A 50051-nucleotide genomic window follows, 5' to 3' on the forward strand; every position below is an offset into this window, starting at 1 on the left:
TATTGTCCAAGGTAGCCCCAGGATGATGGCCAGCATCGAGATGACGGCCGCGGCCATACTGGACAGGTTGTCATGGGTGAGAGCATGGCTGCGTTTCAGTGCAGCCGGGGCACTGAGTTTTTCCAGAATCAGACAGGGAAGGGCCAGCCACCAGTGCAACAGCTGACGGCCGGCCAGTGCTGCCCATGTGCCGATGATCGGCAGGCAGGAGGCGATGAAGACCCAGAATTCCATGGGCCTGACTCGACGCACATAGTAGGCGTCCAGATGGCCGAGCATGCCCTGATACAGCCAGTCCAGGCAGAGCAGGACAACGACGATCATGGCCAGATGACACGCCACCTGGATCATGGCAAGCGAAAGCAAGGCAGGCAGGCGATGCAATGTCTGCCGGAAGGCAACCATCGCCTGATGCGCATGAGAGCCTCGGCGGTCGAAGGCCATGAGCATCATCCCTGCCTGTTGCAGGTACAGTAACGTCAGTACTGCGATCACGCTGGCATAGATCCAGGCCAATCCTGCTGGGGTGAGCAGCAGGTTTAAGGCGTCCACGGTGGTCACCAGAGGACGTCCCACGTTACGTAGCCAGGATGACAGTGCCCAGCCCATGGCAGGAAGCAGCAGGGCAGAGGCCAGCACAGTGAACAGCAGGTGATAGGCCAGCAGTGGCCTGAGATGATCACGTAGGCTGATGAATACAGCCTTGGCCAGGGAAGTCATGGCAGCATGCCGATGAATCGAACCGAAGGCACCACAAGTCCTGTTGTGGTGCCTGGAGGTCGGTCAGGCGAGGCTGAGGCGTTCTTGGGCGACCAGAATGCCGTTGTTATCGGCGTACACCCACTGGCCTGGCGAGATGGTGACGCCGGCAAAGGTCACCGGGATGTCGCGGGTGCCTTCGCCGCGTTTCTCGCTCCTGCGCGGATGAGCTCCCAGTGCCTGGATGCCAAGCGCTGTCTGTGCGAGTACATCGACATCGCGTACGCAACCGTACATCACCACTCCAGCCCAGCCATTGGTGGCAGCTTGCTCGGCCAGCATGTCGCCAAGCATGGCACAGCGCGTGGACCCTCCAGCATCAACCACCAGTACGGCTCCATCGCCGGGCTCTGCCACGGCCTGCTTGACCAGAGAGTTGTCTTCGAAGCACTTTACGGTTCTTACCTGACCGCAGAATGCTTCAATACTGCCAAAATTGACGAAGATAGGCTCAAGCACCTCGACATCAGGGTAGGCGTCACAGATGTCAGGAGTAACGATGGGGGACATCACAGCAGCTCCTTGCCAGAATGAAATGGGGTCCATTCAGTATCTGCTGCTGCTGTGCTGGGGTAAAGCTCAGTGATATATCGAAAAACGAGCCACGCACAACTCAGTGCACGAGGCTCGTGAGACTTCTGTGGTTCAGGCAGTGTCTTTCAGTGATGCCATGTCAATGACAAAGCGGTACTTCACATTGCCTTCTTCCATGCGCTGCCAAGCTTCGTTGATCTGGTCGATATTGATCATCTCGACATCACAGCTGATCCCGTGCTCGGCACAGAAGTCCAGGACTTCCTGGGTCTCCGGCATACCTCCGATCAATGAGCCTGCGAGGACACGGCGCTTGAAGATGAGGTTGATACCCTCGACGGCAGGCTCTAGTGGCTCCAGCAGACCTACCAGAATATGAGTGCCATCATATTTCAGGGCATTGAGATAAGGATTGATGTCATGTTTTACCGGGACGGTATCGAGCATGAAGTCGAACTGCCCCGCGACGGAGGCCATCTGTGCTTCATCGGTGGATACAACAACATGGTCGGCGCCCTGGCTCTTGGCTTCGGCAACCTTGGAAGCGGAGCGTGTGAAGATCGTCACTTCTGCCCCCATGGCCTTGGCCAGCTTGACCCCGATATGTCCAAGTCCTCCCATGCCGATGACGCCGACCTTGTGGCCCGCCTTGACGCCATAATGCTTGAGGGGAGAATAAGTGGTGATGCCTGCGCACAGGAGTGGGGCGGCGGACTTGATGTCGATGCCATCGGGCATGCGAACTACGAAGCGCTCGCTGACTACTACCTTATCGGAATAGCCGCCCTGGGTCAGGGTGCCATCGTGCTTGTCCGGGCTGCCGTAGGTCATGGTGAAGCCTTCCAGGCAGAACTGCTCCAGGCCATCATTGCAGGCCTGGCAGTGGCGGCATGAGTCCACCATGCAGCCGACGCCGACCAGGTCGCCGACCTTGTATTGAGTGACGTCATCACCTACTGCCGTGACACGGCCGACAATCTCATGGCCCGGTATGACCGGATAAGAGGCCATGCCCCAGTCATCGCGGGCAAAGTGCAGGTCACTGTGGCAGACACCACAGTAGAGGATCTCGATCGAGACATCGTCTGGGCGTGGCGCGCGTCTTGTGAAGTTCCACGGCTGCAGAGGTGTCGTGGATGAGTGTGCAGCATAACCCTTGGCGGGCACAGAAGCGTTCTGTGTCATGAGGGACTCCCGGTGGGGTGAATAGTGTCCGCCATTGTGAGCGGCCGTTCTCCGTACGGCCATGCCCGTTTCTCTGAGATGGATGCTGGATCCTATGGTGGTTTGTTGTGTGATGCCTATTCCTCGCTGAAATCATGCACAATACGCTGAACACGATGACGGCCTGATCAGGGAGAGAACAGAGGGACAGCATGCACAATCATCTTTCAATGCCATCGTCACTCGAGCTTGTGGCCGATAACTCTGTGTCTGGTGCAGATGGCACGACGATCCGCTGGGCTGCTGGGTTGGCTGCAACCCTGAGGCCACTGATCGAAAAAGAAGGGTTTTCCGAGACACCTATCGAGGGGGTCAGGCTGATTGCCTCTGAATGTGGTCATCCACGGACCCCCTTGATCTATGAACCCGGGCTCTTTGTCATCGCTCAAGGCGACAAGATCGGTTACCTGGGAGAGCGAGTCATTCACTATGGCCCTGGGAACTACCTGGTTCAGGCAATACCGCTGCCGTTTGAATGTGAGACATTGACGAGACCGGAAGCGCCCTTGCTGGGGATCAACATTGCCGTGGACCCGCTCACATTGAGTGAGCTGGTTCAACGTGTGCCCGAGATGAATCATTCTGACCAGCATGGTATGGAGCCGTGTCGTCCAGAGCCCATGGCAGCGGTTGCCATCGATGCCTCCATGGCAGAAGCGGTGCAGCGCTTGGCAAGCTGCCTGCACGACAAGGTTGCCTGTGATGCGCTGGGGAGTGGAAGAGTCAGGGAAGTCTTGTTTGCTGCACTGACAGGGCCTCAAGGTCAGTCGTTACGGCAGTTGGTGCAGAGCCATGGGCACTATGCACGTATCGCTGAGTCTCTGTCCTATCTGCATCGCCACTTTGCGGCGCCATTGACTGTCGAAACACTCGCCAATCGAGTCAACATGAGCACCTCGCACTTCCATCATCATTTCAGGCAAACCACACAAATGTCTCCGGTGCAGTATCTCAAACGCCTGCGCCTGCTCAGGGCCCGAGTGCTGTTGAGCCAGGAACGTTTCAATGTTGCTCGTGCGGCAATTGAAGTTGGCTATCGCAGCACGTCTCAGTTCAGTCGTGAGTACAAACGCTATTTTGGTGTCAACCCATCTCAGGGATGACTGAACGGCCTGTGGGAGACGTAACTGTCGGTAAGCTGAGACGAACCGAGGAGCAGATGGGGTGTCTCAGAAACTCGATATCCGCTCTTTTGCCGAAATGAGCGAATCATTATCAAGGGCATGTAAGGAAGTGGTATAGGAGGGTGACCAACTTTCAGTTGAGTCGAGGGAACCATGGCCTGTGCCTCTATCTGTTGGTGCCATGGTGTTACCGAGAGATGATGAGGAACAGGATGATTATCAAGCGTATACCCGACCTGAAGTGGCATGATGTCACGCCGCACAATGTTTATCTGAGCCGCCGTCAGCTGTTGAAATCTGCTGTAGCCACTGCAGCGGGCATCGCTCTTGCAGGTCCGGCAATGGCTGGCATGCTGGACTATCGCGAGTCTTCCCTGTCCACGAGTGACAAGCCTAACGACCTGGAAGACATCACTCACTACAACAATTTCTATGAGTTCGGCACTGGCAAGGAAGATCCCGCACGCAATGCCCATACCCTGACCACGGATCCTTGGTCGGTGGAAATCGGTGGTCTGGTGGAGAAGCCCGGTCAATATGGGCTGGAGGACATTCTCAAGAATGTTTCTCTCGAGGAGCGTATCTATCGGCTGCGCTGCGTGGAAGCCTGGTCCATGGTCATTCCCTGGATTGGCTTTCCTCTAGCGGATCTGCTCAACCGGGTTGGCGTGCGCCCTAGTGCGAAATATGTTGCCTTCGAAACACTCTTGCGGCCTGAAGAGATGCCTGGGCAGCGTGGCAATGCACTGGACTGGCCCTATCGTGAAGGCTTGCGTCTGGATGAGGCCATGCATCCCCTGACCATTCTCGCCACCGGGCTGTATGGGGATCCATTACCCAATCAGAATGGCGCTCCGCTGCGCCTGGTCGTGCCCTGGAAATACGGTTTCAAGTCGATCAAGAGCATCGTCAAGATCACTTTGACTGAAGAAATGCCATATGCGACCTGGAATCAACGCCAGAGTAGCGAATATGGCTTTTATGCCAACGTCAATCCAGAGGTGGATCACCCGCGCTGGAGCCAGGCGACAGAACGCCCCATTGGGGCTGGCCTGTTCGGCGGTCGTCAGCCAACCAAGATGTTCAATGGTTATGCCGATCAGGTAGCTCACCTCTATTCCGGCATGGATCTGAGGAAATTCTACTGATGGCTAGACTGTTGCCTGATGGCATGGCGCGTCGAATCAACAAGTCGCTACGCAGGGTTCCGGCGGGCATTGGTTATCTACTATGCCTGCTGCCCTTTCTGTGGCTGACATGGTTGACCTTCAGCGGTGGCCTTGGTGCTGATCCGGTCAAGGAGATCGAACATCGTCTCGGTGAAGCCGGCCTGCAGTTGTTGGTCATTGTGTTGGCGATAACACCACTGAGGCTCTGGACGGGAATCATCCTGGCCCGCTTCCGGCGTGCCATTGCCCTGATGGGGTTTTACTACATTGTGGCGCATCTGGCGGCCTGGCTAGTGCTGGATATGGGATTGCTATGGAGTCAGGCGGTGGAAGACATCTTCAAGCGTCCCTACATCACCATCGGTATGGCGGCACTTATCCTGATGATTCCCTTGGCGCTGACCTCGAATGACAGGGCTGTTCGGCGACTTGGCGGCAAGCGTTGGCTCAAGCTGCATCGTCTGACCTATATCGCGGTCTTGCTGGGTGGCCTGCACTATGTATGGCTGGTGCGTACCTGGGAAGCTGAGCCATTGATCTACATGGCTGTCATTGTGATGCTGCTTGCGGCACGAGTCCCATGGCAGCGCTACATGACCCGTTCGACGTCAGTAGGGCGCGAGGCTGCCACTGTGCGACGCTGAACTTCCCTTCCCACATATTTCTCCGCTCTCTTCTCGAATCAAGCCTTCAAAATCAAAAAAAGCGCCCCGTAGGGCGCTTCGTTCATCGGCTCGGGTCCGTCCGTAGAGGGACCTTTCGATGTTGCGAGCATCGGAGTCGAAGTGAGGTGGATAGGCTGCCTTTTAGGCTTCCTGAACCACCGGAATCACGGTCGAGGCCAGTTTCTGGTATTCCTCGATCTCGTGGAAGTTCATGTAGCGGTAAATTTCTCCCGCCATGGCATCGAACTCTCCCATGTAACGCTTGTATTCGTCAACACTGGGCAGCTTGCCTTCCACCGCAGCCACTGCTGCCAGTTCCGCAGAGGCCAGGTAGACGTTGGCGCCATCGCCCAGGCGGTTGGGGAAGTTACGCGTTGAAGTGGAAACCACAGTACTCTTGGATGCCACACGTGCCTGGTTGCCCATGCACAGGGAGCAGCCCGGCATTTCCATGCGAGCACCGGCGCGTCCGTAGATGCCGTAATAGCCTTCTTCGGTCAACTGATGCTGATCCATCTTGGTCGGCGGAGCGAGCCACAGGCGGGTCTGCAAGCTACCGGCGGGCTGTTTCTCGAGCAGCTTGCCAGCTGCTCGGAAGTGGCCGATGTTGGTCATGCACGAGCCGATGAAAACTTCATCGATCTTTTCGCCGGCAACTTCAGACAGCAGGCGGGCATCGTCCGGATCATTCGGAGCACACAGGACTGGCTGGTCGACGTCAGCCAGGTCAATTTCGATGACGGCAGCGTACTCGGCATCAGCATCGGCACGCATCAGGCTCGGGTTGGCCAGCCATTCCTCCATGCCCTGGATACGGCGCTCAATAGTACGTTTGTCACCATAACCGTTGGCAATCATCCACTTGAGCAGGGTGATGTTGGACTTCAAGTACTCGGTTACTGACTCTTCAGACAGCGTGATGGTGCAGCCGGCTGCGGAACGTTCGGCAGAAGCGTCGGACAGCTCAAAGGCCTGCTCGACAGTGAGGTCTTCAAGGCCTTCGATTTCGAGGACTCGGCCAGAGAAGGCGTTCTTCTTGCCGGACTTCTCGACGGTCAGCAAGCCCTGCTGGATGGCATAGTAGGGAATCGCGTGGACCAGGTCACGCAGGGTGACGCCAGGTTGGCGCTTGCCCTTGAAGCGAACCAGGATGGACTCCGGCATGTCCAGCGGCATGACGCCGGTGGCAGCGGCGAAGGCGACCAGGCCGGAGCCTGCCGGGAAGGAGATACCCATCGGGAAGCGAGTGTGAGAGTCACCGCCAGTACCCACGGTATCCGGCAGCAGCATGCGGTTCAGCCAGGAGTGGATGATACCGTCGCCCGGACGCAGGGAGACACCGCCACGGTTCATGATGAAGTCGGGCAGGGTGTGGTGAGTTTCCACATCCACCGGTTTCGGATAAGCCGCGGTGTGGCAGAAGGACTGCATCACCAGGTCGGCCTGGAAGCCAAGGCAGGCGAGATCCTTGAGCTCGTCGCGCGTCATCGGCCCTGTGGTGTCCTGGGAGCCCACGGTGGTCATTTTCGGTTCGCAGTACATGCCCGGGCGCACGCCTTCCATGCCACAGGCCTTGCCCACCATCTTCTGGGCCAAGGTGAAGCCCTTGCCAGTGTCCTTGGGCTGTTCGGGCAGACGGAAGATGTCAGATGCTTCCAGGCCCAGAGCTTCACGGGCCTTGGTGGTCAGACCACGGCCGATGATCAGCGGAATACGACCGCCAGCACGAACTTCGTCGAGGATGACTTGGGTCTTCAGTTCGAAGGTGCTGATGACCTCATCGGTGTCATGCTTGCAGACCTTGCCTTCGTACGGATAGATATCGATGACATCGCCCATCTCCATCTTGGAGACGTCCATTTCGACGGGCAGGGCGCCGGCATCTTCCATGGTGTTGAAGAAGATGGGAGCAATCTTGCCGCCGAAGCAGAAACCACCGGCGCGCTTGTTCGGGACATTGGGAATATCATCGCCGAAGAACCACAGCACGGAGTTGGTGGCGGACTTGCGAGAAGAGCCGGTACCTACCACGTCGCCGACGTAGGCAACAGGGAAGCCCTTGGCCTTGACTGCTTCAATCTGGGACATCGGGCCCTTGGTGCCAGGCACTTCAGGCTCAATGCCTTCACGCTCGTTCTTGAGCATGGCGTTGGCATGCAGGGGAATATCAGGGCGTGACCAGGCGTCGGGAGCCGGGGACAGGTCATCGGTATTGGTTTCACCGGGGACCTTGAACACGGTCAGGGTGATCTTGTCGGCCAGTGCCGGTTTGGACAGGAACCACTCGGCATCAGCCCAGGACTGCATGACGTCCTTGGCTACTGTGTTGCCAGCCTTGGCGCGCTCTGCGACATCATGGAAGGCATCGAACATCAGCAGGGTGTGCTTGAGCTGCTCACCGGATTCAGTGGCCAGACTCTCGTCATCCAGCAGTTCGACCAGTGTGGCGATGTTGTAGCCGCCTTGCATGGTACCCAGCAGCTTGACCGCGTGGACCTTGTCGATCAACGGGGAAGTCGCTTCACCCTTGACGATAGCGGTAAGGAAACCAGCTTTGACATAAGCGGCTTCATCCACCCCGGGAGGTATACGGTTAGTCAGCAGATCAAGAATGAATTCTTCTTCACCGGCGGGCGGTGCCTTGAGCAGTTCGACCAAGGCAGCAGCCTGTTCAGCATTCAGGGGCTTGGGTGGTACGCCTTCCTGGGCACGCTCTTCGACATGTTGGCGATAGGCTTCAAGCACGTGTGGGCCCTCATTGGTTGTGGTGGTCACGATCTCGACCGAAGTATCGGTCTTGGGACGACGTGATGGAACAACGGTGTCAACGGTGGCGGGATTCTAAACTAGATTGTAGACAATGTTAAGAGAGCCCGTTATTACGGGGTTCGAACAGAGGGTTGTGATATATCGACGCAGCGAGATGAGACTAAGCGTCGCGGCTTTTTCATCATGTGAATAATGAGGGTGCCATGTGCTGATACAGGCGCTACCATAACGACATTCGATGAAATGGAGAGGTTGATGTCGCAACGCATCGTATCGCCTTGTGTTGGACTATGTTCCACCACGGTGGGAGATAATGTCTGCCGGGGCTGCCAACGCCACGATGGCGAAATATTGCGCTGGCCCAGCTTTTCTACCGAGCAACGCGAGCAGCGCATGCGCGAACTGGATCAGATGCGTAGCGATGCTGCCTCTCGTTTCGTGGAGGTGGTGGATGCCGGGCAGTTGGAGCAACAGTTGCTCAGGCACCGAATTCGCTTTCGGCAGGAGCAACCTGCGCTATCCCGCGTAGTGGAACTGCTGCGAGTTGGTCGTCAGCAGATCAAGGAAGTCGGCCGTTACGGCATTTTCCCTGTTACCGGTAGCCCAACTGATCCTCAGGCGCTTTATGCTGCCATCAACCAGGTACTGCTCGATGCCGGAGAGGCGCGTCGGTGTCGGGATATCGAATCGAGTCACTCATCGGCTGAGTGCTCTGGCCAGCCTTTGGCCTAGGACGACAGGACCTTGTGGAAAAGTGCCCATAGTAGGGAGCACGGCCAGAAGATGTCCGGGAAAATCCTTATTCATGGTATATCAGGACTAACATTTCATGACCGTTTCTCTTGCTGTTGCTCATGACTCCTTGATTCCTCAGGAGCTGATCGACTTTCTTCCCTGTGAAACACCACAACGCTGGGTTGATTGGGCTCTCGACAATGAAGAGCTGCTGCTGATCGACCATGCACAATGCGAGAAAAAGGCAGCTTCCACGGCGATGAGTCTGATGTATCGCTATGTGGACCAGCCGGATCTGCTGACCAAGATGTCGCAATTGGCCAGGGAAGAGCTGCTGCATTTCGAACAGGTGGTGAGAATCATGCTTTCCAGAGGCATTACATATCGCCATATTAGTGCTTCCCGCTATGCTGAAGGACTGAGGAAACTGGTCCGTGGCGATGAGCCGGGGCGCCTTGTCGACCTTCTTATCGTGGGAGCCCTGATCGAAGCACGTAGTTGTGAGCGCTTCGCACGGCTGATACCCCACTTGGACGCTGAGCTTGCCAAGTTCTACCGTGGTCTGGTTAAGTCTGAGGGACGTCATTTCGAGGATTACATCATGCTCGCGAAACAAGTGTCCGATGCGCCGGTCGAGCCGCGCGTCGAGATATTCCGTGCACGCGAGGCTGAGCTGATTGCTACCCCGGATGATGTCTTTCGTTTTCACAGCGGCGTACCGGCCTGAAGCCGGGGCGACGCCATGCAGGGGAACACCATGAGGGACGCCGGACAAGAAGCTTCCCAGACAAAAGACCGGGATTACCTGGCACTTTTTGGGCACTTTTCTCTGACATTGGGAGATGATGTCCTCATCCAGTTCAGTTATGACAAAGTCAAGGCTCTGCTGGTGTATCTGCTGCTGCATCATCAGCCCGTCAACCGGGCAACCTTGGCGGAACTGCTGTGGCCGGACCAAGGGTTGTCCTCAGGCCGTACCAATCTGCGTCATGCCTTGCACTGCTTGCGCCAGTCATTAGGGGATTCCGCAGATCAGGCCCTGACGGTATCGCGGCAGACCATTGCCTTTCGCCTGCCATCTCATTGGGGCTTTGATGTCGATGATCTGCAAGGGTTGCTCGAAGCTGAACGGGATGTGGCAACCCTGGGCAAGCTACTGCGCTGCTATCGTGGTGAGTTGGTTGAAGAGCTGCAACTGCCTTCTTGCCCCGATTTCCAACGCATGCTTGTTCAGGCTCGCAATGAATGGCGTCAGAAAGTCATTCGTTTTGCCGAAGATGTCCTGGCTCAGGATGCATCGGTTCCAGACTCCCTGATGCAGGACTTGGTCAGTCGCTTTTCTGGCTATGGTCCCTTCCACGAACGTTTGGTTCGTCAGTTGGCTGAAAAAGGGCAGGTCGCGGCTGCCCATGCCCAATACAACGATTACCTGCAGTTGCTGGCACTGTCCGGACAGCAACCCGAGCCGAGCTTTCTGCAACTTGCCAGTCATTGGTCCGATGGTCAGCCAGACCCTCAGAGCATGTCCCCCAAAGGCGCCTTTTCCCGTACGCTGGCCATGGATAGCGCTCCTCTCAGCGAGGAGGAAGTGGATCACCGCCAGTTGTCGGTGATGGCGATTCGCCTGCGCCTTTCCGGAGACCTTTCCAGTCGCGCTGAAAGCCGTGCCTGCCTGGCCTTGCAGATCGAACTGATGCGTTGGCTGGAAAAACAGTGTCATCAATTGGGAGGCTTCTGGCTGCCTGGTGCCACGGGCGGCATGGGACTGGCCTGCTTTGGTACCCATGGCCCTGCCCACCAGTTGGCTGAGCTGGTAGCGCTCTACGAGCATTGTCGAGGCCAGATCGCTGAGGAGTCACGACGGCACTGGAGTGGGGAAGGCGATGTACCAGCCATTGAACTGGCTGCAGGTCTCAATAGTGGGCAGGTGGTTTATCTTCCTGCGCGGCACCTGGTCGATCCATTGGGGCAGGTAAGCCAAGGGGCCCTGGCTCTGATGAGTGCTGCCGATGGCAGTGAGCTGGTGATTTCTCAGGAAGCCAGTCAGCATATGCCACCTGCGCTGGATTTACAGCCTCGACTGTCTTCGCGTCTGGTGGCCCGCGATGGTCGAGTGATGCTACGAGCCTTGGTGCTGGGTGACAATCTCGGCGGGCGTGATGCAGCCCCACCAAGCCTGGTGGGCCGCGAAAGCGCTGTTCGTACCTTGCGCGATGCCCTTGCCCGGGCAGGGCTTGGACTGCGCCAGAGCGTACTGGTGCGTGGACCGTCTGGGCTTGGCAAGTCGGCCCTGCTGGTAGGTTTTCGTCATTCAGAACAAACCCGGGAGGCGGCGATATGCTGGCAGCCCAATACACGCTTATCGGGGCAAGAGGCCTACGGTGTTGCACGCCAACTGATCCGTTGGTACCTCGATGGTGGCATCAATGCCGATTCACTGACGAAGCTGGTAGAAGAGGTTCACGGAGAAGTGCTGCCGGAGGCATCCTGGGAATGGCTGGCGGAAGCCATGGGGATCCGGGAGCCTCGCGAAGTGACCTTGCTGGCCCAGAGCAGCGAAGCGGTGGAACTGGTGGTATCCATACTCTATGGGTTGATTCACCGGCTCACTGAAGAGCGCCCGCTGGTGTTGATGATCGATGACCTGCAATGGGTCGACGAGCCTTCCTTCAAAGTGCTTGCTGGCCTGCAGGCGCGCCTGCCGATCAATTGTCCTTTCCTTCTGGTGGCCAGCCAGCACGGTCGAGAGACGCTGCCAGTCCGCTTGCATTGGGACCAGCAGATCACGCTCGGTCGCCTGGACGCCATGCAATCATCACGCTTGCTGTCGCAACTGGCCAGGCGCTATGGACTGCATTTTTCTCCGCGTCTGCGCAGTCAGATCATTGAACGCTGCGATGGTGTGCCGTTGTACTTGCAGGAGATCTGTCGCCGCCTGGACATGGACCGTCGCGAGGGACGTAGTGTCCAGTTCGAGGAACTACCGCAAGGTCTGCTCGGTCTGCTCAGCAGCCGTATCGACCAGCTTGATGGCGATCGTGAAGCGGCTCATATCGCTGCTGTACTGGGGCGGTATTTCCGTTTCGACTTCCTGAAGGAGTGCACGGGCTGGGAGCCGGATCGCCTGGGTCGTGCGCTGGAGGAAATGCGTCGCCTCGAGATCATTGAGCCGGCCGAAGGCGAAGGCAACATCCGTGAATATCAATTCACCCACCAATTGCTGCACGAGGCCGCCTATCTTTCCTGCCCGCGAGACATTCGGGTCGAAACCCATCGCCAGGTCGTGCATCTGATCGAAGAACATCATCCCGTATGGATCAGCCGTCACCCTGGTGAATTTGCCTTGCATCTACGCCGCAGTGGGCATTATGCCCGTGGAGCACGCTACTTCGAACTGGCAGCACGGGAAGCACTCAAGGTCAGTGCCAACCGTACGGCACTGAAAATGGCTGACGAGGGATTGGCCAGCCTGCGCTTGGCTGATGAGCCGGTGGAGCGCGAAATCAGTTTGCTCACGGTACGTGGGCAGGCTGCATATGCGCTGGAGGGGAGAGGGTCGATCACTGCCCACGACAGCTTTGTCAAGGCGCGTGAGCTGCTTGCCCGGCTTGATCAGAACCCCGATGACGAAGACGACCTTGAGCAGGCGTTCCTCGTTCAGTGGGGGTTATGGATCGGTTGCAGTGAACGCAATGCCCATGCTGATGCTTTCCTGCTGGCTTCTCGGCTCGCTGACCTGGCGGCACGCATGGATGATCCACGTTATCGTCGTTTGGCGGATTATGCTGGCGCCAGTTGCGAGTACTGGGCAGGACGCATTCGCCAGGCCTATGATCACCTGGAAGAGCTGGACCCGCTCAACAACACCATGATGATTGAGTGGCTGCCCTTCGCCGATCATCCCCAGGTAGCGGCGGCCTGCTTTCAGGGCTGGGCCTTGTGCCTGCGTGGCGACTACCAACGTGCCGAGCATCATGTGGAGTCGGCCATTCGGCTGGCCGAGCAGATCAATCATCCAGGTAGCCTGGCTATGGCACTGATGTATGCGTCGTCGCTGTATCGCCAGCTTGGTCATGTCCATGAAGCCTCCCATCGGGCGCAGCGTGCCCGTCAACTGACGTGTTCGGCAGACCTGCACCTGTGGCAACTGGCATCGCGGGTGGTAATGGGATGGCAGCAGGCGTTATCCGGGGGTAAGGAAGGGTTGGTGCAGATCGAGGCCTGTCATGAGGAATGGGCAGAATTGAGTGGCAGGGACCTCTATAAGCGCCCCGACCTGTGGTATGTGGATGCATGTCTGGCGTTGGGTGAGCTGGACCGGGCCGAAGATTATCTCGACCAATGCCTGTTGATGGCTCGTGAGCGTCACTCCTTGTTCGTTCCGGAGATTGCCATCCAGCTGGCCCGGGTACGTCAGCGTCTTGGGCGTGGCACCGATGTCGTTCGCAGCCTGATCGAGCTTGCAGCACAGCAGGCGGAGCGTGATGGCAATCTGCATCAGCAACTCAGTGCTCTGGAGCAATGGCTCACTCTGATCGAGCCTGGTAATACACAAGTGCGCGAACAGTTTCGTGAACTGCTGGCTCAGGTGTCGTTGAGTGATGCTCCGGTGCTGGTGCGTTGGCGAACGTTACTGGACAAGCGTGTCACTCAGGCCTCTGGGTTCTGAAAACCCTGCCTGCATCTTGCTCGCGACAAGGTGTCTCGCGACAAGGTATGGAGGCGAGCTGGAAAGTACTACCATCAGGTCAGGCGTTCCAGCTCGCTGATATTGTGCATGGCTTCGGCGCTGGAACTGCCGCATAGCTCGGCATCGAAATCGAAACTCAGGCACACCCGGGGACGGCGAAGGTCACCGAACAGGCGGCATAGATTGTTCGTGTCGAGTTGTACGCAGCGCATTCCTGCGGGTTTTCCCTTGGGCATGCCAGGGATGGGCGAACTGATCGAGGGGGCGATGCAACAAGCACCACAACCGGGTCGACAGCCTGCCTGAGGGGCTGCAGATTGTCGGGCGATCAGTTCACTCATCATGCTCTCACTGAACCTTCAGATTTCCGCCGTGGCGCCCTTGTGCACGCCTTCGAAAGCCCGAATTCTGGTGGGAGTACCAGTATCCTTGGCGACTTCGCCAGCCAGCCAGGCAGCGATGTTTTCCACTGTCGTTGAGGTTGGCAGAATACGGCACCGCTCTGCCGGAAGGGTCAGGCTGAACTGACCCTGGGCGGACTGATAGGCGGTACGCAACCAGTCACCACGGTCGCCTTCGGCAACAATGTCCTCAGCAGCGACCAGGTAGCTGTCCGCCAGCCAGTCGGCATATCGGGTTTCCAGTGTGGCCTGGCGCTGTCCTTGCTGGATGACGTGCAAACGTGAGCGATGGCCGTGAGCAATTCGCTGGCAGTTGCCGGCATGGCGCTTGAGCCCATGGGTATAGGTGTATGCGGCACCATCGATACGCTCATCCTCGAACGTGAGCGTAATACTGTCTACTCGAGCGGGAGGGCGTCGCATCATCTCGGTACTCAAATGACTGGCCAGTGCCTCGGGGGTGATCCGCTTCCATGGAAACAGGGTGAATGCCTGGCGGGGGCCGCGCACTTCCATGTCATAGGGCTCTGTCGTGCGGATACAAATACCTTCCGGGCAGTCACTGATCGAGATACCTGGCGCTTCTGTTGGCACGATCAAGGTGTGATCAATGCCATCATCGAGTCGAGATTTGATCCACGGTTTGACTTCGCCGAAATCGAACAGCATGCCGTCTTCGCCAAGTTGTCCGTCGAGTTCGACATGTACGTTCCAACTGGCACCTATCAGGCCGCGTTCGGGGCACCAGACAGAGCTGTCCACATGGGTCAGGTGGTATACGAACAATGCCATCAGTCGATCCCCAGAATCTTGTGTGTTTGCAGTGACAGGCGCCACTGTGGATGAGCCAGGCAGTGAGCCACGCAGGCCGCCATGGGAGAGCGCTCGGAGTCACTGCAGATTGTCACGGAAGCGATATCAGGCTGATGGTGTTTTTCGTCAGGCTGAAGGCTCTCATTTACAGGCTGATGGCTCCTGTCCATAGGCTGCAGCAGAAAGTGCTCGAAGGCCATGTTCTCGAAGCGTTGTGGTGGTGCATCCGCCTGGGGGAACACCAGCTTCAGTTCGTTGCCATGCGTCTGGACAATGGCGGCGCTTCCCTTGGGGCTGACGCATAGCCAATCGATGCCAGGCGGTGCGGGTAGGGTACCGTTGGTTTCCACTCCGACGTCGAAGCCGCGCTGGTGCATGGCGTCGATAAGTGTTTCATCGAGCTGCAGCAATGGTTCGCCCCCGGTGAAGACGACATAGGGGGCGGCAGGAGAGATTTTCTCCACCGGTTGCCACAGAGACAGCAGGTGATCTGCCAAGTCTCCAGCATCTGCAAACTTGCCGCCGTTCTGACCATCCGTGCCGACAAAGTCGGTATCACAAAACTGGCATTGGGCCTTGGCACGGTCCTGTTCGCGGCCTGACCACAGGTTGCAGCCGCTGAAACGACAGAAGACGCTGGCGCGACCGCTCTGTGCGCCTTCGCCCTGCAGGGTATAGAAGGCTTCCTTGACACTGTACATGACCGTTACCCCTCGTGATTGCCGTGGGGGTGATGAAGGTCAGGCTGACAGGAATAGGTCAATGGGTCGCTGGCACCATTGGCGGCGAAGGCTGCCAGACGCTCGCGGCAGCTGCCACAGCGACCACAGGCATGCTGCCCACCTTCGTAGCAAGTCCAGGTCTTGGCATAATCGAGGCCCATGGCCAGACCATCGGCAAGAATCTCGCTCTTGCTGCGCTTGAGATAAGGTGCGTGGATTTCTACAGGCGAGAAGTTGGCAATGGCGGCGACGGCATTCATGGCCTCGACAAACTGAGGACGGCAGTCTGGATAGAGCACATGGTCACCACCATGGGCGCCATAGTCCACTCGCGAGGCACCGATGTTGACAGCCTTGGCAATGGCCAGGGAAAGCAGCACCATGTTGCGATTGGGGACTACCGTAGAGGTGAGGTTGTCCTCGGCATAATCGCCATCCGGCATCTCGCGGCTGGCATCGGTAAGCGCCGAATTATCGATCAGGCCGTGGATGGCAGTGATATCGACAATCTGGTGAGGAATGCCGAGTTCTGCGCACACTTGTCGTGCAACTTCCAGCTCACGCACATGGCGCTGGCCATAGTTGAACGAAAGAGCGTGAACTTCGCGATTTTCCCGCAGGGCACGATGAAGGACGGTGAAAGAGTCCATGCCGCCGGAGTAGATCACTACAGAGGCAGAGGAAGATTGGGTCATTTTCAAACTCATGATCGGAGAATTTGGACTAGCCGGGATCCGGTCCGGCGCCGCAAGGGTAACCAATTCCCCGAGCTGTGACTAGACATTCATCTCTTATGCAGTTGATCCTGATCAATGATGCCGGGAGACCGGCATGGCAACCTCCCCGGTTGCCCTGATGATGTCTGGTAATCCCCATGCAAGCTCCTGAACTGCTGTCGCCGGCAGGTACCTTCAAGAACATGACCTATGCCTTCGCCTATGGGGCGGATGCGGTCTATGCCGGTCAACCCCGTTATTCCCTGCGGGTGCGCAACAACGATTTCCATCTTGCCCATCTGCATGAAGGCATTGCCTATGCCCATGAGCGGGGCAAGCAATTCTATGTTGCTTCGAACATTGCTCCCCACAACAGCAAGCTCAAGACCTACCTGGATGACATGGCGAAGGTGGTCGAGGCGGGGCCGGATGCGCTGATCATGTCGGATCCTGGTCTGATCATGATGGTCCGAGAGCGCTGGCCGAACCAGGTGATCCACCTGTCGGTGCAGGCCAATGTGGTCAACTATCAGGCCGCGAGATTCTGGCAGCGGCAGGGGATAAGCCGCATCATTCTGTCCCGGGAATTATCGCTGGATGAAATTGCCGAGATTCGCAGTGAATGTCCAGACCTTGAAATCGAAACCTTCGTTCATGGTGCCCTGTGCATTGCCTATTCAGGACGTTGCCTGCTGTCCGGATACTTGAATCGCCGGGACCCCAATCAAGGTACCTGCACCAATGCATGCCGTTGGCAGTATCGAACCTTGCCTGCCGAAGAGGATGACAGTGGCGACCTGTTTGCATTGGTCGAAGAAGCCTCCCGGCCAGGTGAGCAGATGCCGGTATTCGAGGATGAGCATGGCACCTACATCATGAACTCAAGGGATCTGCGTGCCGTCCAGCATGTTGCCAGACTTGCCGAGATGGGCGTCCGTTCACTCAAGATCGAAGGACGTACCAAGTCGCATTACTATGTTGCGCGTACTGCCCAGGTCTATCGTCGGGCCATTGACGATGCCGTGGCTGGCCGGCCATTCGACATGACGCTGATGGATGAACTGGAGAATCTGGCTAACCGGGGTTATACGGAAGGCTTCTATCGTCGCCATGTACATGATGAATATCAGAATTATGAACGTGGCCATTCGATAGGCGTGCATCAGCAGTTTGTCGGCGAGGTCATCGGTCATGATCCGAACGCCGGCATGCTGGAGGTCGAGGTCAAGAACCGTTTTTCCGTAGGGGATCGCATGGAACTGATGCTGCCTTCGGGTAATCTGCGTTTCACCTTGCAGGCATTGGAAAACGCCTCGCGAGGCAAGATCACCGTAGCGCCAGGCTCGGGGCACCGTGTTCGCCTGGCTGTCCCAGGTTTGGTGAGTGACGAAGGCCAACTGTCGTTTGCCCTGTTGATGCGTGACCTGGAGCCAGCCCCTGGCGCTGATATAGCCATCGAGGTGCGTTGAATCGTCGAGTGGGAGAGCATCGTCTATGGTTAGTTTCGTGGCCTACTCATTCAGGAGCTTTCCATGGAACACCCGGATCATGCATTTAGTGAACTCTTCGAACAGCTGGGGCTTGCTTCTGATGCTGCGGCCATCAAGCGCTTCATCGATAACAATGCTCCATTGCCGGATGACATGGAACTTGCGGATGCGCCTTGCTGGAATGAAGGCCAGGCTGATTTTCTGCGTGAGGCAAAGGAAGATGATGCGGACTGGGCCGAGTTGGTAGACCAGCTGGATGCATCGTTACGCAAACAATAGCGATGGCGTGCATGGCTGGGTCGTTGCTGCTTGTGGAAAGAGATATCAGTCTGTCACAGACGGGCTTTTACACGTTCCAGAATCTGTTTGCTGACCTTGGCCACTAGCGGGCGCGCAGCGCGATCCACGGCCTTGGCCAGCAGGCGATTGCGAATCTGGTATTCCAGGGTCAAGGTGACCCGGGTACCTTCATCGACGGCTTCCAGGTCGTAATGCCCCTGATTGTGTATACCCTCTGTTGATTCCCAGGCCAGCTTGGTGGGGGCGATCTTCTCCGTGATCTGGACGGCAAAGGTCCAATCCATGCCCACCGCGTGGACATGCCAGTGGTAGCGTTCCTCACCCAAAGGCTCGATGGCTGTGATCAGGTCCGAGTACTCGGCAAAATCCTCGACGCGTTCGAGCAGTGCGAAGACCTTGTCGGGTGGCGCAGGAAGGATGGCGCTGTGTGTAATGCTCCTCATGGAATCAGCCCCTCTCGCCTACCAGGGAAGTGCGAAAGCGCCGCAGACGCTCTTCCGTCGGAAGGGGCTGGGCCAAGAGGTGAACAAGCTTGGTGTAAGCTGCCTCGGGCGTCATGTCGTCACCAGAGATGACGCCGGCCTCGCTCAGCAACTGGCCTGCCGCGTAATGGCCGATTTCGATAGTGCCATGCGGACATTGGCTGATGGCGACGATCATCTTGCCTTGAGCAGTGGCTTCCGCCATCACCGCAGCCAGTTCCAGATCTTCGGGTATGTTACCGCCACCCCAGACTTCGATCAGAGCTCCCTCGACGCGCTTGTCGCTGAGCCATGCAGCCAATTGCCAGGCTTGAATGCCCGGCCACAGGGAGAGCCGGATGACCTTGTCGCCCATGTTGCGGTAATCGGCCTGCTCAAAGCGCGGAGCACCACGTTGAGTTGCCTCCAGACCATGGCTTTCAAACAGCAGCCAATCGTCGCCGCGCCGTTCGCCTAATGCGGAAAGGTTGGGGCTGACGAAGGCATTGGCATCGCGAGTTTGCCACTTGCGGGCCCGACAGCCACGCAGCAGCAGATCATTGAAGCATAGTGCCACTTCCTGTAGTTGCGGCATGGCAGCAAAGCGTAGGGCAGTTTCGATGTTGCGTGGAGCGTCGCTGTCTTGGGCTTCCATGGGAAGCATGGCGCCGGTGACGATGACCGGACGATCAATGCCCAGGAGCTGGAAGGCCAGGCTCGACGCTGTCCAGGCCAGAGTATCCGTCCCGTGAAGTACGACGACTCCTGCATAGTCGCTGTAGCAGTCGGCAATATCCGCGGCCAGGTTTGCCCAGTCTTCGGGTCTGGCGCTGCTTGAATCGATGGGGTGGTCCACTTCATGCCAGACAAACGCGGGCAAGGCTGCACGGCGTTCTGGTGGCAGGGCATCGAGTGCCTGGCGAACACGACCTTCGACATCTTTTCCAGGGGCCAGACCTTGATCGGTTTCCACCATGCCGAGAGTGCCTCCGGTGTAGAGCACCAGCAGAGGGGCATTGGAAATCGCAGTCATGGGCTTGGTTCCTCGGTTCGTGGCCAGTTGTCATTCAGGGTCGCCCGCCATGATACGGGTTCTCGCAAGACGGACAAGTCGATGCAGCATGTACGGCAAGCAGTATGCAGGTACGGTCAGGACTCATGAGAATCCCATACTCGGCTCGTAAACGTCATGTTCGAGAATATAGGCTCGAGCGCATGAATGTCGAAAACGTGGGTCTCGAAAACATGGGCCTCGAAAACATGAGTGCCGGAAATGAGTCGGTCAGCGGGTAATGAGACGACCTTCCTCGTCGAAGGCGAGTTGACGGTTGCGTCCGGCAAACCAGCTGCATGCAGCGGCCAGTGTGGCGATGGCCACCAGGGCTGCGGTAATCCAGGGGATACCGACATCGAGCTGAAGCATGATGCCGACACTAAAGGGTCCCAGGGAAGCGAGGGCGTAGCCGCCTCCCTGGGCAAGGCCAGAGAGGCGGCCAGCCAGGCGAGAATCCGCACTACGCAGCACGATCAGAGCCAGTGCCAGACTGAAGCTGCCACCCTGGCCAAGGCCAAGCATCACTACGCCAGGCAGTTTCCAGAATGGGCCGGCCAACAGTAACAGGCACAGGCCTGTCGTCGAGAAGCTGAGCCCAAGCAGTAATGCTGGACGCTGGTCTCGGCCCAAGCGTGCAAGCCAGGGAGCGGCCAGTGCCGAGATCAATTGAATCAGCACCGACAGGCCCATCAACCAACCGGCCTCGGCTTCGTCATAACCTCGTTTGACGAGAAGAGTGGGTAGCCAGCCAAAGACGATGTAGGCCAAGGAGGACTGAGCTCCCATGAACACCATGATCTGCCAGGTGAGCGGTTGGCGCAGAATGCCTCTGGTGGCCCCGGTGCCTGTCTGACCTGGTGCATGTGGGGTAGCGGGGGTACGTGGCATGCCCAGTTCCCAGGCCACAAGTGCCACGATAGCCAGCAACGACCAGGCAGCAAGCCCGGGAGGCCAGCCCCCCAGCCAGTCGCTGAGTGGAATGGACAGGCCTGCGCCGAGGGCGCCACCGAGGCACAGGGCCATGGTATATACCCCGGTCATGAGGTCGGCACCATGCGGCAGCTCGCGTTTGACCAGGGCTGGTAACAGGGCACCGCCCACGCCGATGCCAGCACCGACCAGGAAAGTCCCTGTAAACAGTGCCCAGGGGCTGGCAAGCCAGCGCAGCAGCAAGCCAACGGCAATGACGACCAAGGACAGTGCCAGAGCTCGCTCCGGACCAAACTGGCGCGACAGGCGTGGTGCTGCCGGGGCAAACAGGCCAAGGCAGAGTACCGGCAATGTGGTCAGTGCGCCGATGGACAGTGGGGTCAGTGCAGTATCCTGCTGAACTCGGTTGAGTACTGGGGCCAGGGACGACAAGGCCGGACGCAGGTTCAGCCCAACCAGTACCATCAGAAACAAAAATCGCCACGGAATGGTCTTGGCAGTCATCTCAAGCCCCAGAGCAGGTATTAAACAGGGTCGAAAAGTACGAGCTACGCCAGATGCGGGCGCAGATCACCACGAACTTGATCGGCGAATGTCAGGAAGTTGGTCTGACGGTCGCCATCGGTGCGGTCAACGCGCACGACCAGGGCCATATTCTGACTGGTCAGCAACTGGTCGTAGATTTCCAGTGTGACTTTTTCCGCCGTTGTCTTGCCGGGCTCCTGTTGGCCATTCTCCAGGCGAAAGGTTTCCAGCAAGGTGGCGCGAACCCGTGTGGTTCCCCCTTCAGCCAGGACTCGGCGAACAAACAGCCAGCCTTCGCAAGTGACTGCGACGCCATCGTGGTCACGCTGATAGAGGGTGCGATAGCAGGCTCCCTGCTCTGCGCCCTTGTCAGCCATGCTGCGATAGGCTTCGGTCATGCGGGTCGCAGAGATTCGGGCATCGTCAAGCTTCTTGCGTGCCGCGCGAAACTCACTGTCCAGTTGAGACTGGCGCCGGAATGCACGCCATTGGAGATATTCATTGATCAGTTCTTTGGAGGCCATCCTGTCATCCTCGGAATTCGGCAAGGACCGCGCTGTTTTCACCGATACGCTTTCATTGGCCTGCGTACCGGCCTGTGCTGTCAAGCAGGGCGGCCCAGGAGAGTGGGTTCGTTAAGCCTGACGACGCTGACCGGAGCGGCTGCGCCGACGACGTGCTGCCGGCTGGTTGGTGCCCTCGGTCGTGCGGGATGTGTTCCCGCTATTGCGGCTCTGGGCACTTCGACGCTCCTGGTCGCCCCGGTTGCGTTTCTGTCCATTGGTATTGTCCCGGCTCCGTCTTTGACCGCCGTTCCCGCGGTTGCGGCCATTTTCGATGGGTTCCGGTTTGGCATTGGGGTCCGGCTCGAAACCCGGTTCAATGCGTTTTTCCAGGTCTCGCTTGATCAGGCGCTCGATGTTGCGCAACAGGCCATGCTCATCCACGCAGACCAGTGACACCGCCTGGCCTTCATTGCCGGCACGTCCGGTGCGACCAATGCGATGCACATAGTCTTCGGCAACGTTGGGCAGCTCGAAGTTGACGACGTGGGGCAACTCGTCAATGTCCAGACCACGGGCGGCGATATCGGTTGCCACCAGCACCTGCAGCTCGCCTGACTTGAAGGCTCCCAGGGCACGAGTACGGGCAGATTGGCTTTTGTTGCCATGGATGGCCATGGCCGAAATGTCCTGCTTGCCAAGGTGTTCTGCGAGACGGTTGGCACCATGCTTGGTGCGGGTGAATACCAGTACCTGGTACCACTGCTGTGTCGTGATCAGATGGGACAACAGCTCACGCTTGCGCTCACGGTCGACTCGATAGATCGCTTGATCGACGGTTTCTGCTGTGGTGTTGCGGCGAGCCACTTCGATCAGTTGGGGATTGTTCAGCAAGCGATCCGCCAGTGCCTGGATCTCGTTGGAGAACGTCGCCGAGAACAGCAGGTTCTGACGTGCCTGGGGCAAGAGTTTCAGTACGCGGCGAATGTCATGGATGAAGCCCATGTCGAGCATGCGGTCGGCTTCGTCCAGGACCAGGATCTCTACCTTGGATAGATCCACATGGCCCTGCTGATGCAAGTCGAGCAGACGACCTGGTGTAGCAATGAGAATATCCAGGCCCGGGCGCAGGGCATCGATCTGTGGTTGTTGGCCAACGCCGCCGAAGATCACGTGGCTGGTCAGTTTCAGGAAACGTCCATAGGCGGTGACGCTTTCACCAACCTGGGCCGCCAGCTCGCGGGTCGGGGTGAGCACCAGAGACCGAACCTGACGGGGTTGTGGACGTGGTCCGTCGGCCAGGCGCTGAAGCATGGGAAGGGTAAAGCCAGCCGTCTTGCCTGTACCGGTCTGGGCGCTAGCGAGAAGATCGCCTCCCTGGATGACGGCGGGGATGGCCTGACGTTGAATCGGAGTAGGGGTATCGTAACCCAGCGCTTCGATGGCTCGAAGCAGTTCGGCACGCAGGCCGAGGTCGGAAAAACTCATGCAAGCTCCAGCTCGCACGCACTCGCAGGACATCATCAAGACGACGTCAGTCCAGTCCTTGCGCGAGGCGTGGGGAAAAAATTCGGATGACCGTCAAACAGTAACAAGGGAATAAAGAGTGTTTTCTGGGAAAACACTGCACCAGGGCATTGATGCGAGAACCGATCTGTGCAGCGTGCCATTCGTCGCGTCATCAACCTGTGCAGTGCTTTCTTGAGAAAACACAACACACTGTGTGAAGCAGTTCCCTTACAAGCAGCGGCCATGATGACAGAAATCATGCTGCTGCGCAGCTTGGTAATTCACTTCACGAGTTCGTGGTACGAACGCCAGCGGCGATATCGTCAGCCACCTGGTCCCAACTGCGCCCTAGTGCGCGCACCAAAGCCGGGTAACCGTCATTGCCAAGATCGACTTGAGCATTGAAGGGCGCATAGCTGACAACCGTGCCCTGATCGTCGCGCAATAGCCACTGGCCTGACGCAATCGCGTAACCGGCATAGTGTCCTTGGAAACGATCAACAGAAATTTCCAGTGTCAGGGCGTCCTGTGGAGAGTTGCCACGGGCCAGCAGCACCTTCTGGCCGGGAAGTCGCTGTGCAAGGCGGTCGCGCATGCCTCGCTCAAGCTGTTGGCTGAGCGGGGCAGCCCATAGGTTGCTGTTGGCTTCATTGAGCGTCAGGTCATCCAACTGCAACACGATGCCGTCGTTGCTGAGGAAGTCTGCCATGCGTGGAGACGAGATCAGCAACGTGGTGGTGGATGCCGTTGGCACTCTGGCATCCGTACTGCCGGCATCTGCCGGCAGCAGGTAACGGTTGGTCGTCGGAGTGCTGCTAGCGCAGCCTCCCAGCCATAGTGCCAGCAGGGGAAGGCTGAGTTTCCATATCGGCCTCATTGGCTGCTCCTGGTATTCGGGGCTCGGGGAATGGGGTCTTCGGTATCGAGGCTGTCGAAGATCAGCGAGCTGGGTTTGTCACTGATCTTGCGTGCAGCAGGCTGCAGGTCACGCATCAGTGTCTCGACTTCATCAAGCGTTCTGGTCAGGTCCTGATACGCATCGGAGTTTGGTGATAGCCCGTGAATGGTGCGCTTGAGTTCGAGCAGCGTCGAGTTGAGGTTGCCAAGCAGGTTCTGACTATCCGGATTACCGAGCATTTTATTCATGTTGCTGACCAGTTCCTTGGCTTGATCGAGAGTCGCCTCGGATACCTGCAAGTTGCGATCCAGGCCGCTGAGGACAGACTCCACATCAAGTCGGTTAAGCTTGTCGAGCAACGCAGTGACCTGAGACTGGATCTGGGCCAGACCAGACCGAGAAGTCGGAAAGACGGGACGACCGGCGAAGGTTTCCGGTGTGTACTGGCCGCGCAGAGCAGGGTCGAACTTCAGTTCCACGAACAGCGCACCAGTGATCAGGCTGCCGCTCTTGAGCGTGGCTCTCAGGCCGGCATTGAACAAGCGTTCGTAGCGGGTCTTCCATTCGTCCAGATCCATCTCCAGGCCAAGGCGCTGGGGCTCAATACGGATCAATACTGGAATGGCCAGAGTGTCGCGCTGCTCATCGCGGATCGATGAGAAGTTCCATGGCACGGCGGCCACGGTACCAATGCGCACACCACGGAATTCCACCGGTGCCCCTTTGCTCAAACCGCGTACCGTGTCTTCAACCAGCAGTACATAGTCAAGATGGCGGTTGAAAGAGCCTTGACGCGCCTCTTCTTCGTCAGCATACAACTGGAAGGTGGTATCCGCTGTCACAGGATCGCCGGCCGGGATGTCCTCGGGTAGACCGAAGGTGACACCACCGCCGATCAGGGACTCGAGAGAGCCGACCTTGACCTGAATACCATCTGCTCCAAGGCTGATGTCAAGACCACTGGCCGACCAGAAGCGTGTGTTCTCGGTGACTAATTGATCATAAGGACTCTCGATGAAGATTCGGCTCTGCATCGTCTGACTTTCGACGTCGAACTTTGTTTCTTCGACGCGTCCCACATTGATTCCCTGGTAAGTCACCGGGTCAGCGATCTTGAGCGCACTACCCGCTTGACTGACAAGACTGAGGCGAAGGCCTTCAGCTCCAGGTGGTGCCACCGGAGGCTGGTCGTGAACATCGAACGTTTTGTCTGAAATCTCGCTCTCACCCGGCTCAAGCTGAATGTACGCACCGGAAAATACTGTGCCCAGGCCGCTGACACCTCCGCGTCCGATACGTGGTTTGACGACCCAGAAGTAACTATCCTCGACCAGCATGGGATCGGCTTCCGGTGTCATGCGAGCGGTGATCTCGACCCCGGAAAGGTCTTCGCTCAAGCGTACGGTTTCGACTTGGCCAACTTCTACGTTGCGTGTCTTGATCAGTGTCTTGCCTGCCTCGATGCCTTCTGCTGTAGGCATATGAAGGCTAATCAGCGGTCCACGGCTGGAGTAATTGTCATAGACCAGCCAGGCGCCGATGAATAGTGCGACCAGCGGCACTATCCATACAGGGGACAAGCGAGACTGGCGTGCCGGTGTAGCCCGATGGGGATCGTCCTGTTCGGATCCTGGTGTGCGTGTATCGCCGTCGGTCATGGCGTTCTTCCCTGATTGTCGTAAATGCTGGCGTCAGAGCCCTTTATCTTGGCAGATGATACTTCATCCCACAGCAGTCGTGGATCAAAGCACATGGCAGCGACCATGGTGAGTATGACAACGCAGGCGAAGGCCAAGGCCGCGGGGCCGGGGGAAACCGACATCAGGGCGCCTGCTCGAATCAGCGCAGTGAGAATAGCGACCACGAAGACGTCGACCATGGACCAGCGTCCAATGAATTCTGTCAGCCGATAAAGGCGTGTGCGTGTACTGGAGCGCATGCCTGGTGCTCTGGGTGCCACCAAGCATAGCCAGGCCAGGGCCAGCATCTTGCCGATGGGTACCAGAACACTGGCAACAAATATCACGATAGCCACAGGCCAGGAACCATGACTGGCCAGATAGATGACCCCTCCGATGATGGTGTTGGGGTCGGAACTGCCCAGGCTGGTGGTGTACATGATGGGGTAGAGATTGGCCGGAATATAGAGCACTGCAGCAGTCAGTAACAGTGCCCAGCTGTATTGCAGGCTGCGTGGCTTGCGGGCGTGAAGCTTTTCGCCACATCGTTCGCAAGTACCATGGCCACGCTCATCAAGCCGCCCGATCAGGCCACAGGTATGACAACCGGCGAGATTCTGGGAGGCTGCTGTGGCACCGGTGTGGATACCTTCCGGTGCTGATGGCTCACCACCGGAAAGGGAAAACCATAGCCAATCGGAATCGAGGGACAGGGTGGTGGCCAGCAACAGCAGGGCATAAGCAATGAAGGCCCAGAACGAGACACCCAACGAAACTTCGGCCAGGCCGGCAATCTTGATCAGGCTGACCATGGTGCCCACGATGAACACATCGGCCATCATCCATGGCGTGATGTGTCCCAGCATACGGGCAATGGTGCGGCTCCAGGGCAGGCGATGAGGCAGCAGCAGGCTGATTTGCACCCATACGGCGGCCATCAGGTATAGCGCCGGTAGTACAAATACAGCCATCAGCACCATGAGTGCCACGATGGGTTGGTGCTGGGCGAGCATCTCCGTGGCAGTCTGGGTGACCTCGATCTGATTCCCGATGCCTCTTACGCTGAAGCGAATAAAGGGAAAGGAAATAGCGGCTATCAAGGCGATGGACGCGCTGATGGCCAGTGCCAGGCAACGCTGGACAGGAAGCGCATTGCGCTTGGCCAGAACCCCACCACAGCGTATGCAGCATGCCTGTTGGCCGGGTTGCAATGGAGGCAAGGCCATCACCCAGTCGCATTCATGACAAGCGCGCAGACGCCTCCGTGATGTCGGATGATGTTCCGGTGCCGGGTGTTCAGAAATCGGGGTGTTGCGAAGTCTGACGAGAGGGCCGTGGATAGGGCTGAGCACTGGGGTGGGTCTCCTCCCAAGAAGACAGAATCCAAAATGCTTGGCGAACAACTGTGCTCTTTCATGCGACTTCACTAGGCAACGTTGCATGAGATGTTGAGTTGTTCGCAGCGTGGACAATAGTCGAAAACGGATCCATCACGCATGACCGCGGTCTATTGTCTCTTCCATTGAATAAGAGTTTGACACGTTGACGTGAGCGACACCATAGACAACCATGCAGCCTCAGTTTCTATCGAGGAATGGACATGTTATTGGCGGCCATGGCGGTCATTGCGGGACTGGTTGTACTGATCTGGAGTGCTGATCGTTTTGTGGATGGCGCTGCAGCAACATCTGCCAGATTGGGGCTATCGCCATTACTGATAGGCATGCTGGTCATCGGCTTTGGTACTTCGGCACCAGAATTGACAGTATCTGCACTGGCAGCGGCCCAGGGCAATCCAGGGCTGGCGCTGGGTAATGCCTATGGCTCGAATATTGCCAATATCGGTCTGATTCTTGGCTTGGTGGCTATTGTCTCCCCGCTGGCCGTGAGTACTTCGGTGATCCGCCGTGAGCTGCCGGTGCTCGGTGTGGCCACGCTGGTGTCGGCTCTGATGATGCTGGGTGGAATGATCGGGCGTGTCGAAGGTGCTGTGCTGTTGGTGGCGCTGATGGGCTTCATTGGTTTCAGCATCTTCAATAGCCGGCGTTCGACGGCTTCTGGTGAAGTGGATTCTCTGGCGACGGATACCATGACCGAGATTGAATCCCACCCCATGTCACTGAAAGCATCCCTGACGTGGACGCTCATTGGTCTGGTCCTGCTGATCGCCAGCTCTCGCCTGCTGGTCTGGGGAGCGGTGGAAATTGCCCAGGGGCTTGGGGTTTCAGATCTGATCATCGGCCTGACTGTCGTGGCGGTAGGCACCTCTCTGCCAGAACTGGCTTCTTCTCTGAGTGCGTTGCGCCGCAATGAGCATGACCTGGTGGTTGGCAATGTGGTGGGTTCCAACCTGTTCAATACCCTGGGTGTGGTCGGCCTGGCTGCCGTCATCGCGCCTGTGGAGGTAGGAACAGAAGTGCTATTGAGGGACTGGAGCGTCATGACGGTCATGACGGTGCTGATGGCGGTATTTGCGCTAGGTTGGCCAAGCAGGGCGGGACGTATCACGCGATTCGATGGAATGGTCTTTCTGGCGATGTACATCGCCTATACCACTTACATGGTATCGCTGGTGCTGACCTAGGGCATTTTGCGGCCAAATGCCGCTGTGGCACGGTGCCGCGCGACAATTCCCCTCATGCGACAGAAGTAGGAGTAGGCTCTATGCTTAGTGCGAGTTCGAATCGAACTTGCACAGTTTGCGATGGAACGCCTTGATTCAGCGATATGACATCGCTGCGGCGCCACCAGGCACACCTCGAGCAGGATGATTCGGGCTCGCGCATTGCGGGGGAGAGTCTGTCAAGGAAAACGTCAGTCCATCTCCCTCTGCTTGGTTCTTCTCTGCTGCGAGGAATGTGTCATGGAACTGGACCCCGTGATCCTGTCACGCATACAGTTCGCCTTTGTCGTATCCTTCCATGCCATCTTTCCGGTGTTCACCATCGGTCTGGCATCTTATGTGGCCTTGCTCCATGGCCTGTTCTACAAGACCGGCAACCATGCCTGGGAGCGTCTGGCGGCTTTCTGGGTCAAGGTGTTTGCCGTGGTCTTCGGCATGGGCGTGGTCTCCGGTATCGTCATGGCCTTCCAGTTCGGTACCAACTGGAGCAACTTCAGCCTGGCGGGCTCCAACTTCCTGGGGCCGATGCTCAGTTATGAAGTCGTGACGGCTTTCTTCCTTGAAGCGGGCTTTCTCGGTGTGTTGCTGTTCGGACGGGGCAAGGTACCTGAAGGTGTTCACCTGTTCGCCGCCATCATGGTAGCGGTGGGTACGTTCATTTCAGCATTCTGGATTCTCTCTACCAATAGCTGGATGCAGACACCGGCCGGGGTGGAACTGGTCAATGGCCGCTTCCATGTCACGGACTGGGCCGAAGCGATGTTCACGGCATCGTTCCCTTACCGTTTCGCTCATATGGCACTTGCTTCGTTTCTCACCGGCGGCTTTGTGGTGGCGGGCGTCAGTGCCTGGTACCTGCTGATTGGCCGCGACGTGGAAGCCAATCGCAAGGCTCTCTCCATGTGCTTGTGGCTGTTGCTGGTGCTGACTCCTGTGCAGGCTGTCGTCGGTGATGCCCATGGTCTCAACACCTTGGAGCACCAGCCGACCAAGGTGGCGGCCATGGAGGCCAATTGGGAAACGCAGTCCAATGTGCCGCTGCTGCTGTTTGCCTGGCCAGACAAGGAAGCCCAGGAGAACCGTTTCGAGATCGGCATCCCCAGCCTGGCCAGCCTGATCCTGACGCATGACGTCGATGGCGTGGTGCCTGGTCTCAAGGAAGTGCCACCGGAAGAGCAGCCTCCCGTTGCATTTGTATTCTGGTCCTTCCGCGCCATGGTCGGTATGGGCGTACTGATGATTCTGGTGTCCCTGGTTGGCCTGTGGCTGCGTCGAGGCGGGCGGGTGTATCACTCCAAGCCTTTCCTGCAGACGCTCAGGCTGATGACCATCTCGCCCTTCATTGCCGTGCTGGGTGGCTGGTTCGTGACGGAAGCGGGGCGTTCTCCGTGGCTGGTATACGGCATCATGACCCAGGCCGAGGCAGTCACACCCTCTCTGACAGGCTGGATGGTGCTGGCCACGCTGATCGGTTATGCCGCGGTGTACGCGGTGGTGTTCCTCACAGGAGCCTATTATCTGACCCGCGTCGTGCGCCAAGGCATGCTGGCAGAAGAACCTCATCACGAGGTGGAACAACCCATGCGTCCATTGTCTGCCGCACACACCTCGCTTGAAGCCGATTCCGGCCGCGTTATCGGGAGCTGACCTCATGGAACTGATCAACCTCACTATGATCTGGGCGCTGATCATCGGTTTTGGCGTCATGATGTATATCCTCATGGACGGTTTCGACCTGGGGGTCGGCATCCTGTATCCCTTCGCCCCCAATGAGGAGGCCAGGGATGTGATGATGAACTCGGTGGCACCTGTATGGGATGGCAACGAAACCTGGCTGATCCTGGGCGGGGCAGGGTTGCTGGCAGCTTTTCCACTGGTCTACACCATCTTGTTGCCAGCGCTGTATCTGGGTGTCTTCCTGATGTTGGCGGGCCTGATCTTCCGTGGCATTGCCTTCGAATTTCGCTTCAAGTCCCGGCGTAACCGTCACTGGTGGAACATCGCCTTCTGTGGAGGATCGATGCTCGCCACTTTCTGCCAGGGGGTCGTGGTCGGGGCCTATATCCAGGGCTTTACCGTGGAAAACGATGTCTATGTAGGAGGAGCTTTCGACTGGCTTTCGCCTTTCACTGTGATCACTGGATTGTCTCTGGTGGCGGGCTATGCGCTGCTGGGAGCGACATGGACCATCATGAAGAGCGAGGGAGAAGTGCAGGACTGGGCCTATCGCATCACGCCGAAACTCCTGGTGCTGGTGCTGATCGGCTTTGCCGTGATCAGCCTCTATACGCCTTTTGTGGATGAGTATGTGCGTGAACGCTGGTTCGGGCATCTGTCCCTGTTCTGGATCTTCCCTGTGCTGGGCCTTGTGTGTGCTGCCTGGATCTGGCGCGCGGTGGGTCGGCGCAATGAAGGACAGCCCTTCGTTGCTACGTTGGGCCTGTTCCTGTTCAGCTACCTGGGGCTGGTAGCAAGCAAATGGCCTTACCTGGTACCGCCGGACATCACCATCTGGGATGCGGCCTCTGCACCGGAATCTCAATTGTTCCTGCTGCTTGGCGTGCTATTCGTGATCCCGGTGGTTCTGGGGTACACCGCATGGTCCTATTGGGTGTTCAGAGGAAAGGTGCGTGGCCACGGTTACCACTGAACCTGTTCACTCTACAGAGGATGCCTCCGCATCCCGCCGACGGCGTGGCTCTCCAGCCCGCCGTTGGCTGATGCAACGTACCGTTGAGCAACGCCTGTGGTTGAATCTGGCGGTGCTCAGCGGTTGTCTAGGTAGCTTCGCCGTCATTGCTCAACTGATACTGCTCGCTCGAATCGTCGCCAGTGTCGTTCAAGGGAGTGCACTTGCGGCACAGTGGCCTCTGGCGACGGCCATTGTGGTGCTGCTGGCATTGCGCAGTGGGTTGACCATGACCCAGGAATTGTTGGCGCAGAAGGCCAGCCAGAACCTGCGTCGCAGGGTGCGCGCCGAGGTGTTCGATCACTGGGCACGCCTGGGACCGGTGCGGGTGGGTAATCACCATAGTGCAGGCCTGGCTCACCAGTGGGTCGAGCAGGTCGAAGCCCTGGATGGTTATGTGGCTCGCTTTTGGGTTCAGACGCGCCTGGTGCTCATTGTGCCAGTGGTGATTCTCGCTCTGGTGGTCTGGCAGGACTGGCTCGCGGCGGTACTGCTGGCACTTACCGCACCCCTGATTCCCTTGTTCATGGCGCTGGTCGGTATGGGGGCAGAGTCGCTCAATCGCGAGCAATTCTTGGCGGTGGCACGGCTGTCGGGTCACTTCATCGATCGTGTGAGGGGGATCACGACGTTGCGCCTGTTCGGGGCGACTCAGCGAGCCACTCTGGAAGTGTCTGCGGTCGCCCATGATTATCGCCGCCGCAGCCTGCGAACGCTGCGACTGGCCTTCCTCTCTTCGGCGGTGCTCGAATTCTTTTCTTCCGTAGCCATTGCTGTGGTGGCCATCTACATCGGTTTCGGTCTGCTGGGTGACATTCCCTTCGGGCCTGCCTCGCAACTGACTTTGTTCAGTGGCTTGATGATTCTGCTGCTGGCTCCTGAGTTCTTTCAGCCGTTACGCACTCTGTCACAGTTCTATCATGATCGTGCTTCGGCTCTGGCGGCGGCAGAAGGGCTGCATGAGCTATTGCAGGAGCCGATCGATGCACTGCGTCTGAATCCTGTGGCTGAACCTACCTTGCAAGAGATGGATGCACTGGTGCGGCTGCAAGGTGCGACGTTGGATCATGCGGGGAGGGGACGAGTATTAGGGCCTGTCGACATGGCCGTTGAACGTGGTCAGGTATGGGTATTGAGCGGACCTTCCGGCTCTGGAAAGTCCAGCCTGCTGCAACTGCTGGCCGGCTTTGTCGGTGCCGGTGAAGGCGAACGCCAGGCGATTCCCGGATTGATGTGTGCATGGATGGACCAGCGTCCTCTGTTGATACAGGGCAGTATCGCTGACAACTTGCGCCTGACAGCGCCCCAGGTGAGTGATGAACAATTGCACCAGGCATTGGTGCGAGCAGGGCTGGCCGAGGTGCTGGACGCCTTGCCTCAAGGGCTGCAAACCTCGTTGGGTGAAGGTGGCTATGGCTTATCTGGCGGTCAGGCACAACGCCTGGCATTGGCACGTATCTTCCTGAGTGATGCACCGCTGGTGCTGCTGGACGAGCCGACGGCAAGCGTCGACGAGGAGACCGAGCGAGCGCTGGTACGAGGATTTGAATCTCTGGTGGCGGAAGGTCGCTCTCTGGTCATCGCGACTCACCATCCGGCGTTGATGGCCATGGGACAGCATCATGTGATTCTCGCGGAAGGCAAGGAGGTGTGTCATGGCTGAGCGCAGAGGGATATTCGCTACGCTTGGCCCTTGGTTGCGTCTGCATGACCAACATCGCGGGCGTCTGGTGGTGGGGGCGCTATTGATGCTGGCAACGGCACTGTCAGCACTTGGCCTGCTGGCTGTGTCCGGCTGGTTCATCACGGCTTCTGCGCTGACAGGAGTGGCCCTGGCCGCTGGTGCGGCAGCGACGCTGGATGTGTATACCCCGGGTGGCGGGATTCGGCTGTTTGCCGTGTCCCGTACGGTTTCCCGCTATCTGGAGCGTCTTTACAACCACGATACGATTCTGCGTTTGCTGGCAGACTTGCGCGTGCGCATGTTCGCCGGTCTTGCGCGTATGGATGCGTCACGGCTGGCAGGGCGCCGGGCAAGTGACTGGCTCAATCGCCTGACGGCCGATATCGACACGCTGGATGCTCTGTACCTGCGCCTGCTTGCGCCTCCGCTGGTGGCATTGCTGCTGGGTGCTGCGCTCCTTGCACTGGTGGCGATCTGGCTGCCTGGTGTGGTGCTGTGGCTAGGGGGGCTCCTGTTATTCGCCTGGTGCTGGCTGACCTTTGGTCAGGCCAGGCTGGGGATGGTCGCCAGCCGACGCAGGGTCGAGACGCTGGAGCAATTACGCTCGGGCGTCATGGAGTCCCTGCGAGGCTTTGCCGAACTGGAAGCCTATGGTGCGCTGGATCGGCGTCGTATCCAACTGGAAGACATCGAGGCCCAGCTGTTCAAGGATCAATGGCGTCTTGCGGTGGTCACCGCCATAGGTAATGCCCTGGTCACGGCGTTGATCGGAGGCACCTGGTTGCTGTTGCTGATGATGGGGGCCGCGGCATTTGCCAACGGCGGTCTGAGCGCACCAATAATGGTGATGTTGCCCTTGGCCGCCATGGCTCTGAGTGAAGGGTTGGCCGCACTACCCGGCGCGTTCACTCAGCTTGGCGCCACGCTTGCTGCGGCTGAGCGGCTGAATGTCATTGATGACGTGGCGATAATGCCAGAAGGCGATGCTGCGTTGCCTCCTGGTCCGTTGTCATTGAGTGGCAAGGCATTGAGCTTTCGTTATTCCGGGGCCCTGTTTGATGCCCTGCACGATGTGAACTTGCATGTGGCAGCAGGGGAAAGCGTTGCACTGTGTGGCCCCTCTGGCGCAGGGAAGTCCACTCTGTTGGCGTTGGTGGGCGGGCAACTGAACCTGCAGCAGGGGCAGCTTTCGATAGGCGGTCATCCTGTCGACATGTTGGCACCTGATGCACTGGCGGCAGGTGTAGGATGCTTGACCCAGAGTGTCGATCTGTTCGATGCCAGTCTGTCGGAGAATCTGCGACTGGCGGCACCGGAAGCGGATGACACCTGCTTATGGGCGGCTCTCGAAGCCGTGGACTTGAAGGATTGGGCACAGGCCTTGCCGGCAGGGCTCGAGACTCGTGTGGGCGAGGGTGGCCGCCAGGTATCGGGAGGACAGGCGCGACGCATTGCCCTGGCCCGACTGTCTCTGACCCAGCCGGGACTGGTGTTGCTCGATGAGCCCTTTGCGGGGCTTGATGCCGCCACTGCCGAACGAGTCGCAGAGAGGCTCGAGCCATGGCTTAAGCAACGCACGGTGGTTTATCTGGTGCATGAGCATGACCCTGCGACACCGAAACCCGGAATGAGCAAGGTAACACGCAGTATTGGGTTGGCACCTCGGCATGCGTCAACGTGGCGCACGACGGTCGAATCCGTCACCCTATAAGGGATAATGTCTTATCGAGCGGCCAAGGAAACCGCTGTGCCCTTTTGCCTTGTGTCCCCAAGGAGTGACCATGTCCGATGATTTCCTTACCCGCCTGCCTAAAGCCGAGTTGCATTTGCATATCGAAGGCACGCTGGAACCGGAACTGATGTTCCAGTTGGCCCAGCGTAATGGTGTGACGCTTCCTTACTCAGATATCGAGGCCGCACGTGCGGCCTACGACTTTACTGATCTGCAGTCCTTCCTCGATCTTTACTACCAGGGAATGAGCGTTCTGTTGACGGCCCAGGACTTCGAGGACCTGGCCATGGCGTATTTCCAGCGTGCTGCCAAGGAGGGAGTCGTGCATGTCGAGATGCACGTAGACCCCCAGGCGCACCTTGTGCGCGGCGTATCATTCGACACGCTGATGGAAGGTCTTGTACGAGCGCGGCAACGGGCACTTGTCGAACTGGACCTGTCCAGCGCGATGATTCTGGCTTTTCTACGTGATAGGCCAGCAGAAGAGGCCATGGAAGTGCTGGAAAGCAGCCGTCATTGGCACGAGCATTTCAGTGCTGTGGGCCTCGACAGCGCAGAGCAGGGTAATCCACCGAGCAAGTTTCGCGATGTCTTTCTGCGCGCCAAGGCGCTTGGTCTGGCACGGGTCGCCCATGCAGGAGAAGAAGGGCCGCCTGGCTATATACGTGAAGCCCTGGAGGAACTTGATGTTTGCCGTATCGACCACGGTGTGCGTGCTGTGGAAGATGTGGAGTTGCTCGAACGCCTGTCTGATGAAGGCACGGTGCTGACGGTATGCCCGTTGTCCAATGTGCGTCTGAAAGTCGTGGAACGGCTGGAGGATCACAGCTTGCCACAACTGGTGGATGCTGGCCTGGTCGTCACACTCAACTCTGATGACCCGGCATATTTTGGCGGTGGGTTGCGCGATAACTATGCAGAGTGCCAGCGAGCCTTTGGCTGGTCCAGGGAGACCCTGCGCTGGTTGGCGGGCAATGCCATCGATGCTGCCTTCATGGAGGAAGACCGACGCGCCATGCTGCGTGAGCGGCTCGCCAATGCTTGATTGACAAGCGAGCCACGAACCCGAGTATTGGGCTCGTGGCTCGTGGCTCGTGGCTCGTGGCGCGTGTCAGGCCTTCTCGGCAGCCTTGCGGGCGGCTTCGCGTTGCTGGCGCTTGGCCCGGCGGCGTTGTTCCATGTCTTCGACAGCGTCGATACCCAGATGCTCTTCTCCACGCTCGCGTGCCAGGCGAATCTGGCGCTCACGCTCGGCGAAACGCGCTTTCTGCTCGTCGCTCAGTGTGTCGTGGCAGCGCGGGCAGCACACGCCTTTCTGATATTTACCGCTGTGCTTGTCTTCTTCGGTAATGGGCATGCGGCAGGCATGGCACTGGTCATAGCTGCCGGGCTGAAGATTGTGATTCACCGTGACACGATCATCAAAGACGAAGCACTCGCCCTGCCACATGGTCTCTTCCTGAGGCACCTTTTCCAGATAGTTCAGGATACCGCCTTTCAGGTGGTAGACCTCTTCGAAACCCTGTTCCTTGAGATAGGCAGTGGATTTCTCACAGCGGATGCCGCCGGTACAGAACATGGCCACTTTCTTGTGACGTGATGAATCCAGTGTCTGCCTGACGTAGTCAGGAAACTCCCGGAAGGTGGTCGTATTAGGGTTGACCGCTCCCTTGAAGGTGCCGACTTCAACCTCGTAGTCGTTGCGCGTATCAATCAGCAACACATCTGGGTCGGAAATCAGGGCATTCCAGTCTTCGGGGTCCACATAAGTGCCCACGGTCTGGCGCGGGTCGATACCTTCCACCCCCATGGTCACGATCTCACGCTTGAGCTTGACCTTGGTGCGCATGAACGGAGGGTGCTGCGTCAGGGACTCCTTGGTATCCAGGTCTGTCAGGCGAGGATCAGACCGCAGCCAGGAGAGCAGCGCATCGATCGATTCGCGGTTGGCAGCGACAGTACCGTTGATGCCTTCGCGGGCCAGCAGCAGAGTGCCGCGCACTTGATGCTGCAGCATGGTGGCGAGCAATGGCTCGCGCAGTGCCTCGAAATCGTCGAGGGACACGAACTTGTACAAGGCACATACCACCACAGGTGGCGTCACGGGTGTTGCGGTCATGGTCATTCCTTATGCGGACCGGAGCGTAAATCCGGAGCAGGTTGAAAGAGCAGGGCGCAAATCATACGCCAAAATTGCGTGAATTTCTGCATGACGGGTTACCTCCACACCTGACTCACCTCCTGGACCCTTTCTCCCATCAGGTAACGGCTCTTGTTTATTTCTCGCCTTATCTCTCGCCTGTCTCTTTTATTTCCTATTCCACCGCTATTTCACTGCTATCCCTCGTTTCTCTCCTGATTCTCCTGACTTACCTGACTCTCCTGACCTACCTGACTCTCCTAACGTCTCATTTTCCTGACGTTTAACTCTTCTACCTGACTCGAACCAGCACTCCTTGCCAATTTTTGTGCACAAACCTGCATGGGGGAGGTAGGTCTGCGAAAGGCTATTGCCATCGAGAGATAGGCGAGCAATTAATTACATTGTGTTTCATTTCTGCGACACATGGATACATATCGGTTGGGCTATCACGTTGGAATATCAAAAGGGTCAAGGCGCGAGAGCGCTTGGGGCTCTAGCAAGTCGTCAACAGCAGTGCAGTTAAGCAGAGCGACTAACAACAACGTCGCAGTTAAGGATGCTCTGAAGCGGTAAGGGTGCCTGAATAAGTCAGAGGGCATGTTCAAGCGCTGTCGATGACAAGGAAAGGCCCAGGGAACAGGGCATGACAAAAGGGACAGGGAACCGTGTCGACAACAATCCCCTTCAAACTATCGCCATGCCGTCGAAAGCTTGCAGTGATCCTGCTGGGGTCTTTGATGACAGGGCTACTGAACAGCTCCGAGACTTTGGCACAGGCTCGTTTGAATGATGAGCTACTGCGCCTGTATCAAAACGATGAGCTACTGCGTCAGCAGCAACGTGAAGACGCACTGCGAGAGCGTCTGGAAGAACGTCCTGATGTTCGCCTGCAGGTACCGCTGGAAACCTTGGATCGTTTCCCTGAGCAGGAATCTCCATGTTTTGTCATTCAAGAACTGCATGTGAAAGGCGAGGCCATCGAGCGTTTTGGTTGGCTGCAGGATGCCGCGCTAGGTGGCAGCGATGAAGATTCTCCGCTCGGTAAATGCCTGGGAACCCAAGGGATCAACCTGGTGCTCAAGCGCACTCAGAATGCGCTGATCGATCGAGGCTTCGTCACCAGCAGGGTGTTGGTGGAGCCGCAGGATCTTGGCGATGGCTCCCTGATATTGACCCTGGTGCCCGGTCGCATTGCCCATGTGCGTTGGGCAGACCCCAACCCCACATGGGCCAGCTGGCGCAATGCACTGCCGGCACGCCCGGGTGACATTCTCAATTTGCGCGATATCGAACAGGCGCTGGAAAACTTCCAGCATTTGCCCTCGGTGGATGTCGATATCCAGATTGCGCCGGGGGGAGAGCCCGGTGAAAGCAATCTGGTCATTGCCTATCAGCAGAAGCGGCCACTGCGTGCCAGCGCTTCACTGGACAATAGTGGCACGGATGCCACCGGCCGCTACCTGGCCGGTGTAACGCTGTCCTACGACAATCTGCTGGGTCTCAATGATCTGGCATATATCTCGCTGAGCAAGGATGCCGGTGGTGGCTATCCCGGCCCACGCGGTAACAAGAGTCGCTTGGCGCATTACTCCATTCCCTGGGGCTACTGGCGCTTGAGGCTAGATGCCAGTGACTACGCCTATCACCAGAGCATCGCCGGTCCCTCTGAGACAAACGAATACAGCGGTACCAGCCGTGATCTCAGTGCCACGCTGTCGCGAACGATCTACCGCGATGCCTCACGCAAGACCACCGTATCGGCGGGTGCCTTCCAGCGTCAGTCGCATAACTTCGTCAATGATTCGGAGATCGAGGTACAACGCCGTGTAGTAGGCGGCTGGGAAGCTGGGATCGATCATCGCGAGTTCATTGGCAACAGCCTGGTGAATGTCCAACTGAATTATCAGCGTGGCACTGGGGCGTTCGGTTCCTTGCCCGCTCCAGAAGAAGTGGAAACGGACTTCGGGGCAGATTCTGATATCAAAGGCACCTCGCATTTCGAGCTGATCACCTCCACCACCGATGTCAGTGTGCCGTTCCTGTTGGGACAACAGTCGCTGCGTTACCTCGGTCAGATGCGTTTCCAGTACAACCTGACACCACTGACGCCACTCGAACAGTTCTCCATCGGTAGCCGCTATACCGTGCGCGGTTTCACCGACAACACCTTGACGGCCGAGCGTGGCTGGCTAGTGCGTAATGAGCTTGAAGCGGATGTGGGGCGTAGCGGCCAGTCGCTCTATGTCGGGCTCGATTACGGACAGGTCGATGGTCCTTCGACCAAATGGCTGCTGGGCGAACGCTTGGCAGGCACCGCGCTGGGCGTACGTGGAAGCCTGGGTAATAGCCGCTTTCAGTATGACGCTTCGATTGCTGCGCCCTTGCTGAAACCCGATGGCTTCCAGACCGACGACTACGACCTCGCCCTGAGCCTGTACGTGACCCTGTAGGAGGAACTGGCCCATGAACCGGCAATGCTACCGCTTGATCTTCAGCCGTGCGAAAGGCCGCTGGGTGGTGACCTCCGAGCAGGCGTCGCGCAGGGGCAAGGGGAGTCGTGGAGAAGGTGCGACCCTGACTGGCGCATCAGGCCTGTTGCTTCCGCTCGGTGAAAACATCTCTGCACTCCGGCCACTATGTATGGCGGTGCTGCTGGCCAGTGTCGGGCTGGTAGGTATGGAAGATGCTCAAGCACAGATCCTGCCGGACAGTAACGCGCCTTCGAATCAGCGCCCCCATGTCGTCAATACGGCCAACGGTACGCCCCAGGTCAATATCCAGGCGCCTAACCGCAAGGGCCTGTCGCATAACACCTATCGCCAGTTCGATGTCGATGGCAAAGGGGCCATCCTCAACAACTCGCGCAACAACACCCAGACTCAGATTGGTGGCTGGGTGCAGGCCAACCCCAACCTGGCCAAAGGTGAGGCGCGGGTCATCCTCAACGAGGTCAATTCGCGTGATCCCAGCCTCCTGCGTGGGCCGATCGAAGTGGCGGGAAGCCGGGCCGATGTGATCATCGCCAATCCGGCAGGCTTGCAGATCAATGGCAGCAAGTTCATCAATGCCAGCAACGTCACCCTGACGACAGGCAACCCCTTGTATCGCGACGGCATGATCAACGGCTACCACGTGGGTGGCGGCAAGATCGAGATTGCGGGTGGTGGTCTGGATACCAGCGACAGTGACTACACGGCCCTGCTGGCCCGTGCCGTTGAAGTGCAGGCCCAGGCCAGTCTTCAGGCCAACGACCTGACCGTGATTACCGGGGCCAACCGCATCAGTGCCGACTTGAAAGATGTCACCGCGATTCAGGGTCAGGGCGCGGCCCCGGAAGTGGCGATTGATGTGGCCCACCTAGGGGGAATGTACGCCAATGAAATCCGGCTTGTGGCAACGGAAGCCGGGGTAGGAGTGCGCAACGCAGGCCAGATCGGAGCTCGGGCGGGAGAGCTGCGCGTCACGGCTGATGGCCGAGTGGAAAATACCGGTCTGTTGCAGTCATCAATGTCGAATACTCGGCTCTCCGCTGCGGGTGGCATCCGCAATAGTGGTGATGTGACTGCCGCTCGTGAGCTGACGTTGACCACTCCGCGTGACATCGACAATAGCCATGGCATGTTGAGTGCTCCGCGCCTTGACGTAAAGGCGGATTCGCTGACCAATCTGTATGGCGAGATCGAACAGACCGGCACGCAGGCGCTGGCCCTGAATGCCGGATCGCTTTCCAACCGCCAGGGGGGACGCATTGGCCTGCCCGCGCCGGATACGGGCGGCGGTACTGACAGCGGAACCGATAGTGGCACCAGCGGTGGCGGATCGGCCAATGGCAACACCGGGGGAGGCTCAAGCGGTGGTGGCCAATCCGGTGGCGGGTCAGGTCCGGTGCCCGAGGTGCTGGCCGATGGTCGACTCGCCATCACGCATCGGCTCAGTAACGATGCCGGTGTCATCAGCGCCGCGCATATGGATCTGGTCAGCAGTTCGGGGCTCAATAACGCAGGTGGCCATTTGGGCCTCGGCGAACTGACCCTGAAAGGCGGCAACCTGAACAATCAGGGGGGGGAGCTGATCATTGATGGCCCTGCGCATGTACAGGTCAACCAAGTCAACAACAATGCCGGTGTCTGGCAGATATCCGGCCCCCTGGCCTTCAGTGCCCGGGATGTATCTAACCGCGGTGGCACCTTCACGCTGAGTGATACGTCCGCGACCACCCTGAACGTGTACGGGGCGGTTGATAACGACCGCCATGGCGTTTTCGACAACACCCAAGGCACCCTGGCCAGCAACGCCAGCCAACTGACCCTGAATACCGGCACCTTCTACAACGAGCGCGGCACCATCGAACATGCCGGCAGCGGCGGGCTAACCCTGAACAGCGGCGACCTGTACGGACGTGATGGCACTATCACCACCGGCGGTGCCATGCAATTGACCGCGGCGAAGGTGGATCACAGCGGCGCCACCCTGAATGCCGAGCAACTGACGCTCGATGCCGACAGCTTCGACAGCCGCGGCGGCCTCATCACCCTGGGCGGCACCCAACCCAATACCTTGACCGTTCGTCAATCGCTGGATAATGGCGCAGGGGGTGTCCTGACCAGCAATGGTGACCTGGACATTCGTGCTGCGACCCTGGGCAACGCCGGCGGTCAGATTCTGCATGCCGGTGACGGCCAATTGACTGTCCACACCCAGCGCCTGAACGGCAAGGGCGGCACCATCGCCAGCAACGGCGACCTGGGCCTGTACGATGGCAGCTTCGACCTGAGTGAGGGCACCACCCAGGCAAACCGCATTACCGTGGATGGCGAGGCGCTGACCACCGCCGGCGGCAGCCTCACCGCGCTGAGTGATGACACGCTAATGCTGACGACCAACGGGCAGATCGACAACCGCGCTGGCCGCATCGCCACCAATGGCGACCTGTGGCTCGAGGCACTGTCTGTCAATAACCAGGCGGGTACGTTCAACGTATTTGGCGATGCCCACTTCGATGTTGCTGAAACGCTCGACAACACCCAAGGCGACATGACCAGCGGTGGTGATCAGTCGATACAGGCCGCGACCTTCCGCAATGTCTCTGGAACCGTCGAACATGCCGGAGATGGCACGCTGACCATCGACACCGCCCAGTTGAACGGTAACGGCGGCACCATCGTCAGCAACGGCCATCTGGATCTCAATGGTGGCATTCTCGATCTGAGTGATGGTACCACCCAAGCCCAACGCATCACGGTCGATGGCCAGAAGCTGATCACCGCTGGCGGCCAGCTGATCGCCTTGGGCGACGATACGCTCACGCTGGCGACCCGTGGGCAGCTCGATAATCAAGGGGGCACTCTGCAATCGGGCGGTGCTGTGGTGATCGACAGCCGCGGGCTGAATAACGCCAGTGGCGCCATCCTCGGTACCGCGCTCGAGATCGACACTCATCAGCAGACGCTCGACAACAGTGCAGGCGGCACCATTGCCACGATAAAAGGCCGCGCCAACGCTCAGGGAACGGAAGAGGGTCATCTGATCATTCATAGCGGCGAGTTGAACAACGACAGTGGACTGATTCAGTCGTTGGGCGACATGGTCATCGACACTGCCGGCGAGGCGCTGAGCAACACTCGCTCGGGAGAAAAAGGTGGCCTGATCAGCGGCGGGGCGCTGACCATCAACCCTGTCGATGGTGATAGTCCTCATCGACATGGCGTGTACGGTAATGTGTTCAACGATGCCGGATTGATCTCCGCCCAGCAGGCCCTGACCATCAACGCGGCCGCACTGAATAACCGGCAGAATGGTGTGATCGCCGGTGCGGATAGCATCACCCTGAATACCACTTCGCTGAACAACAAGAGTGGCTCTGTTCAGGCCGATCAACCGCTAAGCGTCAGTGTCGACAAGACCCTCGACAACACCGCTGGGTTATTGGCTTCCCTTCAAGGTGATGTGGGCCTGACCAGCGGCGGCAAGCTGACCAATGACAAGGGCATGATTCAGGCGCGGGGCTTGGTCGATAGCGCAAGCCGAGGCCTTGCCAATGCCGGCGGCGCCATTCTCGGTGCACAAATCGACATCAATACTCGTCAGCATGCCCTCGACAACAGCAACGACGGCGTCATCGCCACGCTGGCCAGCGGAGACGGAGATACTGCCCACGGCGACGGCAGCGTCACGATCCACAGCGGTGTATTGAACAACGACACCGGCCTGATCCAATCGCAGGGTGACATGCGAGTGGACACTGCCGGCCAGACCTTGACCAATACCCACTCCCGTGGACCAGGTACGGAGGAAACCGGTGGTCTGATCAGCGGCGGGTCGCTGACGATCAATCCCATCAGCGGCGAAACGTCCGGCGAAAGCGTGTACGGCGATGTCCTCAACGATGGCGGTTGGATCGCCGCCCAGCAAGCCCTGACCGTCAATGCTGCCACGCTGAGCAACACCGATGACGGTGTGATCGTCGGCGCAGACACCATCACCCTGAACGCCACATCATTGGCCAATCAGGATGGCACGGTGCAGGCGGATGGGACCCTGCTCGCCAACGTCGATCAGCAAATCGAGAACCAGCGTGGCGTGCTGGTGTCCCGCGAAGGCGATGTAGATCTGACCAGTGGCGGCAAGCTGTCCAGCGACAAGGGCACGATCCAGGCCAAAGGTAAGGTCGATACCCAAAGCCGGGGTCTTTCCAACGCGGGCGGCTCGATCCTGGGCGCCGAGATCGACATCAATACCCGAAAGCAGACACTCGATAACAGCAACAACGGCGTCATCGCCACGCTGGCCAGCGAAGACGGAGATACTGCCCAAGGCGATGATCCATCCCAGGGCCTCGAAACTGGCCACCTGACGATCCACAGCGGTGAACTGAACAACGACACCGGGCTGATCCAGTCTTTGGGCGACATGCTCATCGACACCAACGGCCAGACCCTGACCAACACCCACACGCAAGCCCAGAGCGAAGACGACGCGCATCGGGGCCTGATCAGCGGCGGAACACTGACCCTCAATCCGATCAGCGACACAGGCGTGTACGGCGATGTGAATAACGCTGGCGGCTGGGTGTTTGCCCAGCAGGCACTCACCCTCGGTACCACGGAACTGAGCAACACCGATGGCGGCGCGATCGTTGGGGCGGACACCATCACCCTGACCGCCACGTCACTGGCCAATCAGGACGGCACGGTACAGGCGGACGGGACCCTGACCGCCAACATCGACCAGCAAATCGCGAACCAGCGTGGTGTGCTGATTTCCCGACAAGGCAATGTAAGCCTGACAGGCGGTGACGAACTAAGGAATGACAGTGGTGTGATCCAGGCGCAGGGACGCGCCGACATCATCAGCACCGGCCTCAGTAATGTTGGTGGCTCGATCCTGGGCGCCGAGATCGACATCAACACCCGAAAGCAGACCCTCGACAACAGCGCCAAGGGGACCATCGCCACGATCAGCACGAAAGAGGGCGAAGCCCCCACGGGTGACGGCGCATCCCAAGGTCCCGAAACCGGCCTTCTGACGATCCACAGCGGCGCGCTGAACAACGACACCGGCCTGATCCAGTCCCAGGGCGACATGGTCATCGACACCGCCGGCCACACTCTGACCAACACCCACTCAGGCCATTCCAACAATGACACGCAAGGCGGCTTGATCAGTGGCGGTTCACTGACCCTCAACCCGATCAACGGTGAAGGCACGTATGGTGATGTGATCAACGATAGTGGGTTGATCTCCGCCAAGCAGGCCTTGATTGCCCATGCTGGCAAGCTGAGTAACACCAATAGCGGGGTGATGGGGGGAGCTGATGCCATCACTCTGACGGCTGAGTCGTTGGATAACCAGGGCGGTATTATCCAGGCAGACGCAACGCTGACCGTGACTGTCGATGAACGCATCGACAACCAGAGCGGCACGCTGGTGTCCCTGCAAGGTGGTGTGGACCTGACCAGTGGCGACAATCTGCGCAATGATGCTGGTGCGATCCAGTCGCAGGGGCGCACTGACATCATCAGCGCCGGGCTCAGCAACATCGGCGGCTCGATCCTGGGCACCGAGATTGACATCAACACCCGCCAGCAGGCTCTCGACAACAGCGCCGGCGGCACCATTGCCACGATTTCTGGTAAAGAGGGAGAAGCCTCATCTAGCGATGGTGAATCCCAAGGCCCCGAAACCGGCCACCTGACGATCCACAGTGGTGAACTGAACAACGACACCGGCCTGATCCAGTCCCAGGGCGACATGGTCGTGGATACCGCCGGCCATACCCTGACCAACACCGGCCAGGGCAGCCTGATCAGTGGCAGCGGTATGAACCTGATCACCGGCGACATCAACAATGCCTCGGGCTTGATTTCCGCCCAGCAGGCGCTGACCGCCAATATCGGCAAGTTGAACAATATCGAAGGGGGCGTGTTCGGCAGCGCGGCCAATGTCAGCCTGAATGCCCGCGGCGTGGACAACCAGAGCGGGCAACTGGTCGCCGAAGAGGATCTTTTCGTCGGGCTCGACGGCCAGCTTGATAACACCCAGGGGCTGATCTCGGCGGGTAACACCCTGACAGTAGAGGCCGATAGCCTCATCAACCGCGATACGTTGTCCGATGCTCCGGATCATGTGCTTGGCTTGCAGGGCGACACCGTCGAGCTTCACACCCAACGTATTGATAACACAGAAGGCCTGATCGCCGCCGACACCCGGATCGACATCCAGCGTTTGCAGACGGGGGACGTGTTCCCACGCGCTCTCAGCCGTTCTCTTGACAGTTCTCTTAGCGAATCTCTCGGCAGTTCTCTCGACAGCTCTCTCAACAACACCGGGGGGATAATCGCTTCCCAAGGCACGCTGGATATCACGCGGAATGTGATCACCAACACCGGTGGCACCTTGTTCTCGGCGGGCGACCAGACGCTGAACACCGATACGCTCAGTGGCGATGGTCGGGTGCTGTCCCAGGGTGACCTGACCCTCACGCTCAGCGAAGCCTTCACCAACACCAGGGACGGCGAGATCACCGCCAACGGCAAGCTGGTGTTCGATACCCAGGGCAAGCTGATCAACCAGGGCCTCATTCAGGCCGGAGGCCTGTATCTGGCGGCCGCTGAGCTGGACAACACCGTCGACGGCGTCATCAGCGCTGATACCACCGAGGTGATCATCAATGGCAGCTTGACCAACCGAGGTCTGATCGACGGCGGCGCCACCCATGTGCAAGCCACCACGCTCGACAATATCGGCAGCGGGCGCATCTACGGCGACCATCTCACCATTCAGGCAGAGACGCTCACCAACCGTGAAGAAACCCTTGATGGCAAGACAGCCTCCGCGACCATCGCCGCCCGCGAGCGGCTCGATATGGGCATCGGCACCCTGGTCAACCAGGGCAAGGACAGCCTGATCTTCAGCGCCGGTAGCGGCGCCGAGGCGCTCAATATCGCCGGAAAACTGGATGATCAGCGCCATGCCACCGGTATGGCCGATCGAGTCGATAACCTCGGCGCCACCATCGAATCCCTCGGCGGGCTCAATATCCACGCGCGGGAACTGAACAACCTCAATCCCCACTTCACCACCGAGGAAGTGCAGGTCGAAGGGCCGACGGGCTATATCAGCATCGTCGGGGGGAAACGTTATCCCGCCCCAGGGGTTGAATATGATGTTTCGCTGTTTGATTGGTACGACAAGGTAGGCGGCCAATATGTGAAACGCGATGATGCCGTTTCCGGGTTCACCGACAAGCCCGGTGGGGCCACGTACATCGCCTGGAATGGCACGCCACCGCCCAAGGAAGATGCCGTGCTGGGCTGGTCACCGACGCCGCGTGTGGCGGATGCCGATTATCCCCTCAATGATCCCGCCTGGGCCTATTTTGGCGTGATACCCCCCGCTCCTGAACCCAAGGAACCACGCCCGGAGGCCTTTGCCTCGGATGAGGCCTATCGAGCGGCTCATGCGCAATGGCAGCAGGCCCATGCGGATTGGAAAAACGAGAGCGAACAGCGTTATGCCGCGCTGGATGAAGAAATCGCCGCCTACAACGCCACCTTCGGTACACCGGAACGTATCGACGAGTGGCACCAGCATATTCAGGACTGGACCCAGTTCGAAGGCGAGAAAAGCGTCTACGAAACCCAGACGCGGGATAGCACGCCTGGGAGGATCCTTTCTGGTGGCGATATGGCGCTGAAGGGCGATACGCTGCTCAACGACAAGAGCCAGATCATTGCCGGTGGTGTGCTTGCAGCGGACTTCCAGCGCATCGAGAATCGCGATGCCGAAGGCACCCGCCGGGTGCACTACGAAGCTGGGGGTGAGCGTTGGTTCACCGATGGCAAACACTGCAGCAGCAACTACTGTCGTTCCCGTGATTGGGAGTTGCTGGGTCCCTGGGTGCCCGCTGATGAAACCACCACCATCGACCTCAGCGTGGCGCGCATGGACAGCCACCAGAACGCTGGTGGCAGCGGCCATGCGGTAGAAGACCGCCACACCGGCAGTGCAGAAGATGAAGCCCGTGGCCGGGGCGAAGGCCCGCAGGGTGCGGACCTGAAGGATATTGCCGGTACCGATCAACCCACACAGGACGGCGGCCTGAAGGTCATTGCGGCCAACGCAGGTGGACAGACGGGGCAGATCGTCGAAGTGGCGGCCGTGGCCACCGATACCGAAGCCGGTGGGCGCGACATAACCGGTGCGGACCTGAACCTTCCCGACACGGGTCGGGCCACACCCTCCACGGCGGATGGCCCGGACATCGCCGGGCCTGATGGTGCCCGGGGGCAGGCGTTGGCCGACGCCAATCCCGATGCTCCCGAGGTGGTGCGAACCCTTCAACCCGAGTTGAGTGTTCCCACCAGTTCGCTGTTCCAGCTCGACCCCGCGCCCAATGCCGACGTGCTGATCGAGACCGACCCACGCTTTACCGACCGGCGTGAGTGGCTGAGTTCCGACTACATGCTCAAGGCCGTGCAGCAGGACCCGACCACCAGCCACAAGCGCATGGGCGACGGCCTGTATGAACAGCGCCTGATCACCGAGCAGATCATGCGTCTGACCGGGCAGCGTTATCTGGACGGCTACCACAACGACGAAGACCAGTTCCGCGCCTTGATGAACGCCGGGCTGACCTTTGCCGCAGAACATCAACTGCGCCCCGGCATCGGCCTGACCGCCGCGCAGATGGCGCAACTGACCAGCGATATCGTATGGCTGGTGGAGCGAGAGGTGACGCTGGCCGATGGCCGCACCGAAAACGTGCTGGTGCCCCAGGTTTATGTGCGTGTGCGCGAAGGTGACCTGAACGGCGATGGCACCCTGCTGGCCGGTGACCGCGTGGACGTCACCACCCGCGGCGACCTGATCAATAGCGGCACCATTGCCGGACGCACCGCCGTCGAGCTGAATGCCGACAACCTGCGCAACCTCAATGGTCGCATCACCGGCGACAGCGTGGTCGCCCATGCCCGCACCGATATCGACAACATCGGCGGCGTCATCGACGCCGAGCGCCTGCTCGATGTGTCCGCCGGGCGTGATATCCACATCGACAGCACCACCTCCAGCGGCGTGAACCGCGTCGGAGCGTCGGACTTCTCGCACACCATGATCGACCGCCTGGCTGGGCTGTATGTGACAGGCCAGAACGGTGTGCTCAAGACCGAGGCCGGGCGCGATATCACCCTGACAGGCAGCGAGGTGGTATCCGCGGGCAGTGTCGGCATCAACGCCGGGCGTGATCTCCAACTGGATACCCTCGATCTCAGCCGACATTCCCATGTCGAACGCGACTCGCGCAACTACATCACCGAACAACGTGATAGCGAAGCGGGTAGCCGCATCCGCGCCGAAGACACCCTGATCATGGATGCCGGGCAGGATATCATCGCCCGCGCTGCCGAGGCCGATGCCGGCGGTGCCCTGGTCGCCCGCGCCGGCAACGATATCCGCCTCGAGGCCGGCGAGGCCAGCCAACGTTACAAGGAGGAATATAACAGGAAGCACAGCGGCTTCCTGTCGAGCAAGACCACCCAGCGGCGTTCCCGGCGTGAAGAAAGCGAAGGCATCGCCAGCCAGTTGGGTGGTGACACCGTCTTCCTCGATGCCGGACGCGATCTGGACGTGATCGGCAGTGAAGTGATCAGCGACCGTGGCACCACGCTCAGCGCGGGCGGTGACATCGGCATCACGCCTTCCGAGCATTACGCCAACGAGGAGCATTACGAGAAGACCAGCAAGAGCGGTGTGTTCACCAGCGGAGCCAGCATCACCCTGGGCAGTCAGTCACAGAGCCTCGATCAGGAACAGCGTGGCATTTACCACAGCGGCAGCACGGTCGGGGCCATCGATGGCGACGTGAATATTCTGGCCGGTGGTGACTATCGTCAGATCGGCAGTGATGTGCTGGCTCCCGGTGGCGACATCAACATCGCCGCCTCGAGCATTAATATCGTTGAAAGCCACGACAGCCTGAGTACGCGCAGCGAAGAGCGCATGAAACAAGGTGGGCTGTCACTCGGTGTCAGCGGTGCGGTGGTCACCGCCATCAATACCGTGGACAACATGCGCGAGGCGTCGCGCAACACCGACTCCGAGCGCATGCAGGGGCTGGCCGCCGCCGGTAGCGCGCTGCATCTTTACAACAACGCCGATGATCTGGCCGCTGCCGGGCAGGCCCTGGCCAGTGGCGATGTCAGCAATGCCGGCTCGTTATACATCAGCATTGGCGGCAGCAGCAGCAAGAATGTCACCGAAACAGACACTCGCACCGCCCGTGGCAGCAACGTGCTGGCCGGTGGCGATGTCACCCTGGTGGCCAGTGGCGAAGGCGCCGATAGCGATCTGCATATTCGTGGCAGCGAGATCAACGCCGGCGGGCAGGCCAACCTTGCCGCGGAAGGCGACCTGCTGATCGAATCTGCCGAAAACACCTCGACCCTGGAGCAGGACAGCCGCAACCACAGCGGCAGCATCGGTATCAGCATCGGCCAGCAGACCGGTATTACCGTGGCGGCCAGCGTCGGCCGTGGCGAGGGGGAAGGCGATGGCCTCGTGCACACCAACAGCCTGGTCAAAGGTGACGAAGGCGTGCGCTTCGTCAGCGGTGGCGATACTCGCCTGGAAGGCGCGCGACTCGAAGCGCCGCAGGTACAAGGGGAGGTCGGTGGCGACCTGACCATTGCCAGCCGTCAGGACACCAGCGACTACGAGTCGAGCAGCTTCCAGGCCGGAGGCAGCATCACCATCGGCCCCGTCAGCGGTGGCAGCCTGAGCATCAGTGGCCAAAAGGTGGACGCCGAGTACGCCTCGGTGACCGAGCAGAGCGGCATCTTCACCGGCGATGGCGGCTTCCAGATCGACGTGGAAGGCAACACCGACTTGATCGGCGGGGCCATCGCCAGTACCGACAAGGCGGTCGAGGAAGGCCGCAACCGGCTCGATACGGCCAGCATCACCACGAAGGACATCGTCAACCAGGCCGAATATGACGGCCAGGGTATCGGTA

33 protein-coding genes (1 of these 33 only partly in view) are annotated in these 50051 nt (G+C 58.8%); 16 read left to right on the forward strand and 17 right to left on the reverse strand.

Annotation, left to right across the window (positions count from 1 at the left end; translation table 11 throughout):
* The 3 genes from Q1K07_RS15030 to Q1K07_RS15040 all read right to left on the reverse strand — a co-directional run.
* On the reverse strand, nucleotides 1-720 hold the 5' portion of the coding sequence (locus tag Q1K07_RS15030) for a glycerophosphodiester phosphodiesterase family protein (protein ID WP_300312526.1). Its footprint begins 1155 nt before the window's first position; only the first 720 of its 1875 coding nucleotides appear in the window; its start codon is at nucleotides 718-720; the stop codon falls past the left edge of the window.
* Nucleotides 721-783: 63 nt separating this feature from the next.
* Nucleotides 784-1269, reverse strand: coding sequence for a ribonuclease E activity regulator RraA (gene rraA / locus Q1K07_RS15035; protein WP_300312529.1), 486 nt, complete (start codon nucleotides 1267-1269; stop codon nucleotides 784-786).
* Between the two features lie 135 nt (nucleotides 1270-1404).
* Nucleotides 1405-2478: an NAD(P)-dependent alcohol dehydrogenase gene (locus tag Q1K07_RS15040; RefSeq protein WP_300312532.1), complete on the reverse strand. Its 1074-nt coding sequence runs from the start codon at nucleotides 2476-2478 to the stop codon at nucleotides 1405-1407.
* Between the two features lie 191 nt (nucleotides 2479-2669).
* Between Q1K07_RS15040 and Q1K07_RS15045 the strand changes: the two genes are divergently transcribed.
* From Q1K07_RS15045 to msrQ, 3 genes are all read left to right on the forward strand, one after another.
* Complete coding sequence (locus Q1K07_RS15045; protein WP_300312535.1) at nucleotides 2670-3620, forward strand: AraC family transcriptional regulator; 951 nt, start codon at nucleotides 2670-2672, stop codon at nucleotides 3618-3620.
* A gap of 233 nt (nucleotides 3621-3853) precedes the next feature.
* On the forward strand, nucleotides 3854-4789 hold the full coding sequence (msrP, locus tag Q1K07_RS15050; RefSeq protein ID WP_300312538.1) for a protein-methionine-sulfoxide reductase catalytic subunit MsrP: 936 nt from the start codon (nucleotides 3854-3856) through the stop codon (nucleotides 4787-4789).
* Nucleotides 4789-5454, forward strand: a complete 666-nt coding sequence (gene msrQ, locus Q1K07_RS15055) for a protein-methionine-sulfoxide reductase heme-binding subunit MsrQ (RefSeq protein WP_300312541.1) — start codon at nucleotides 4789-4791, stop codon at nucleotides 5452-5454. The genes msrP and msrQ overlap by 1 nt, the downstream gene beginning before the upstream one ends.
* A 162-nt stretch (nucleotides 5455-5616) precedes the next feature.
* Here the strand turns inward: msrQ and acnB are convergent, their stop codons facing one another.
* Nucleotides 5617-8220 carry a bifunctional aconitate hydratase 2/2-methylisocitrate dehydratase gene (acnB, locus tag Q1K07_RS15060; protein WP_300312614.1) on the reverse strand — a complete coding sequence of 868 codons (2604 nt, stop codon included), beginning with the start codon at nucleotides 8218-8220 and terminating at the stop codon, nucleotides 5617-5619.
* A 279-nt stretch (nucleotides 8221-8499) separates the two neighbouring features.
* Here acnB and Q1K07_RS15065 point away from each other — a divergent pair, with 279 nt between their 5' ends.
* The 3 genes from Q1K07_RS15065 (at nucleotide 8500) to Q1K07_RS15075 (ending at nucleotide 13648) form a co-directional block, all read left to right on the forward strand.
* Complete coding sequence (locus Q1K07_RS15065) at nucleotides 8500-8976, forward strand: DUF1289 domain-containing protein (RefSeq protein ID WP_300312545.1); 477 nt, start codon at nucleotides 8500-8502, stop codon at nucleotides 8974-8976.
* A gap of 97 nt (nucleotides 8977-9073) precedes the next feature.
* Nucleotides 9074-9706 (forward strand): tRNA-(ms[2]io[6]A)-hydroxylase, encoded by a 633-nt coding sequence (locus Q1K07_RS15070; RefSeq protein ID WP_300312546.1) that lies wholly within the window; start codon nucleotides 9074-9076, stop codon nucleotides 9704-9706.
* A gap of 30 nt (nucleotides 9707-9736) precedes the next feature.
* Nucleotides 9737-13648: an AAA family ATPase gene (locus Q1K07_RS15075; protein ID WP_300312549.1), complete on the forward strand. Its 3912-nt coding sequence runs from the start codon at nucleotides 9737-9739 to the stop codon at nucleotides 13646-13648.
* A gap of 74 nt (nucleotides 13649-13722) precedes the next feature.
* On the opposite strand, the gene Q1K07_RS15080 is transcribed toward Q1K07_RS15075, so the two are convergent.
* Genes Q1K07_RS15080 through queC form a run of 4 tightly spaced genes read right to left on the reverse strand, consistent with a single transcriptional unit; the run spans nucleotide 13723 to nucleotide 16300 of the window.
* Complete coding sequence (locus Q1K07_RS15080) at nucleotides 13723-14010, reverse strand: YkgJ family cysteine cluster protein (protein ID WP_300312552.1); 288 nt, start codon at nucleotides 14008-14010, stop codon at nucleotides 13723-13725.
* Between the two features lie 18 nt (nucleotides 14011-14028).
* Complete coding sequence (locus Q1K07_RS15085) at nucleotides 14029-14862, reverse strand: 6-carboxytetrahydropterin synthase (protein WP_300312555.1); 834 nt, start codon at nucleotides 14860-14862, stop codon at nucleotides 14029-14031.
* Nucleotides 14862-15584, reverse strand: coding sequence for a 7-carboxy-7-deazaguanine synthase (queE, locus tag Q1K07_RS15090; protein WP_300312557.1), 723 nt, complete (start codon nucleotides 15582-15584; stop codon nucleotides 14862-14864). The genes Q1K07_RS15085 and queE overlap by 1 nt, the downstream gene beginning before the upstream one ends.
* A 5-nt stretch (nucleotides 15585-15589) precedes the next feature.
* Nucleotides 15590-16300, reverse strand: coding sequence for a 7-cyano-7-deazaguanine synthase QueC (gene queC, locus Q1K07_RS15095; RefSeq protein WP_300312560.1), 711 nt, complete (start codon nucleotides 16298-16300; stop codon nucleotides 15590-15592).
* A gap of 179 nt (nucleotides 16301-16479) precedes the next feature.
* Here queC and yegQ point away from each other — a divergent pair, with 179 nt between their 5' ends.
* Nucleotides 16480-17790 carry a tRNA 5-hydroxyuridine modification protein YegQ gene (yegQ, locus tag Q1K07_RS15100; RefSeq protein WP_300312563.1) on the forward strand — a complete coding sequence of 437 codons (1311 nt, stop codon included), beginning with the start codon at nucleotides 16480-16482 and terminating at the stop codon, nucleotides 17788-17790.
* Between the two features lie 63 nt (nucleotides 17791-17853).
* Nucleotides 17854-18090: a DUF2789 domain-containing protein gene (locus tag Q1K07_RS15105; protein ID WP_300312566.1), complete on the forward strand. Its 237-nt coding sequence runs from the start codon at nucleotides 17854-17856 to the stop codon at nucleotides 18088-18090.
* Between the two features lie 53 nt (nucleotides 18091-18143).
* On the opposite strand, the gene Q1K07_RS15110 is transcribed toward Q1K07_RS15105, so the two are convergent.
* The 8 genes from Q1K07_RS15110 to Q1K07_RS15145 form a co-directional block, all read right to left on the reverse strand.
* Nucleotides 18144-18554, reverse strand: a complete 411-nt coding sequence (locus tag Q1K07_RS15110; RefSeq protein ID WP_300312568.1) for an SRPBCC family protein — start codon at nucleotides 18552-18554, stop codon at nucleotides 18144-18146.
* 4 nt (nucleotides 18555-18558) lie between these two features.
* Entirely contained in the window at nucleotides 18559-19605 is a 1047-nt protein-coding gene (locus tag Q1K07_RS15115; RefSeq protein WP_300312571.1) for an asparaginase, read from the reverse strand.
* A gap of 249 nt (nucleotides 19606-19854) precedes the next feature.
* On the reverse strand, nucleotides 19855-21060 hold the full coding sequence (locus Q1K07_RS15120; RefSeq protein WP_300312573.1) for an MFS transporter: 1206 nt from the start codon (nucleotides 21058-21060) through the stop codon (nucleotides 19855-19857).
* Between the two features lie 44 nt (nucleotides 21061-21104).
* Nucleotides 21105-21605 carry a hypothetical protein gene (locus Q1K07_RS15125; RefSeq protein WP_300312575.1) on the reverse strand — a complete coding sequence of 167 codons (501 nt, stop codon included), beginning with the start codon at nucleotides 21603-21605 and terminating at the stop codon, nucleotides 21105-21107.
* A 111-nt stretch (nucleotides 21606-21716) separates the two neighbouring features.
* Nucleotides 21717-23072, reverse strand: a complete 1356-nt coding sequence (locus Q1K07_RS15130; RefSeq protein ID WP_300312578.1) for a DEAD/DEAH box helicase — start codon at nucleotides 23070-23072, stop codon at nucleotides 21717-21719.
* A gap of 307 nt (nucleotides 23073-23379) precedes the next feature.
* Nucleotides 23380-23970, reverse strand: coding sequence for an ABC-type transport auxiliary lipoprotein family protein (locus Q1K07_RS15135; protein ID WP_300312581.1), 591 nt, complete (start codon nucleotides 23968-23970; stop codon nucleotides 23380-23382).
* Entirely contained in the window at nucleotides 23967-25649 is a 1683-nt protein-coding gene (gene pqiB / locus Q1K07_RS15140; RefSeq protein ID WP_300312584.1) for an intermembrane transport protein PqiB, read from the reverse strand. Before pqiB ends, Q1K07_RS15135 begins: the two co-directional genes overlap by 4 nt.
* Nucleotides 25646-26974, reverse strand: a complete 1329-nt coding sequence (locus tag Q1K07_RS15145; RefSeq protein ID WP_300312617.1) for a paraquat-inducible protein A — start codon at nucleotides 26972-26974, stop codon at nucleotides 25646-25648. Before Q1K07_RS15145 ends, pqiB begins: the two co-directional genes overlap by 4 nt.
* A 296-nt stretch (nucleotides 26975-27270) precedes the next feature.
* Between Q1K07_RS15145 and Q1K07_RS15150 the strand changes: the two genes are divergently transcribed.
* From Q1K07_RS15150 to Q1K07_RS15175, 6 genes are all read left to right on the forward strand, one after another.
* Entirely contained in the window at nucleotides 27271-28254 is a 984-nt protein-coding gene (locus Q1K07_RS15150) for a calcium/sodium antiporter (RefSeq protein WP_300312587.1), read from the forward strand.
* Nucleotides 28255-28533: 279 nt separating this feature from the next.
* Entirely contained in the window at nucleotides 28534-29940 is a 1407-nt protein-coding gene (locus Q1K07_RS15155) for a cytochrome ubiquinol oxidase subunit I (protein ID WP_300312590.1), read from the forward strand.
* Nucleotides 29941-29944: 4 nt separating this feature from the next.
* Entirely contained in the window at nucleotides 29945-30943 is a 999-nt protein-coding gene (gene cydB / locus Q1K07_RS15160; protein WP_300312592.1) for a cytochrome d ubiquinol oxidase subunit II, read from the forward strand.
* Nucleotides 30924-32645 (forward strand): thiol reductant ABC exporter subunit CydD, encoded by a 1722-nt coding sequence (cydD, locus tag Q1K07_RS15165; protein WP_300312594.1) that lies wholly within the window; start codon nucleotides 30924-30926, stop codon nucleotides 32643-32645. Before cydB ends, cydD begins: the two co-directional genes overlap by 20 nt.
* Nucleotides 32638-34377 (forward strand): thiol reductant ABC exporter subunit CydC, encoded by a 1740-nt coding sequence (gene cydC / locus Q1K07_RS15170; RefSeq protein ID WP_300312597.1) that lies wholly within the window; start codon nucleotides 32638-32640, stop codon nucleotides 34375-34377. The genes cydD and cydC overlap by 8 nt, the downstream gene beginning before the upstream one ends.
* A gap of 70 nt (nucleotides 34378-34447) precedes the next feature.
* Nucleotides 34448-35443 carry an adenosine deaminase gene (locus Q1K07_RS15175; protein WP_300312600.1) on the forward strand — a complete coding sequence of 332 codons (996 nt, stop codon included), beginning with the start codon at nucleotides 34448-34450 and terminating at the stop codon, nucleotides 35441-35443.
* Nucleotides 35444-35509: 66 nt separating this feature from the next.
* On the opposite strand, the gene Q1K07_RS15180 is transcribed toward Q1K07_RS15175, so the two are convergent.
* Nucleotides 35510-36517, reverse strand: coding sequence for a rhodanese-related sulfurtransferase (locus Q1K07_RS15180; RefSeq protein ID WP_300312602.1), 1008 nt, complete (start codon nucleotides 36515-36517; stop codon nucleotides 35510-35512).
* Nucleotides 36518-37278: 761 nt separating this feature from the next.
* On the opposite strand from Q1K07_RS15180, the gene Q1K07_RS15185 reads away from it, so the two are divergent.
* Together Q1K07_RS15185 and Q1K07_RS15190 are read left to right on the forward strand one after the other, a co-directional pair.
* Nucleotides 37279-38991, forward strand: coding sequence for a ShlB/FhaC/HecB family hemolysin secretion/activation protein (locus Q1K07_RS15185; protein ID WP_300312606.1), 1713 nt, complete (start codon nucleotides 37279-37281; stop codon nucleotides 38989-38991).
* Nucleotides 38992-39004: 13 nt separating this feature from the next.
* Nucleotides 39005-50051, forward strand: an 11047-nt coding sequence (locus Q1K07_RS15190; protein WP_300312609.1) for a hemagglutinin repeat-containing protein, incomplete at its 3' end; no start/stop codon positions are given.

The organism is Halomonas sp. (assembly GCF_029263665.1).
In the GTDB taxonomy this organism is placed as follows: Bacteria; Pseudomonadota; Gammaproteobacteria; order Pseudomonadales; family Halomonadaceae; genus Halomonas.

Excerpts from the sequence above, each read along its gene's own strand:
- rraA (WP_300312529.1), bottom strand. The coding sequence starts at position 1,269 with ATGTCCCCCATCGTTACTCCTGACATCTGTGACGCCTACCCTGATGTC.
- Q1K07_RS15040 (WP_300312532.1), bottom strand. The coding sequence starts at position 2,478 with ATGACACAGAACGCTTCTGTGCCCGCCAAGGGTTATGCTGCACACTCA.
- Q1K07_RS15045 (WP_300312535.1), top strand. The coding sequence starts at position 2,670 with ATGCACAATCATCTTTCAATGCCATCGTCACTCGAGCTTGTGGCCGAT.
- msrP (WP_300312538.1), top strand. The coding sequence starts at position 3,854 with ATGATTATCAAGCGTATACCCGACCTGAAGTGGCATGATGTCACGCCG.
- msrQ (WP_300312541.1), top strand. The coding sequence starts at position 4,789 with ATGGCTAGACTGTTGCCTGATGGCATGGCGCGTCGAATCAACAAGTCG.
- Q1K07_RS15065 (WP_300312545.1), top strand. The coding sequence starts at position 8,500 with ATGTCGCAACGCATCGTATCGCCTTGTGTTGGACTATGTTCCACCACG.
- Q1K07_RS15070 (WP_300312546.1), top strand. The coding sequence starts at position 9,074 with ATGACCGTTTCTCTTGCTGTTGCTCATGACTCCTTGATTCCTCAGGAG.
- Q1K07_RS15075 (WP_300312549.1), top strand. The coding sequence starts at position 9,737 with ATGAGGGACGCCGGACAAGAAGCTTCCCAGACAAAAGACCGGGATTAC.
- Q1K07_RS15080 (WP_300312552.1), bottom strand. The coding sequence starts at position 14,010 with ATGAGTGAACTGATCGCCCGACAATCTGCAGCCCCTCAGGCAGGCTGT.
- Q1K07_RS15085 (WP_300312555.1), bottom strand. The coding sequence starts at position 14,862 with ATGGCATTGTTCGTATACCACCTGACCCATGTGGACAGCTCTGTCTGG.
- queE (WP_300312557.1), bottom strand. The coding sequence starts at position 15,584 with ATGTACAGTGTCAAGGAAGCCTTCTATACCCTGCAGGGCGAAGGCGCA.
- queC (WP_300312560.1), bottom strand. The coding sequence starts at position 16,300 with ATGACCCAATCTTCCTCTGCCTCTGTAGTGATCTACTCCGGCGGCATG.
- yegQ (WP_300312563.1), top strand. The coding sequence starts at position 16,480 with ATGCAAGCTCCTGAACTGCTGTCGCCGGCAGGTACCTTCAAGAACATG.
- Q1K07_RS15105 (WP_300312566.1), top strand. The coding sequence starts at position 17,854 with ATGGAACACCCGGATCATGCATTTAGTGAACTCTTCGAACAGCTGGGG.
- Q1K07_RS15110 (WP_300312568.1), bottom strand. The coding sequence starts at position 18,554 with ATGAGGAGCATTACACACAGCGCCATCCTTCCTGCGCCACCCGACAAG.
- Q1K07_RS15115 (WP_300312571.1), bottom strand. The coding sequence starts at position 19,605 with ATGACTGCGATTTCCAATGCCCCTCTGCTGGTGCTCTACACCGGAGGC.
- Q1K07_RS15120 (WP_300312573.1), bottom strand. The coding sequence starts at position 21,060 with ATGACTGCCAAGACCATTCCGTGGCGATTTTTGTTTCTGATGGTACTG.
- Q1K07_RS15125 (WP_300312575.1), bottom strand. The coding sequence starts at position 21,605 with ATGGCCTCCAAAGAACTGATCAATGAATATCTCCAATGGCGTGCATTC.
- Q1K07_RS15130 (WP_300312578.1), bottom strand. The coding sequence starts at position 23,072 with ATGAGTTTTTCCGACCTCGGCCTGCGTGCCGAACTGCTTCGAGCCATC.
- Q1K07_RS15135 (WP_300312581.1), bottom strand. The coding sequence starts at position 23,970 with ATGAGGCCGATATGGAAACTCAGCCTTCCCCTGCTGGCACTATGGCTG.
- pqiB (WP_300312584.1), bottom strand. The coding sequence starts at position 25,649 with ATGACCGACGGCGATACACGCACACCAGGATCCGAACAGGACGATCCC.
- Q1K07_RS15150 (WP_300312587.1), top strand. The coding sequence starts at position 27,271 with ATGTTATTGGCGGCCATGGCGGTCATTGCGGGACTGGTTGTACTGATC.
- Q1K07_RS15155 (WP_300312590.1), top strand. The coding sequence starts at position 28,534 with ATGGAACTGGACCCCGTGATCCTGTCACGCATACAGTTCGCCTTTGTC.
- cydB (WP_300312592.1), top strand. The coding sequence starts at position 29,945 with ATGGAACTGATCAACCTCACTATGATCTGGGCGCTGATCATCGGTTTT.
- cydC (WP_300312597.1), top strand. The coding sequence starts at position 32,638 with ATGGCTGAGCGCAGAGGGATATTCGCTACGCTTGGCCCTTGGTTGCGT.
- Q1K07_RS15175 (WP_300312600.1), top strand. The coding sequence starts at position 34,448 with ATGTCCGATGATTTCCTTACCCGCCTGCCTAAAGCCGAGTTGCATTTG.
- Q1K07_RS15180 (WP_300312602.1), bottom strand. The coding sequence starts at position 36,517 with ATGACCGCAACACCCGTGACGCCACCTGTGGTGGTATGTGCCTTGTAC.
- Q1K07_RS15185 (WP_300312606.1), top strand. The coding sequence starts at position 37,279 with ATGACAGGGCTACTGAACAGCTCCGAGACTTTGGCACAGGCTCGTTTG.